Below are 57,671 nucleotides of genomic sequence, written 5' to 3' on the forward strand. Positions count from 1 at the left end.
CTCATTACATCATTAGAAAAAGCAAAATATGCTTTAAAAGGGGAGACAGGAACTATTATTAAGAAATAGTCTGTATAAACAAGGAGGATAAAATGACTGAGAAGAAAAAAAGGTCGCTTTCCGCTTATTCAATCTTATTACTTATCATCATTGCATTAGCTGCAATTACATGGTTTGTACCTGGAGTTGAAAAAGCAACATTAGCGACAATCGTAATGGCTCCGTATAATGGATTCGTTAACGCGCTTGATGTTTGTGTATTCGTATTAGTTTTAGGAGGATTCCTAGGGGTAGTTACTAAAACTGGGGCTCTTGATTCAGGAATTAAAACGTTAGTTAAAAAACTAAATGGTAAGGAACTATACCTTATTCCAATCCTTATGATTGTATTCGCTATTGGTGGATCAACATACGGTATGTGTGAAGAAACAGTTGCTTTCTATGCATTGATTTGTGCAACAATGGTTGCTGCTGGATTTGACACAATTGTTGCAGCTGCAACAATTATGTTAGGTGCTGGTATTGGTTGCTTAGGGTCTACTGTAAACCCATTTGCTACTGGTATTGCATCTGATGCTATTGTTAGTTTAGGTTATCCTGTTGACCAAGCTGTTGTCAACGGATTAGGTTTGTTATTATTAGTTGTAAACTTAGCGATTGCAATTTGGTTCGTTATGAGTTATGCAAAGAAAGTTAAAAATGAAAAAGGTTCAATCTTATCAACTTCTGAAAAAGCTGCAATGAATGAACATTATTCACAAGGCGATCATGAAAAAATTACTTTTACTGGAAAACAAAAATTCGTATTAGTATTATTCGCTTTTATCTTCATCGTTATGATTATTTCTGTAATGCCTTGGAGTGACTTAATTGGCGAGGCTGCTGCTGAATCTGTATTTGGATGGAGCGCATTCTTAAATGGAGTTCCTCTAGGTGGATGGTGGTTTGGAGAACTTGCAATGTGGTTCTTCTTAGCTACAATTATTGTTGGTATTGTTGGTGGATTACACGAAAAAGTGATTGTTGATTCATTTATAAGTGGTGCTGCTGATATCGTATCTGTAGTATTAATTATCGCAGTAGCTCGTGGAGCTTCTGTATTAATGACTCAAACAGGATTAGACTTATACTTATTGAATGCTGCTGCAAATGCATTGAATGGTTTAAGTGCTACAATCTTCGCTCCATTAGCTTATGTTATCTATATCGGATTATCATTCTTAATCCCATCAACTAGTGGATGTGCTACAGTTACAATGCCTATTATGGGTCCATTAACTGCAAATCTAGGTTATAATCCAGCTGTTATGGTTATGATTTTCTCTGCTGCAAGTGGAATCGTTAACTTATTTACTCCTACATCTGGTGTTGTTATGGGTGGACTAGCTATTGCTAAGGTTGAATATTCAACTTGGTTGAAATGGGCTGGAAAACTTATCATAGTATTAGCTCTTGTATCTTGCGTCATTCTTACTGTCGCAATGATGATTCTATAAGAACATTAGATTTATGCAAGACCTTGCTCAATTGATGCAAGGTCTTTTGTAACGTTTAAAAAAATATAAATGATAACACTTTTATCTCTAATAAAAGGTGCTATAATAAAACAGTAAGGAATTTAATGAAATGACTAACGACATAACAACAATACAAGATAAATTTGCATCAGCACTTGACCGACGACAAGTTTGCTCTTTTGATGTTGAATTCGTTGATAATCAAACCTCACCACTGATACATAGCGCGGCGAGGTTTTTATATTTTCTAGAGGGTGTTTGCACTTTTTCACTCAATGGGATTGATTATGAAATCATACCAAATACGTTAGTTTCAATCATGCCGTGGGACATCACAGTGATTAAAGATGTTAAGGAACCACTGACTTTTCAAAAAGTAGTTTATAATTCAGACTTTATTAATGGGTATTTAAGAACTATTTATAATCCAAAAAACATCGTTATTAATTTACATGAAACGATTAAAGAGAATCCAGTATTGTATTGCAATGATGATATGGCTGAAAGAATTCAAACTTTTATTACACACCTCCAAGTTGAACTTGGAGATGATAGTTTAAATCCTGATTATGCTAAACTCCCAGAGTTATCAGATGCTTATGTGACAAGTATGATTGTGGGAATACTCGTTTTGTTTAATCGTTTTTGTCAAAAATCAAAGCAAATAAAAGAAGTTGAAAATAATGAACTTGAAATTACGAATCAAATCCTGCGGTATATTAACACACATTTACAATCTAAAATTACTTTGGATAAACTTTCTAAAATATTCTATATTAGTGAATCAACGATTGCGAAGTATTTACAGGAAAATATCGGGTATTCGTTTACTGAAATGTTAAATGAAATACGTATTTCTAAATCATTTGATTTGTTACTTTATTCAGATTTAAGTTTAAATATCATTGCACAACTTGTTGGATTTACAGATGCATCACATTTCATAAAGGCATTTACTACTAAAGTTGGATGCACTCCAAATGAATATCGTAAGAATTATCAAAGTGATGAAGAAGTATTGAAGAAAAAAGAGAATGAAGTAATTTATAAAGTGTTAAACTTCATCAATGAACATTATCTGAATGATAAGATTAGTGGTTCTATGGTTTCAAGAAAATTTGGTATTACAATGATGGAATTAAATCATATCATGGTCTTCCAAGTAGAAAAAACATTTGATGAATATGTTGATTGGTTGCGTGTCTCTCGTGCAAGTGAGTTACTGATTACAACAGAATTAGCAATTACTGATATTGCAATTGAAGTAGGCTATAATACGACAAAAACATTTACAAGAACATTCACAAATATAAGAAAAATGACACCTGGAGCATTTAGAAAAACAGTGAATTTACAAAAGAATAATGGTGAAATTGTATCAACAAAGAAGGAAAAACCAATACATTTAGAGAATCTTTAGATATTGATTTTAATGTCTATGATATAATTTCTTTGAGGTGTAATCATGCTTAAAGGATTAACAAAAGATGAAGTTCAACAACGAATTCAAGAAGGTAAGATCAACGCTTTAGAAGTTAAAATTACTCGATCTTACAAAGATATTTTCAAATCCAATGTATTCACATTCTTTAATTTAATGAATGTTATTTTATTTGTGCTCATTGTAATGGTTAAGTCCTATCGCAATGGGTTGTTTTTTTTGACAATCATCGCGAATACATGTGTAGGTATATTTCAAGAAATTCGTTCTAAGCGAGTTTTAGATCGACTTGCGATTATCACTATGAATAAAATAGAAGTACTACGTGATGAGGAACGTATCATATTACCAATTGATCAACTCGTTTTAGATGATGTAGTAATTATCAAAGCAGGGATGCAGGTACCAAGTGATGCAATGATTTTAGATGGCAAACTGGAAGTGAATGAATCACTTTTAACAGGTGAAAGTGTTCCACAATTAAAAACGATTAATCAAGAATTATTTAGTGGGAGTGTTGTAACTTCAGGTGAAGCAACATGCCAAATTATTCATGTAGGTAAAGATAATTATTCTTCAAAAATCATTCAAGAAGCAAAAAAATTTAAAGGAATTACATCTGATTTGAAGAAAAGCATTGATTCGATACTTAAAATTATTAGTATAATTATTATTCCTTTAGGTTCATTATTGTTTGCGAATCAATATTTCATGTTGCATTTTACTCTAAAAGAAGCAGTAGTTAAAACAGTTGCAGCATTAATTGGTATGATACCTGAAGGACTTGTATTTCTTACAAGTGTTGCATTGGCAATTAGTGTAATACGTCTAGCTCAAAAGAAAACATTAGTACAGGATTTATATTGCGTTGAAACTCTAGCGCGTGTAGATACATTGTGTTTAGATAAAACAGGTACTTTAACCGAAGGTAAAATGAAAGTCATTGAATCATTTAAAATAGAAGACATTAATCTTGATGAAATTATGGGTAATTATTGTTCGATTTTTCCGGATGGGAATGCGACATCATTAGCTTTAAGTGCTTCCTATAAAACCTTTAATAATTATACATGTGTGGATAAGTTGGATTTTTCAAGTGATCGTAAGTATAGCGCAATTACATTTGAAAAAGAAGGTACATATTGTTTAGGCGCAGCACAATTCTTGTTTCCACAACAAAATGAAATTATTGAAATAGCTCAGAAATATGCAAGTCAGGGATTCCGTGTTATTTTCTTAGGTAAATCAGAAAAAGGAATTATAAATAACCAAATTAGTGATGCAATACCATTAGCTTATATGCTGATAAGAGATCAAATACGACCAACAGCTAAAGCTACAATTGAATATTTCTATAAACAAGATGTAACATGTAAAATCATATCAGGGGATGATCCGGCAACTGTTTCAAATATTGCCAAAAGTGTTGGTGTTAAGGATACAGATAATTATGTGGATGCATCACAATATACAGATGAAGAATTATCAAAACTTATATTAGAGAGAACTATTTTTGGAAGGGTTACACCCTATCAAAAGAAACTGTTTGTGGAATCACTACAAAAAGCAGGACATGTTGTTGCGATGACGGGTGATGGTGTTAATGATGTACCAGCTTTAAAAAAGGCAAATGCTTCCATTGCAATGGCATCAGGTAGTGATGCAGCAAAAAATGCTTCTAATATTGTGTTACTTGATTCTGATTTTAGTAGTTTACCTTCTGTGGTAAATGAGGGAAGACGAGTAATTAATAATATACGTAGTGCATCATCGATGTTTTTAATCAAAACTGCTTTCTCAGTTGTGTTATCTATATTAACAGTATTATTATCGCAAGCATATCCATTCCAACCCATTCAATTAACAGTCATTGGTATCTTCTCAATTGGGGTGCCAACATTCTTATTACAATTTGAACCTAATTTTCAACGAGTTGATGGAAAGTTTCTTAGAGTTGCGTTCAGAAATGCAATACCATCTGCAATGGCTATCGTCTTTGGGATATTATTAGGAATGATACTTCATTCATTTTTCAATATACCAGCAAATATGGTGTCTACATTTAATGCGATACAAACAGGCATCATCTATACTTTTACTCTCTATATGGTTTATTCACCATTGACTAAGTATCGCCTTGTTGTGATTGTATCAATGCAAATATTACTCGCATTTGCATTTGTATTTGGTGCAAATTTCTTAGGATTAACATCCTTAACACCTGAAATAATCATTACAATATTTATCTATTCTATTATCTCAATAGGGTTAGTAAAAGGATTTAAAGTAATATTTGAATCAATAATCAAGTCGCTCGGATACTAATTCGAGCGATTTTACATAGATTTAACAATATTTGCATACAAACTTAATAATTATTTTCTATTCTATACATGTACCGAGATGGTATGGGAGGAAATTTATGAAAAAATTATTAAGTTTATTACTAGCGGGGTTATTGATTGCAGGATGCTCATCAACTCCAACAAATAATGAAAATGGGGGAGAAGCAACTCCAGGTGCTTCAACTGCAACAGTAAATGTTTACACTCGTGATGGAAGTAGTGGAACAAGAGAAGCATTTGAAGGTGCTATCGGACTTGAAGAATTAACTCAAAATGCAATTGAAGTTAGTTCAAATGGCGATATGGCTACAAAAGTAGGAAATGATACAGCAGGTATCGGATATGTTTCATTATCAACTGACTTTGAAGCAAACAACATTAAGGCATTATCATTTGAAGGTGTAGTACCAACAGTAGAAACAGTATTAGATGGTACATATACAATGCAACGTCCATTCGCATTTGTTACACGTTCAGCTGGTGACTTTGGATCAGATGAAAAAGAACAATTAGTTGCCGCATTTATCGATTTCTTACAAAACTCAACAGAAGGTATGGCAATCGTTGAAAGTGCTCATGGTATTGTAGATATAACAAAAGGAACACCTTGGGCTGAATTAGCTAAAAATCACCCAATCGTTACTCAAGATAATTCAGCAATTACAGTCGTAACTGCAGGATCAACTTCAGTTAGTAAAACATTACAAGCAGCTTTAGAAGCATTCCAACCAATGGCTGGTAACTTCCAAATCTCAATGAATCAAACAGGTTCAGGTGATGGTTACAAACGTGTATTAGGCGAAGAAAAAGATGGAGCTAATGCTGCAGATATCGGATTTGCATCAAGAAACTTCAAAACTGAAGAAGACATTACAACAGCAATGGCTACAGGCGTTTATTGTATCGATGCAGTAGTTGCAGTAGTTAATAAAACAAATGAATTAACTAACGTAACAAAACAAAACTTATTCGATATTTTCTCAGGAACAGTAACATCATTCACTGACGTTAAGTAGGTTGTTATGCAAGTAAATAAGAAGTATATCAAAAAAAATAAAACGATTGATACGATTTATAAATACTTCTTTATGGCGATGGCTATTCTAGCAAGTAGCTTCATAGTATTACTAGTTCTCTTTGTTTTCACAAAGGGAATTTCGCCATTTTTAAGTGGATATGAATATGGTCAAGTTAATTTATTTGATTTTCTATTTGGATTAACTTATCGACAAGATAAAGGAATATACGGGGTTGGGTTTATTGTTATTAATACATTTATTAGTGCTTTTGCAGCTCTAATCATTTCGTTCCCAATTTCAGTATTGACTGCTTTATTTATTGTGAAAATTGCACCAAAGAAAATTAGTTCCATTATGCAAACAATTGTAGAATTACTGGCAAGTATTCCAAGTATTGTTTATGGGGTTTTTGCAGGGGGTGTGATTACAGGGATTGTAAAGGATTTAGCGTTATTGTTTGGTGTTTCTACAGCCGGAGGTTCAAGTTTATTAGCGGTTGTAATACTATTGGCAATCATGATTTTCCCAACAATTACATCACTATCCATTTCAGCAATTCAAGCAGTTGATAAAGATTTAGAACAAGCATCACTTGCATTAGGGGCAACAAAAACTCAAACCAATTTTAAGATTGTATTGATCGCTGCTAAATCTGGAATCTTTGCAGGTGCAATACTTGGTATTGGACGTGCTTTTGGTGAAGCAACAGCTGTTGCGATGGTGGCAGGTAATAAATTATTTGGACCTACATTTAATCCATTTGATATTACACGTACCCTTACTACAACAATGCTTGCAGGATTAAAGGAAACATCTGGTCTTGATTATGATATTCGTTTCTCAGTTGGATTAGTCTTGATGGTTGTTATCTTTATAAGTAACTACATTCTCAATCTTGTGAAAAGGAAAGTAGGTAATATGTAATGAGTACAAAATTAAAAGATAAAATATTAAATACAATTACTTATTTCGCAAGTGGTATTAGTGTATTCGTATTAGGCGCAGTATTATTATTTCTATTTTCAAAAGGTTTCTCAACTTTAAACTGGAATTTACTAGTTAATAATTATTGGAGTCAAAATTTATTGGGTACTGTTGATTCAATAGGTGGTGATTACAATATCACTGAAGAAGTAGAAGGAATATATTCTAATAGATGGGGAATCGCGTTAAAAGATGATGTAAATTCCCAAAAAGAAAAAGTAATTGAAGTAACATATATTCATCCAGACTCACCTTTAAAAACGATGATCAGCTCATCAGCTGGTGATAATAATAAAGAAATTGTATTGGAAAATGGATATACGATACAAAAAATTGACATCATTACAAGTGAAGGTATTCCAACGTTTACTGGGAAAATCATGTCACAGGATGCTCAAACAGTAATTCAAAATATAGATACTGCTGAAGAAATCACAAGTATTTATTATAAAACTACGGGTGGAGGTATACGTAGTAGTTTAATCACAACCTTATATTTAATTGTAATCTCATTGGTAATTGCATTACCAATTGGAGTATGTAGTGCTATCTATTTACATGAATATGCATCAAAATCAAAATTTAATAAAATGATTCGTCAAGGGATTGAAACACTTACTGGTGTGCCAAGTATTGTATATGGATTAATGGGTGTTACTGTATTATTCCCAGTTACTCAATTATTTGGTGCTACAACTACAAGTATTCTCCTTGGAGGATTAACCATGTCGATTATCTTACTTCCAACCATCATGAAATCGACAGAAGAAGCACTCATTGTTGTACCTCAAAGTTTAAGAGATGGAAGTTTATCGCTAGGTGCAACTAAATCACAAACCATTTTCAAGGTAGTTTTACCTTGTGCTGTTAATGGAATATTAACAGGTGTATTATTATCAATAGGTAGGGTCATCGGTGAGTCTGCAGCGTTAATATACACAATGGGAACATTCATTAATGATTCTCCATCATTACTATCTCAAGGAACTTCACTGTCACTTATGATTTGGTCATTTATGTCAGGTGAACAACCTAACTTTGAATTAGCTAGTGCTATTTCAATCATAATTTTAGTTATTGTATTAATATTAAACTTTGTGGTAAAAGCAATCGCAAAGAAATTCACGAAGAAATTTGCGTAGAAAGGTAAACTTATGGAAACAAGTTTTAAAGTAAAAGATTTAGATTTATTCTATGGTGATAAACAAGCACTAAAGAAAATCAATATGGACTTATATAGAAATAAAGTTACAGCATTCATTGGTCCTTCTGGTTGTGGTAAGTCAACTTTCTTACGCTGTTTAAATCGTATGAATGACTTAATTGAAGGTTGCAAAATTGTAGGAACAATTGAAAAAGATGGAGAAAATATATATTCATCGAAAACAGATATTGTCGACTTAAGAACGAAAGTGGGAATGGTATTTCAAAAACCAAACCCATTTCCAATGAGTATCTATGATAATGTGGCATATGGTCCACGTTGCCAAGGTCTTAAAGATAAAAAAGAATTAGAAGAAATTGTTACAAAAGCTCTTAAACAAGCAGCTCTTTATGAAGAAGTAAAAGATCGTTTGCACGAATCAGCTCTTGGTTTATCAGGTGGTCAACAACAACGTTTATGTATAGCACGTTGTATCGCAATGGAACCTGAAGTAATACTTATGGATGAACCAACTTCAGCATTAGATCCAATTGCGACTGCGAAGATAGAAGAGTTGATTGAAGAATTAAAAAAAGACTATACTATTATTATTGTTACTCATAGTATGCAACAAGCTTCACGTATTAGTGATTACACTGCTTTCTTCTTATTGGGAGAAGTAGTAGAATTTGATAATACGAAACTGGTATTTAGTACACCACAAGATAAAAGAACAGAAGATTATATTACAGGGAGATTCGGATAATGACAAAACTTGATGAAAAATGTACTTTAATTAAAGAATGTGTAATGAAAATGGCAAAACGTGTTGAAGACATGTATGCTTTATCACTTGAAATAATTGAAACAGGAAATACTGAAACTGCCCTTAAAGTAATTGAAATGGACAGTTTTGTAAACAGTGCAGAAGAAGAAATCAATGATTTAGCCATTGAAGCATTGTGTTTATTATCACCAGTTGCAAGTGATTTACGTAAAGTAATAAGCGCAATTAAGATTGCTTCGGATTTGGAACGTATTGGAGATTATGCAAAAAGCATTGCAGGATTTGTAGTGCGTAATGGAAAACTAGATCCTGAATTAGCACTTAAGGCAAAAGATTTAGGTGACGCATTCCTCACGATGATTGACCATGCAATGGACAGCTATAATAAATCTGATGCAGTTTGGGCAATGAGTATTCCTGAAGAAGATCTTCAAATTGATCGCATTTATGATGAGATTGTTAAGTACTTACAAGCTAAGATTAAGAAGCAAGAAGTATCGGATGATATTATCCCAGTATTAGGTATGTTACGCAATTTAAAGCGTGCAGGTGAGCACACTAAAAATATTTGTGAACATACTATATTTGAAGTAAAAGGACAACATATTGAATTTAACTAAGATACCTGTAAGGGTATCTTTTTAAAATCCAATTACTTGACTTAATTAAGTAAAAGAGTTATAAAGAAGATAGAATCAGTAGGTGAGGCTACCTTAGGGATACGGATTGCTGCCGCGAAATTGTGGAGACACAATGAGTTGGTCAACAGTCTATGTCGCGTCAAGGCATAGAATAATGTAATAACATTGCCCTAAGAAGTTAAAGCTTGAATGATATAGAACGTTTTTTTAAGTCCTTGTCTAACTGATGAGGACTTTTATATTGAAGGAGGTGAGTTGTATGAGTAGTGGTCATCCGTGTATTGAAGACATATGGCTGAATTATAATAAATTGAATAGCTTATACAGCTCATTTCGTATTTCTATGAATTAAGATTTATTGTAAGGATGCCTCTAAAAGAGGAGGATCTATTATGGTAAAGAGAATAGTAAGTTTTTTCATGCAACAATCAATTGTTGTTGAAGAAAAAATGAAAAAAATGATTCAATTATCTGTAAATGAAGTATTAAGAGAAGTTGGTAACAATCTTAATGGTTATACAGAAAATGAAGTTAAGAAACAACGTGAACATTTTGGAGAAAATGTTTTAATACAAAAGAAAAAAGAATCCATGATTAAATTAGTTTTTGATACAATCAAAAATCCTTTTTCACTTGTATTATTAACTCTTGCGGTTATTTCTTTAATAACACAAGATTATGCAGCAGTAACAATTATTGTCTTGATGGTTAGCTTAAGCAGTATTTTAGGAATTACTCAAGAGTTAAAAAGTTCAAAAGCAGTTGAACAACTCACTGAAATGGTAGAAACAACTGTTGATGTACAAAGAAAATTAGATAACGAAATTTCTAAGCGAATTGAAATTCCAATGGATGAATTAGTTGTAGGTGATATTCTCTATTTATCTGCAGGTGATATTATTCCTGCAGATGTAAGACTAATTCAAACAAAAGATTTCTTTGTTACCCAATCATCACTTACTGGTGAAAGTGAACCATTAGAAAAATTTAGTGAAGCTATCCTTGATGATACAACACCAATTCTTCAATCAAATAATCTTGTGTTTATGGGATGTAATGTCGTATCTGGTTCAGCTACAGGAGTTGTGCTTGCTGTAGGTAATGAAACAATGTTTGGTCATATCGCAAAATCTTTACAAGAAAAGGACACAGTAACAAACTTTGAAAAAGGAATTAACTCTGTATCCATGGTTTTTGTACGATTCATGTTGATCATGGCACCAATTGTTTTTTTGATGAATGGGTTTACAAAAGGAAATTGGTTAGAAGCTTTCTTATTCGCAATTTCAATTGCAGTAGGATTAACACCAGAGATGTTACCCATGATTGTGTCTGTTAACCTTGCAAAAGGTGCGATGGAAATGTCAAAGAAAAAAGTAATTGTTAAGAAATTAAATGCCATTCAAAATTTTGGTGCAATGGATGTATTGTGTACAGATAAAACAGGTACAATTACACAGGATAAAGTTACACTTAAATATTATTTAAATATCCATGGTGATGAAGATGATCGTATTTTAAGACATGGATTTCTTAATAGTTATTATCAAACAGGATTGAGAAACTTGATGGACAATGCAATCATTGCGCATGTGGATGCACTCGAGAAGAAAGATTTATTTGATAACTATCGTAAGATAGATGAAATTCCATTTGACTTTAATCGACGTCGTATGAGTGTTGTGGTTGAGAATATAAATACAGAAAATTATCAACTAATAACAAAAGGGGCTATTGAAGAAATGTTGTCTATTTGTAGCTATGCAGAATATCATGACACAATTGAACCTTTGGACAATACGCTTCGAACTGAAATACTTGATCGTTGTTATCAATATAATGAAAAAGGATTTAGAGTCTTGGGTATAGCTCATAAGAAATTAGATTTATCATCCACAACAATCTCGGTAGAGGATGAGAAAGAGATGGTTCTATTGGGATTTCTTGCCTTCTTTGACCCTCCAAAAGGTAGTACAAGAGAAGCGCTTTCTGTTTTAAAAGAATATGGTGTAAGTGTAAAAGTTTTAACGGGCGATAATGACGCAGTAACAAAATACATTTGCAGCGAAGTAGGATTGAATGTTAAAAACTTCATGCTAGGCGAAGTTGTTGAATCAATGAATGATGAGGAATTAAGTAGAGCCGTAGAAGTAGTCGATGTATTTGCTAAACTATCTCCATCACAAAAAACAAGAATTGTTAAAATGCTTCATCACAATGGTCATACAGTTGGTTTTATGGGTGATGGAATCAATGATGCATCAGCGATGAAAGCAGCAGATGTGGGTATCTCTGTTGATTCTGCTGTAGATATTGCAAAAGAGAGTGCATCAATTATTCTACTAGAGAAAGATTTAATGGTATTGGAACAAGGATTAGTAGAAGGTCGTAAGACATTCACAAATATATTGAAGTATATTAAGATTACTGCTAGTTCTAATTTTGGAAATATGTTTTCAGTGTTGGCAGCTAGTATTTTGTTACCATTTCTACCTATGATGCCTTTACAAATTTTAATCTTAAATTTGATATATGATATTTCGTGTACTGCAATACCTTGGGATAATGTAGATGAAGATTATCTAAAAGAACCTAGACAATGGGATGCAAATAGTATATCTAGATTTATGGTTTATTTTGGACCGACAAGTTCAATCTTTGATCTTTTAACTTATTTGATTTTATTCTTTGGAGTATGTCCGTTTGTTTTTGGAGGGAATTTCAATTCACTAACTCCGGAAATGAAAGTATTGTTTATTAGTTTGTTTCAAACGGGCTGGTTCATCGAAAGTTTATGGACACAAACTTTTATCATTCATATGCTAAGAACTCAAAAAATACCTTTTATTCAAAGCGTAGCTTCGTGGAAATTAATCTTGGGTACTACATTTGGAATAATTGTTGGAACACTTATTCCGTTTACAATGATAGGTACAACGTTGGATATGATGAGTTTACCTGGGTTCTATTTCATCATTCTTGTTGGTATTATCATTTTATATAATCTTCTCACATCATTTGTAAAAATAATATATATCAAAAAATTTAGCAGGTTATTATAAAACAAGCAGGTCATTGACCTACTTGTTTATTTTTATTACAAATTTTGTACCATGATTGAGATAATCGAAGACCTCAATTGTACCGTTGTGAAAATCAACACCATGTTTTACGATGGCTAATCCAAGACCAGTTCCTTCGATTTGTTTACTATGTGATTTATCGCTGCGGTAAAATCGCTCGAATACACGTTCTTTATCCTTGTCATGGATTCCTATGCCATCATCTTTTACAATGATTTCAATGTAAGAAGTACGATCCCTAAGACTAACCCAAACATGTCCATTTTCATAATTATACTTAATTGCATTTTGAATGAGGTTATACATGATTTCGTAGATAATTTGTCTTACTGCTAAACCTTTTACTGGAAGTGTTTCATCAATTAATGCAACATTTGCATTTCCAGCATAGTTTTCAAGATTACGTAATACATTTTGAATCACTTCTTGATAATCAATAGTTTCATAATCAAGCTGTACATTACCTTCATCTAGTTTAGATAATTTAATGATATCCTCAATTATACGTAATAATTGTTTAGATTCATCCACAATCTTTCTAGAGAATTCTTGAGTGTTATCACCTTGTAAGTTATTTGCCATGATTTCAGCGTATCCAGAAATACTAGTTAAGGGTGTTTTTAATTCATGAGATACATTGGCACTAAATTCTTTACGTATTTTATTGTGGTAGCTCATATTTTCTAAAAGTGGTTGAAGTTCAGGATATGTTTTGTTTGAAAGGGGTATATCCAAATTCAAATGATTAATAGGGTCAACTATTTTTTGTGTTAATATACGCGCAATAATTAAACTTATTACAATTACTGATGCGAAGATCAATAGTATGGGCATGAATGAGGAACCCAATGTACTAATAAGCGTATTCGATGTGGTACTCAAACGAAGTATATTTCCATTATCTAATTTCAATGCATAATAATAAGTTGATTCATTCAATGTATCGGAATAACGTGTTGATGCCGCTTGTCCTTTTTTAACGGCTTCAATAAACTCAGGGCGCGTTGAATGATTACTCAAACTATTTAAATTGTATCTAGAATCAAGTAAAACTTTACCATCTGCCTGAATGAGGGTGATTCTTGATTCGGAATAAAATTTAGTTTGCAAGAAGTCATCTGGATTTTTGTTATAGAGTTGCGCTAATGAATTTGTTTCATTAATTAGAGTTTGTTTTGTTGTTTTTTCTAAATCAGTATAGATTATGAAAGTACACAAAAAATAAGAAATCGCAACAAGTACGATTGAAGTTAATGCGATACTTTGAAAAATCTTTTTTTTCATTCTTTATCCACCATCTTATAACCAACACCACGAATTGTTTCGATGTAATCACTGGCATGTTCGAGTTTAGAACGTAATGTACGAATATGAACATCAACAGTTCGTGTTTCACCATAATAATCATAACCCCAAATTTGTTCAAGTAATTGATCACGTGTTAAAACAATACCTTGATTTTCCATCAAAAGTTTTAATAATTCAAATTCTTTTAAAGTTAAAATGATTCGTTTATCTTGTAACAAGACAAAATGACGTTGTGTATCGATTGTTAAATCCTTAAAGGAAATTGTTTTTGAAGGAGTTGGTTTATCAGTTCTACGAAGAACTGCTTTCACTCTTGCGACAAGTTCCATGATACCAAACGGTTTTGTGATATAATCATCGGCACCAAGATCAAGGCCTTGTACCTTATCATATTCACTATTTTTTGCCGTCAACAAAATAACGGGTATATTCTTCGTAGTAATTGAAGTTTTCAATTGTTTTAAAATTGATAATCCACTTTCCCCAGGAAGCATAATATCTAATAGTATTAATTCTGGTTTTTCATCAGCAATAGCTGGATAAAATGATTTCGCATCACTAAAACCTCTGGCTTGAAAACCAGTGTTATTGAGAGTATAGACAATCAGTTCTTGAATATTTTGTTCATCTTCTACGCAGTATATCATATCATCACCTACCCATAGTTTACGTGTTTTATGCGCTAACTTCAATCACTCATCCTTTATTTAACACAAAATTAACAATTTATCATCTTTGTATAAATATGTTATTTTCTAAGAAAGATGATATAATTGGAATCGGTGATAAAAAATGAATAAAATTAAATATGCTTTACTTCGATTTATGCAAGGACGATATGGAGTAGATAGTCTTAACAATTTCATTTTGTATACTTCTATTGGGATATACATAATTGATATCTTCTTTGTTAAGGATTTCTATTTGTCTATTGTTTCTCAATTGATGGTAATTGTGGTTATTTTTCGTATGTTTTCTAAGAATTGGATGGCAAGGCAAAAGGAAAATGCAACGTTCTTAAAACTTACAAAAGGAATTCGTCGATATTTTGTTTGTCTTCAAAAACAAATGAAAGATCGTGAACATGCTTATTTCTTGTGTCCAAACTGTAAACAAATTGTACGTGTACCTAGAGGCAAAGGTAAAATTGAATTGATATGCCCAACATGCAAAACTAAATTTGAAAGAAAGTCATAAAAAAATGTAGGTAAACTACATTTTTTTTAATGCTCGAACTTTTGAAATACCCTCTATTGAATTCAATTCTTGTATTAAAGTTTCGTTTATTTCGTTTTCTAAGTCAATTAATGTATATGCAAATTGACCTTTTGAATTGTTCATCAAGTTGGATATATTCAGACTGTATTTTGCAAGTGTTTGAGTGATTTGGCCAATCATGTTGGGAATGTTTTTATGCAAAATCGCAAGACGGCTTGTTACAGAACAAATTCCCATATCACAGCTTGGATAGTTTACTGAATTTTTAATATTTCCGTTTTCGATATAGTCCATCATTTCTAAAACAGCCATATGAGCACAATTATCTTCTGATTCTTCGGTTGAAGCACCAAGGTGAGGAATCACAATAGTATTTTTCATTTTCATGATTGTCGGATTTGGAAAGTCAGTAATGTATTTTCTAACGATACCACTTTCAATTGCAGCATGTAAATCCTCTTCATTGACTAAGGTATCTCTTGAGAAATTAAGCAATACTGTTCCTACTTTCATTTTACTTATAATTGAAGAGTTAATCATACCCTTCGAATCACTTGTTAGTGGTAAATGTAGCGTAATGAAATCTGATTTTTCTAATAGAGCATTAATATCAGTTGCATGTTCAACTTTGGATGATAAACTCCATGCCGCATGAATTGATATGAAGGGATCATAACCGATTACTTTCATGCCTAATGAGATAGCTACATTCGCAACTTTTGCACCAATTGCTCCAAGACCAATAACTCCTAACGTTTTTCCTTGAATTTCAGTACCAGCGAAATTCTTTTTTTCTTTCTCTGTAGTTTTTGTAATGTTTGCATCTTGTGCGTTATTTCGGCACCATTCAATACCACCGACTAAATCACGGCATGCTAATAACATACTGGCGATAACTAATTCCTTTACACCGTTGGCATTTGCACCAGGTGTATTGAAAACTACAATACCTTGTTCACTACAAACATCAAGAGGAATATTGTTGACTCCAGCACCTGCTCTTGCAATACAATTAAGTTCTTTTGAAAATGTTAAATCCAACATAGGAGCACTACGCACAAGTATACCTTGAGCTTCATCAACAGTATCAGTAATTACATAAGAATCTGTTAGCTCATCTAGTCCTTTTGGTGAAATTGGATTAAGGCAATGGATTTTAATCATACGGATGACCTTTTCTTTCTTCAAAGTCTTTCATCAAGTTTATAAGCGCTTGTATACCATCAATAGGCATAGCGTTATAAATGCTTGCACGCATACCACCTACAGAACGATGACCTTTAATATTCTCGATACCAACTGCTTTAGCTTCTTTGATAAACTGTGTATCAAGTTCATCATTTCCTGTTATAAATGGAACATTCATGATTGAACGATAGTTTACATCTACAGGACATTTAAATAGCGTACTTTCCTCAATAGCGTCGTAGAGTAACTTAGCTTTATCTCTATTTCTTTGCTGAAGTACTTCAAGACCACCTTGTTTTTTTATCCATTTGAATACTTTGCCACACATATAAATTGTAAAGGTAGGTGGGGTATTGTACATAGAATCATGATCAGCATAAGTTTTATACTTCAATAGAGTAGGAGTAGGATTAAATGTTGTTTCTTGAATCAAATCTTTTCTAATGATTACGACACATACACCTGAAGGTCCTATATTTTTTTGAGCACCCGCAAAGAGTAATCCATATTTTGATACATCAATTGGTTCTGATAAGAAACAAGATGATACATCTGCAACTAGTGGTATACCATTTGTATTAGGTAAGTCTTTGAATTTTGTACCATAAATTGTGTTATTTTCACAAAGGTATACATAATCAGCATCGGGACGAATCTCTAGATTTTCGACGTTAGGAATTGTCGTGAAGTTAGAATCTTTCGATGAAGCGATTATTTTTGCATCTAGAAATAACTGTGCTTCTTCATATGCTTTCTTTGAAAATTGTCCAGTAATCAAATAATCTGCTTTACCGTTTTTAATCAAATTCATAGGTACCATTGAAAATTGCAAAGATGCACCACCTTGAATAAATAGAATTTCATAATTATCAGGTATATTTGCAATGTCTCTCAAGTCTTGTTTTGCTTCATTTAGTATAGTTTCGAATACCTTTGAGCGATGTGACATTTCCATAACAGACATGCCTGAATCTGAGTAGTTCTGTAACTCGATTTGTGCTTCTTTTAACACTTCTTTTGGTAGAACAGCAGGACCTGCAGAAAAATTATAAATTGTTTTCATGATAACCCTCCATTTTCACCTATTATACAATTAATAGGAAGAAGGACAAGTACTTCTTCTTTTTAGTAGCTTATCGATGATGATTTAATTAAGGTAAGAATTACTTAATATTTCATTATTTTAATATTTTTATCATTTTTTGCACGAAATGTTTAATTGTAATCGTTTTAGTAGTGAGAGAAGGAGGAAATGATTATGAAAAAATTACTCTCAGTAGTAGCGATTATAGGTATGTTAGCACTTGGTACCTCAAATGTTTTTGCAGCACAAGATACAGTAGATTGTCCAAGAAATGGAGAAGACTGTCCAAGAAGTAGTGAAGAATGTTTGAACAACAGCGAAGATTGTCCAATGTTATACCAAGGTCGTCGTTATTCGAATCAATCTAAGAGTTCAAAAAACACAGGAAGTGTAAAAAATGTTAGAATGGGACAAGGAAGAAACTGTCATAACTAAAAGTAGGTAAATATGTTAAATGAAGAACAACTTGAAAAAGCGATCGATTTGTACGCAAACGATGTAAGAAGAATTTGCTTTATATATAGTAAGTCAGAGGCAGATGTCGATGATATTTTTCAAGATGTCTTCATAAAGTATTACAAACTTAATCAACCTTTCCTTGATCCGCAACATGAAAAGGCGTGGATACTTCGAGTTACAATTAATTCATGCAAAGATTTCATTAAAAGTTGGTTTCGGAAGAATGTTGAACTAACGGATGATTTCAGTCAGTTTTCAATCAATCCCGATAAAGATGACGGGGAACTTATCCTTGAGGTAAGGAAACTCAAGAAAGACTATGCCACTGTTATTTATTTGTATTATTATGAAGAATACAGTTTAAAAGAAATTGCATCCATATGTGAATGTAGTATTAATACAATATCATCAAGACTTCAGCGTGCAAGAGCGGAGTTGAAAAAAAGACTAGGAGGTGATGTGTTAAATGAAGAGAATGAAACAACTTGATCAAATTCAAGTCAGTGATATGAAGAAAGAAGAAATCTTTCGAAAAGTTATAAAACCTAAACACTCAAACAATGTACGATATGGATTTGCTTTTGCGATGATTCTTGTTTTGGTTGTGACATCATTATCTTTCTTTAGTCAATCACCATCTTCTATTGTAGTGAGTTCAATCGCAATGGAAGTTAATCCTAGTATTGTTTTGAACTTAGATAAGAATAATCGTGTTGTTGAAGTTGTGGATGTTAATGGCGATGCCACTAATTTGCTTAGTGAAATACATGTGATTGGTTTAGATATTCAAGAAGCAATGGATATGATTATTGATTCACCAGTGTATCAAGCTAACTATATCAATAACTATTTAGAAGTGAGTGTCTATTCAGAAAATTTAGCTATATCAAATTCATTAGATCAACTAGTAAATGGAGTACTTCAAAAGAATTTTAATGGTAAAAACTGTCATAGCCAACAAGTGGATAAAGAGACTTGGGAAAACGCAAGGAAAAGAAACATGGGTGTTGGAAAATACCAAGCGATAACTAATATTATTGAAACAACTGATGAATACACATTTGATGAGTTAGAACATTGTTCTATGAATGAGTTAAATGAGATACAAGGACATTGTCAAAAAGGAAACGGCAATGGATATAGAAAAGGGTGCAACGATTAAGTTGCATCCTTTATTTTTAGAGTATATGAATTTTATGTTTTTCGCATTCATCAATCATAGCTTGTGGCCAAGTACTTGCCTGAACCTCACCAACATGAGCTTTATTTAGAAGAAGCATGCATAGGCGAGATTGACCAATACCTCCACCAATTGTATAAGGTAATTCCTTATTCACAATCATTTTGTGATATGGAAGATTTAAACGATCTAAGCAGTTTGCTTTCTTACATTGTTCAACAATGGCAGTTTCATCCACACGTATACCCATACTGGATAATTCTAAACCCATTTGTAATGTTTCATGCCAAATGAAGATATCTCCATTTAATGACCAATCATCGTAGTCAGGAGCTCTACCATCATGAGGTGTACCACTATTCAATGGTTCACCGATTTTCATAATAAAGACACAACCTAATTCTTTTGAAATGGCATTTTCTCTTTCTTTAGGTGTGAAGTTAGGATATTTATCTTCAAGTTCTTGTGTCGTAATAAAATGAATTTTATTTGGTAAGTGGTTCACTGCGTTAGGATATTTATACCAAACTTCATGCTCCATGTGCTTAATTACTTTAAAAATATCTTGTACAGTCTGTTTTAGAACATCGATTGTTCTTTCTTCTTTTGAAATAATCTTTTCCCAATCCCATTGGTCCACATAGCATGAATGGGTATTATCTACCTCTTCATCACGACGGATAGCGTTCATGTTTGTGTATAAACCTTCGTGCATTTTGAAGTCATATTTTTTAAGTGCTAGACGTTTCCATTTCGCAAGGGATTGAACAACCTCTATCTCTTCGTTTGGTAATTCTTTCATATCAAAGCTTACAGGGCGTTCTATACCGTTTAAATTATCATTTAAACCAGAACTCTTCTCCACGAATAAAGGCGCTGAAATACGCGATAAACCGAGTACTTTACCTAATTCTTTTTGAAATGTATCACGAATATACTTGATAGCTTCTTGCGTTTCTCTCACTGATAAGACAGGATCATAGTTTTCTGGAATATATAATTTCATATTGAATACCTCACATAATCATTAATTATATATGATTTAATCAGTATCGTGAAGAAAAAGTTCTATCCTACTGCATAAGATAAGGGATTATGATACAATACTGTCGGAAAGTAGGTAGGTTATGAAAATAGGAATTATATCATTAGGATGCTGTAAAAACTTAGTCGATACGGAAAACTTAATTGGAATGCTTCAACAATCCAATCAAGAAATTACATATAACTTAAATGAAGCAGAAGCAATAATTGTCAATACTTGTGGATTTATTGATCCAGCTAAAGAAGAAGGAATTAATACAATTCTGGAAATGGCTGAATATAAAGGAAAGAAGTGTAAAAAATTAATCGTGATGGGATGTTTGTCTGAACGTTACTATGATCAATTAGTAGAGGAATTACCGGAAGTTGATTGTTTTATTACCCTTAAGCAATACAATCAATTAGGACCTATTCTTACCGAAGTATTGGGTGAAAAGATTGCCAATGATTATGGCAAATGTCCACAAGTACTTACAGGTAAACCGTGGATGGCATACTTGAAGATTGCGGATGGCTGTGATAATCGTTGTTCATACTGTGCGATTCCACTAATTCGCGGAGGGTATCGTTCATTTGATATTGAAGTTTTAGTTGAACAAGCTAAAGAACTTGCGAAACGTGGAGTTAAGGAATTAAATCTAATTGCACAAGATACAACACGTTATGGATTAGATAACTATGGGGAAAGACGCTTGTTGGAATTATTGAAACGATGTAATGAAATTGAAGGGCTTCACTGGATTCGAGTACTTTATATGTATCCTGATGAAATTGATTATGAGTTAATTGAAGGTATGGCAAAGCTTGAAAAGGTATTACCTTACTTCGATATACCAGTTCAACATGGTTCAAATCGTATGTTGAGTATCATGAATCGTCGAGGCACTAGTGAAAGTATCATAGATTTAGTCAATAAAATTAGAGAAACGTATCCATTACCCGCTTTGCGTACGACGATGATTGTAGGATTCCCAACAGAAACATTGGAAGATGTAGACATGAATCTAGAATTTATGAAAACGATCAAATGGGATCGTTTAGGTGGATTTACATATTCTAAAGAAGAAGATACTCCATCATATGAGATGGTAGATGATGTAACACAAGAAGAAAAAGAAAGACGATATGAATTGATGATGAAACTTCAAGAAGAGATTGTTGAAGCTAAGAATCAAGAATTGATTGGTAAAACACTAGAAGTACTTGTGGAAAAACAAGATGGGCTTACTGGTTTTTATCGCGGTAGAAGTGTTTTTAGTGCTCCGGATGGTATTGATGGGGAAGTTATATTTAAGAGTGAAACACCCATTGAATTTGGAACTTTTGTACCTGTAACGATTAATAGAATCAAAGCACACGATTTTTATGGGAATTGCATGAAGTAGAACTTTGAGAAATCAAAGTTTTTCTTTTGCATAAAACGTTTGTAAGCCTTTTCTTTTTGTTTTAAAAACTCTATAATAATGAATATATACTAAAGGAGATATGCATGAAAACAGTTATCGGAATCGATTTAGGCGGTACAAATGTACGTATTGCAAAAGTTAGTGACTCTGGAGAAGTACTACAAGAGTTAAAAAGTCCTTCTTATGGATTAGAAGGGCCTGAAAAGGTTGTACCTAACATTATTTCATTAATTAAGCAAATTGACGGTTATAAAGACTGTGTAGGTATTGGAATTGGTGTTCCAGGACCTGTAGATACAGTAAATAAAGTCATGAAATTATCTAGTAATTTAACTGGATTCACAGATTATCCAATGGCTAAAATGATTGAAGAAGCAACGGGATTACCTACATTTATGGATAATGACGCTAATTGTGCAGGTCTTGCTGAGGCGATTATTGGTGCAGGAAAATTATATCCAATTGTTTATTACACAACTGTTTCTACTGGAATTGGTGGAGCACTTATTGTGAATGGTAAATTGGTTTCAGGTAAATCTGGGTATGCGGGTGAAGTAGGGAATTTAATTGTTGATCCATATCGCGAACCATTTAATAATTTAAATCCAGGAGCTTCTGAGAGTGAAGCGAGTGGACGTGCACTTACACGTAAAGGACAAGAAATTTTTGGCGATAAGATTCAAAGTGCGAGAGACGTATTTGAATTATATGTTGAAGGTGATGCGGAAGCTAAGAAATTAGTTGATCAGATGACAACAGATCTTGCGATTATGTATAGTCATATTGCGCATATCGTAGACCCACATATTTTTGTAATCGGTGGTGGCGTTATGAAATCAAAGGATATTTGGTTACCAATCATGCAAGAAAAATTCAAAAACTATGTACATAAAGGTATGAGAGACGTAATTTTCACCGAAGCTGAATGTAGTGAACCTGGAATTTTAGGTGCAGCAATGTTACCGATTTCCAATGGTTTATAGGGAAGTGAAATGAATGGATAACCGTTATCAAAAGTATGCGGAACTTGCCATAAAACAAGGAGTAAATATTCAAAAGGGACAAATGTTAGTGATTAGCGCACCCGTTGAAGCATTTGAATTTGTTCGTCTATGTACCCTTGAAGCATATAAAGTTGGAGCATCAATTGTGGATGTTGTTTGGAATGATGATTTAATTACAAAATTGCACTATGAGCATGTAGAAACAGATTTACTTAAAAAAGTTTCACCTTGGGAAATTGAACGTCGTAAAGAAGCAGTTGATGCAAAATGCGCATTCTTGAATATACGTAGTAGTATTCCGGGTAATTTAAAACACATTGATCCAAATAAGCTACAAGAAGTGAATTTAGAAGTATCAAAAGCAATGGAACCTTTCCGTTACTACACAATGTCAAATGTAGGACAATGGTCTATTGTTGCGCTTCCAAATGTTACTTGGGCAGAAACAATTTTCAAGAATCTAAAAGGCGAAGAAGCAGCTACTGCATTAAGAGATGCCATATTTAAATCAGTTCGAATTACTGAAGATAATGATCCAGTAAAAGAGTGGGATGAACATAATCTAGAATTACGTAAACACAATGACACATTAAATAACTATAACTTTAAATCACTCCATTTCCAAAATGGAATCGGAACAGATTTAGTTGTAGGATTAGTTGAAAACCATATTTGGGCTGGTGGATGCGACCCAACTTTAGGGGGTATTGAATTTAATCCAAATATGCCAACTGAAGAAACATTCACGACACCACTTCGTACAGGAGTTAATGGTATTGTGTATGGAACAAAACCACTAAACTATCAAGGAAAGTTAATTGAAAACTTTTGGATTAAGTTTAAAGATGGAAAAGCAGTGGAATATCATGCAGAAAAACAAGAAGATGCGTTATCAAATTTAATCAATCTAGATGAAGGATCTTGTTATTTAGGTGAAGTTGCCCTAATTTCTCATGATTCTCCTATCTCGAATATGAATATTTTATTCTATGACACGTTGTTTGATGAGAATGCCTCTTGTCATTTAGCACTAGGCGCAGCATATTCAAACAATATTAAAAATGGAGAAAACATGACTAAAGAAGAATTACTTGCGCATGGATGTAATGTTTCTATGGCTCACTCCGATTTCATGTTTGGTAGTAGTGATATGAATATTGTGGGAACGACTCATGATAATCAAGAGATTCAAATCTTTAAAGATGGAAATTTCTGTATATAACCTCATTTTATGAGGTTTTTATTTGACTTCATGATTTACTTTAGCTATTCTATTTAGTGATGTATAATGAATTTAGGTGATTACGATGTATCATATATCAGATGTAAAAAAATATTTAAGATGTCCAAAATTATTTTGGTTGAGTCATTATGAAAAATCTCTCCCATTTAATTCATATGTTCGTCTTGATGAAGCTGTAACAACTTTAGCTTGTGAGAAACTAGGAGTTACAGATTGTTTTTTAGGTGCTCGTGGCGATGAAGCGAGTAAAGCCCTTTTAGCGATGAATGACAATGAATGGATTGTTAAAGGAAGATTTGAAGCGAAACAATTACGTGCAAAAATACCATTCCTCCATAAAACAAACAATGGGTGGGATGTCTATTTCTTATTTTGTGGTAATCGTCCAAAAGATGATGACATGAATTTTTATTGCAGTAGTATTTGGGTATTAGAAGAAAATGATATTAAAATCAATCAAATCTATATCTTACACTTTGATGAAAACTATGTTCGTTCAGATGAGTTAGATCCACATCAACTATTCCAAATTACGGCGGATTTTTTCAATGATAAAGGAAATCCGAGTAAAAATGTAAAGGATACAATCTTTAAGCGGTTACGTAATTTAGAAGATATCCTTAACGGCATGGATGAAGTACTTCAATTAGATAAAGTAGAATGTACACGTCAAAATAAATGTACGAAAAAGAATAAGTGTCGTTTCTACGACAAGTGTTTTCCTAATGAAATAGAAGTTGAGGCAGATTCAATTTTAACATTGGTTTCTTCTCAACATAAATATGACATGCATCACGAAGGAAGACTCAAACTAAAAGATGTTGACTTGGAACGAATTGAAGGTTCAAGGCAACAATTTGCACAAATTCGTGCAAGTCAAAATGATGGACTTTATGTAGATTATTATTCACTTAAGATTTGGATTGAGAAAATTAAATTTCCAATCACTTTCTTGGATTTTGAATGGGAGACTTATGCAATTCCACCATTTAAGGGAATGAAACCATATGATGTATTACCATTCGAATATTCTATTCATATTCTCTATGAAGATGGAACAATCGAACATAAAGAATACTTAGGTACTCGAGATTGTCGTAGACATCTTGCGGAGAACTTAATGAAAGATATTCCTGCAAATGGAACTATTGTTGCCTATAATGCTGAAGGTGCAGAGAAAATACGATTAAAAGAAATGGCTGCACAATTTCCTGAATATGCAAAAGAGTTAATGATTCTCTATAAGCGATTAGTTGACTTAGCTTTTCCATTTGTGATTGGTACAGTGTATGATGTAAGAATGCGTGGATATTATTCGTTGAAAGTATTAATGTCATTAATGGAAAATCAAAGTGGTTATCAAGATTTAGATATTCACCAAGGGATGGATGCGGTATTCCAATGGCGTTTATTGGATCAAGAAAATGATGATGTTGATCCTGAGGCAATTAGAAATCATTTAATTGAATATTGTAGTATGGATACATATGCAATGGTAGTGGTATATAAATGGTTGATGAGTTTAGTCGATAATTATGAAAAATAACTGAACAATGATGTATTGATATACCAAACTCGCAGCGAATCATTTATAATGTAATTAAGAAGAGGAGGTTTCGAGTATGAGATTTGAAATCGTTGGACAACATGTTAGTATCACAGATGGAATGAGAGCGAAAATTGAAAATAAATTATCATTCCTAGACAAGTATTTCTTAATTGATGAAGACACAATTGCACGTGTTGTTGTGAAAATCTATCCGACAACTCAAAAAATAGAGGTGACAATTCCAAGCAAAATTGGATTGTTACGTGCAGAAGTCGAGCATGAAGATTTATATGCTGCAATCGACTTGGCGATTGATAAACTAGAAGATCAAATTCGTCGTCAAAAAACAAGATTATCACGTAAACACAAAGATAAACTTGCGATGAGTTTTATTGAAATTGATGAAGAAAAATTAAGCACAGGAGACATTCCTGTAAAGACGAAAACAATTCAAGCAAAATCGATGGATTTAGAAGAAGCAATTCTTCAAATGGAAATGTTAGGACATAGTTTCTTTATCTACACAGATACTGAAACTGAAACAATTAGTGTTGTTTACCGTCGTAATAACGGTGGATATGGTTTAATTGAAACAGAATAAATAAATGAAAAGGATGTTCGTATTTGAACATCCTTTTTACATGCCTAAGTAATTTAATAAATTGAATAAGAACAATACAAATCCAAAACTAATCATTCCAGGTAAGAATGAGTGTGTTTGGTTGTACAAATAAGAAATAATAACTGTAATTATAAAATAAAACAAATAACCTTTTAGCCAAGCAATTACATCAAATGGTATATACGTAACCGTAAATAATAATGCGAATAGAAATCCTGACAATAGAATTACAACAGCTTCTGCATGTTTTAACTTCAAACGATCTGTAACACATTTGAATACAAGAACATAATTCATAGCGAAGACAAATGTATTAACCAAGAAGATTGGAATAATAAACCATGTGAATGAAGATAGGATTTCAGGATCAATAAATGGTAAGAATGCTTTTAAGTAAGTATGATTAGCCCAAACAATAAATGATAAAACTAAAATACCAAGAATAGTAAAGAAGGTTGCTTCTTTAGAATCATCTTTAAATCGCTTGCCATGAATTTCGAGTAAATCCCAGTTCTGAATCATTAATAGTAAACCAGAAAGACTTACGGTAAAAGTATATGCAATTAATTGATTTTGTATAACCATATTTATCAATGGTGAAAAAATGGGGACGATAAGAAAGAAACAAATTGATAATATGATTCGGCTATAGGGTAAAGTTGTAGACTGATTACTCATAATCTAACCCCCTTCGAGTGTACTTGAAAATTATATCAAGAAAGCAATAAAAATCAAGCCACAATATAGGTGAGAAAAAAATAGTATCTATAGTTACGAGAGAAATGGATGGTTTTAGTGAAATTTGTCATATAAATGGATTAGGAGGATACAGGATGCTTACTAAAACATGGAGTGATAAAGAAAAAATTACATTTATAACCTTTTTAGCGAAAGGATATATGAATTCGATGAGACGAGTTCACTTATATCGTATTTTTGGTGTGCAAGAAGGGCATATGCAATACGAGGGGGAATTAGGCTCACTGTATTTAGTGGATTCTGCATTACGATTATGTAGTTCAACAAGTGAGTTTATTTTAAGAAATGAGTTTTTTGGATATTCAAAACCAAACTGGTATCGTGATTATTATTCGAAAAGTAGTTTTTATCGACTTAAAAAGCAAGCAATTGATGAATTTATTGATTGTCTTAACCTCTAAAAAATGATAAAATCTCCGTGAGGTGTGAGACATGGAGACATTCAACACAATTAAAAGTTACCTTGAAAAATCAATAGATAAGAGATGTGAAATCAAGGAAGAAACAACTTTTGAAGAATTAGGGCTAGATTCTTTCGGGGTTGTTGATTTTGCGCTTGGCTTGGAAGAAGCATTGGGGATTACTTTTTTTGATGAAGAATTACATGATATTAACACTATCAAAGATATGGCTGATATAGTAGATCGTCATATAATTTAAGGAGGGATATCTATGTTGAAAGGTATTGCAGCATCATCGGGAGTAGCAATTGCAAAGGTTTATAAATTGCAACAACCTGAGCTTAAAATTGAAAAAGTACAAAGTTCTTCGGACGAAGAAATTGCAAAGCTAGAAAAAGCGTTTGAAAAAACAATCGCAGACATTGAAGTAATCAAAGCAAGAGCAGCAGGTAACTTATCTGAAGAAGAATTAGCTATCTTTGATGCCCATTTGATGATGGCAAATGACCCAGAATTAAAAGGTCAAATCGAAGAAATGATTAAATCAGAAGGTATTAATGCTGAATATGCTACTGAACAAGTAGCTAACATGATGGTTGGTATGTTTGAAAGTATGGATGACGCATATTTCAAAGAAAGAGCAGCTGATGTTAAGGATGTTACTTTCCGCCTACAATGTAATCTTGCTGGCGCAATCATCCCTGATTTAACAACTATAAATGAAGAAGTAATTATTGTTGCAGAAGATTTAACACCTTCTGATACAGCACAATTAAATAAAAAATATACACTAGGTTTCGCTACTGCAATTGGTGGTAGAACTTCACATTCAGCTATTATGGCTAGAAGTTTAGAAATTCCAGCGGTTGTAGGATGTGGCGTAATCATGGAAGAAGCTAAACAAGGAGATATACTTATCCTTGACGCTATTGATGGCGTAGTTATTCTAAATCCATCTCAAGATCAAATCGATGAATACAGTGCTAAACGCGCTAAATTTAGCGAAGAAAAAGAAGCTCTTAAAATTTTAATTAATGAAAAGAGTGTTACATTAGATGGTCATGAAGTTGAACTTGCAGGTAATATTGGTACACCAAAAGATGTTGTTGGTGTTCTTGCAAATGGTGGAGAAGGGGTTGGTTTATACCGTACAGAATTCTTGTACATGGATAGCGAATCTGATTTCCCAACAGAAGATGAACAATTTGAGGCTTATAAAACAGTTTTAGAAGCAATGGATGGTAAGAAAGTAGTTATTCGTACTTTGGATATTGGTGGAGATAAGAAATTAAGCTACTTCACATTCCCTGAAGAAATGAATCCTTTCTTAGGATACCGTGCTATTCGTCTATGTTTAGACAGAACAGATATCTTTAGAACTCAATTACGTGCATTAATTCGTGCGAGTGCTTATGGACGTCTATGTATTATGTTCCCAATGATCGCAACTTTAAAAGAATTTAGAGCTGCAAAAGAGTTATTCAATGAAGAAAAAGCTAAATTGATTGCTGAAGGCGTTAAAATTGGTGAAAAAATTGAAGTTGGTATCATGGTTGAAATTCCAGCTGCAGCAGTTCTTGCTGATCAATTTGCTAAAGAAGCTGATTTCTTCTCAATCGGGACAAACGATTTAGTACAATATTCAATGGCTGCAGATAGAATGAGTGAAAAAGTATCATATCTATACCAACCTATGAACCCATCATTATTACGTCTTATCAAGATGGCTATCGATGGAGCTCATAAAGAAGGTAAATGGTGTGGTATGTGTGGAGAAATGGCAGGGGATGAACTTGCTGCTCCAGTATTGCTAGGACTTGGTCTTGATGAATTCTCAATGAGTGCTTCAAGTATTCTTCGTGCTCGTAAGATGATTCGTTCATTAAAGAAATCTGATATGGAAGAACTTGCTGCTAAAGCACTTGCAAGTGAAACTATGGAAGATGTCGTTGAACTAGTGAAAAATAGTTTAAAATAAGTTAAAATAAGAGTGTGAGTGTTCACACTCTTTCTTTTTTTGAGGAGAATTCAAATGAAAAAAGTAATTTTTATATCAAGTACAGGAGGACATCTGACTGAATTGATGCAACTTGCACCAATGTTTGAACGTGTAGATGCAACCTTAATTACAGAAAATACCGCATCTAATAAATCATTAAAGGATAAATATGGAGATAAGTTTACAACTCTTGCTTATGGTACTAAACAACATTTATTCTCATATTTATTTATCTTTTCTTTCAATATTTTAAAATCACTTTTTCTTTTTATTAAAATTAGACCTGACTATATAATTACGACAGGAACACATACGGCTGTACCGATGTGCAAAATTGCTCATATGTTTAAAAAGAAAGTTATTTATATTGAAACATTTGCGAATGCGAAAACACCAACTCAAGCAGGAAGGATGATTTATCCAATTGCTGATTTATTCATTGTGCAATGGGAAAGTATGCTTGAGTTTTATCCAAATGCTGTATATGGGGGGTGGATTTTCTAATGATACTAGTTACTTTAGGAACACAGGATAAATCGTTTCATCGATTGCTTGAGTCAATTGAAAAACAAATAGAACAAGGGTTGATTCAAGATAAGGTCATTGTACAAGCAGGCTATACTAAATTTGAATCTAAACACATGGAGATATTTGATTATATTGATCGCGATGAATTTGCGAAATTGTTATTAGAGGCAGATTATATTATCACCCATGGTGGTGTTGGAACGATTATGACAGCATTAAAAAGTGGCAAAAGAGTTATCGGTGCTGCAAGACTTGCACAGTTTGGTGAACATCATAATGATCATCAGACACAAATATTAGAAAGCTTTGATGAACAAGGAAATTTGATTTATGCCAAGGATTTAGAACACTTGGATGAATATATTAAAAGAAGCAACACGTTTAAGCCGAAAACGCTTGTGAGTAATACAGATTCATTTATCAAACTAATTGAAGATTTTATGGAAAAAAACTAGAAAACATCTATTAAATCAAAATGAATATGATATAATGTCAATGGCTTTAATGAAATGCGTGACGTTTCGAAGAAATCAATTTTTTATAGTAACTACTGATAACCTTCGAACGCATGTTTTGAAGGTTTTTTTATGGAGGTTATATGGGAAGATTATTTCAAAATGGAACTGTATATATCAAAGGAAAATTTGAAGAGAAGGATTTTATTATCGATGATGATGGTTGTATTGTCACTGCAGATAAGATTGATGTTGATGATGTAGAAGAGATCATTGACTGTGCAGGATTGCATATTTTTCCAGGCTTCATTGATCCACATGTACATTTAAGAGAACCTGGTTATTCTTATAAAGAAACAATGAGTGCAGGCACAAAAGCGGCAGCACACGGTGGATATACCACAGTATTTGCGATGCCAAATATTAATCCTGTACCAGACAGTGTTGAAAATATAAAACAATTAGAACAACACATCGAACAAAATGCTTGTATCCATGTATTACCCATTGCATCAATAACAAAAGGACAAAAAGGTGTTGGAGAACTGGTAGATTTTGACCAATTAATCAAACATACTTATCTATTTTCTGATGATGGTAAAGGTGTACAAGAAGATGACATGATGAAAGTAGCTATGCAAAGTTGTGCTAAGAATAATGCAATTGTGATAGCGCATTGTGAGGATGAAAGATTATTAAAACCAGGTGGTTGTATTCATGATGGTAGTAAGGCTAAGGAATTTGGCTTAATAGGAATATCTAGTGCTTCTGAATATGAACAAGTAAAACGTGATATTGATTTGGTTCGAGAAACAAAATGCCAATATCACATTTGTCATATATCAACGAAAGAATCAGTTGAATTGTTAAGACAGGCAAAAAAAGAGGGATTGCCTGTAAGTGGTGAAGTGACTCCACATCATTTGTTCTTATGTGAAGATGATATTGTGGAGAATCATGGACGTTTTAAAATGAATCCTCCTCTTCGTTCAAAAGAAGATCAAGAAGCTTTGATACAAGGATTACTGGATGGAACGATTGATTGTATTGCGACAGATCAAGCACCTCATAGTGCTGATGAAAAGAACTGTACAATGGATAAAGCGATGATGGGTATTGTAACAAATGAAATCGCATTTCCATTAGTTTATACAAAATTAGTTAAAGAGAAAAAATGTAAACTTGAAGATGTGATGGAATGGATGAGTGGAAGAGCAGCAGATGTATTTGGTGTTGATGGTGGTGAAATTGTGAATTTTGAAAAAGCGAATATCACAATATTCAATCTGTTAGATCGCCAATTTGTTCGACCTCAAGAATTTGAATCAAAAGGAAAAAGTACTCCGTTTGAAGGACAATGGTTACAAAGTAAATGCTATATGACTATCTGTGATGGAGAAGTAGTTTATAGAAAGGGCCTGTAATATGAAATCTGTACAAACCTATCGAATAATACAAAATGTGATGTTAACTAAAAATGTTTACAAAATGATTCTTGAAGGGGATACAAGTTGGGTTGAAAAACCTGGACAGTTTATCAACATTACTGTAGATAATGGATATCTCAAGAGACCTATTAGCATAAGTGATTGGAATGATACAACACTTACAATTATCTATAAAATAGTTGGTGATGGAACAGAGTGGATGTCACATCAACAACCTCAACAAATCCTTGAGGTACTTGTGGGATTAGGAAATGGGTTTGATTTAGTTTCGTCTAAAAAAGCATTGATTGTTGGTGGTGGGGTAGGAGTACCGCCATTATATCGATTATGTAAAGAATTAATTAAACAAGGAACTCAAGTTGAAGTTATTCTTGGATTTAATACATTGAATGAGAGTTTCTATGAAGAAGAGTTTAAACTACTAGGTGCAAATGTAACTGTTTGTACGGTAGATGGAAGTTATGGAGTTAAAGGATATGTATCCAATGCAATACAGGGTGAGTTAAAGCATTATCCATATTATTCTTGTGGTCCATTACCGATGCTAAAAGCAGTATTTGATTCATCTAATACCCAAGGGCAACTCTCGTTTGAAGAAAGAATGGGATGTGGATTTGGTGCGTGTATGGGATGTAGTTGTAAAACATTGACAGGATATAAAAGAATTTGTGTTGAAGGACCAGTCATGAAAAGTGAGGAAATCTTATGGACAAAAGACTAAAGGTAAATTTATCAGGGTGGGAGTTAGATAACCCAGTAATTCCTGCGAGTGGTACTTTCGGATTTGGTTATGAGTTTGCTCAATTCTATGACATCAATGAACTTGGAAGCATTGCAACAAAAGGAACGACAAGAGAAGCGAGATTTGGAAATCCAACACCACGTATAGCAGAATGTGATCGCGGTATGATCAATGCAGTTGGATTACAAAATCCTGGAATCGATGAAGTCATACAAACAGAATTTAAAAAATTACAAGAGGTGTATCATAAAAAAGTAGTAGCAAACATTTCTGGATTCTCCGTTGATGAGTATGTTGAATGTGCCAAGAAAATGGATAAAGAAGAGATAGTAGGTATACTTGAAATTAATATTTCATGTCCAAATGTAAAACATGGTGGTATGAGTTTTGGTACCAATCCTGAAAATGCTGCAGAAGTTACAAGAGCAGTGAAAGCAGTAACAACCAAACCGGTATATATTAAATTATCACCTAATGTAACAGACATTGTAGAAATCGCTAAAGCGGTGGAAGATGCAGGTGCTGATGGAATAAGCATGATTAATACATTGCTTGGTTCACGTTTTGATTTAAAAACAGGAAAACCAATCATTGCAAATGTAATGGGAGGATTTAGTGGACCTGCAATTAAACCAGTTGCCTTACGCATGGTTTATCAAGTCTATAAAGAAGTAAAAATTCCAATCATTGGTATTGGCGGAATCGCAACAGCTGAAGATGTAATTGAAATGATGTATGCAGGTGCTACCGCAATAGAGGTAGGGGCAGAAAATTGCCGTAATCCATATGCATGTAAAGAAATTATCGATAACTTACCAAAATTAATGGATAAGTTAGGAATAAATAAATTAGAAGACATAATAGGGAGGGCTCATCAATGAGAGAAAGAGATGTCATTATCGCTTGTGATTTTTCAACAAAAGAAGAAACATTAAATTTCCTAGATTTATTCAAAGAAGAAAAACCTTATGTTAAGATTGGTCAAGAATTATTCTATTCTGAAGGACCAAGTATTGTGCATGAAATCAAACGTCGTGGACACAAAATTTTCTTAGATTTAAAACAACATGATATTCCAAATACTGTTTATAAAGCAATTAAAAATCTAGCAACACTTGGGGCAGATATGTTAAATGTGCATGCAGCAGGAACAATTGAAATGATGGCTGCAGCTCAAAAAGCAGTGAATGAAATAAATCCAAACATTAAATTAATAGCGGTAACACAACTTACTAGTACATCAGAAGAGAAAATGAAAGAAGAACTTTGGATTGATCATAGCATCAATGATACAGTTGTTCACTATGCAAAGAATGCAGAGAAAGCAGGACTTGCAGGTGTTGTTTGTAGCCCGCTTGAAGCTGGTTTGATTCGTGAAGCTTGTTCAGAAAATTTTATTACAGTAACTCCGGGTATTCGTTTCAATGATGCAACAAAAGGTGATCAAGTCCGTGTTACAACACCTGCATTAGCAAGAGAAATTGGTAGTGATTATATTGTTGTGGGTCGTCCAATTACAGGTGCAGAAAATCCTGTTGAAGCATATCGTCGTTGTGTAAAAGAATTTGTAAAAGGAGAATAGTTAATGGAAAAGTTAATAGCTAAAGATTTATTAGATATTCAAGCTGTATTTCTAAAACCAGATGATCCATTTACTTGGGCTAGTGGAATCAAGGCTCCTATATATTGTGATAATCGTCTGACTCTTTCGAGTCCAAAAGTAAGAAGAGATGTTGAAAATGCATTAGCTGAAATTATTAAAAAACATTATCCTGAATGTGAAGCGGTAATGGGAACTGCAACTGCAGGTATTGCACACGCTGCTTTAGTTTCGGAAATCCTTGATTTACCAATGGGTTATGTTCGTGCTAGTGCTAAAGACCATGGACGTACAAATCAAATTGAAGGTAAATGTGAACCTGGTACAAAGGTTGTTGTAGTTGAGGACTTAATTTCAACTGCAGGATCTAGTATTGAAGTTGTTAAAGTACTACAAGATGCTGGTGCTGAAGTATTAGGGATTGCATCAATCTTCACTTATGGTATGAAAAAAGGATTAGACCGTCTTGCTGAAGCGAATGTAAAAAATGTATCCGCAAGTAATTTAGATGTACTTGTTGAGGTAGCAGCTGAAACAGGATATATTCAACCTGAAGATAAAGAGAGATTAATTAAATTTAGAAATAATCCGAGTGATGAAAGTTGGATGATTAAGTAGAAAACCACATTTGTGGTTTCTTTTATCCTATAATTCTATCGAAGTGAGTAGAGGTGAAATTGATGGAGAAAGAAATAATTGGAAGTTGTCTACTAATTGCTTTAGTGGTGATTGGCTATTATTCTCAATCAATTCAAATGAGTAATACTATTTTAAAATCATCACAATCATGCATTATAAAATGCAATTATACTGCATCTAATACTGAATGTTATCGTGTCGATTTTGCAAATGAAAATGAGATACAAGAACTGGCAAATACTTTGAATAATCAAAGACTGTTTCCAAACCCTTTTCAAACTAACAGCCATGCATATCCATTAACTACATATCACTTAATCACAAATGAGAATGAAGAGTGGATTGAACTTTATTCCGACAATACTTTGTTGGTGGATGGAAAGGGATACTTTAGTTTTGACTTTGATGATTTATTCAAAAAAATTGAAAAAAGCTATATGTCTAAAGTGCCAGTGAAAGTATAAAATGAGTCCAATTTGGACTCATTTTTGTTTTGATGTTCGTGATAAATTTAAAACTGCAAGGATGAAGAAGATAATGGTAATCGCAATCATATATACAATATGATGAATGGGTTCGAATGTAAAATCACCTATCTTAAACACAACACCAACACTTTCTTTAAACCCATTTAAATATTCTATTGGTAAATTGTTGAAACTTACTTTAATAGGATCTACTAAGAAAACTTGTCTAAGTAATGCGGCAGAATGAGCGTTAGGAAAGAATTTGATAATTGTTTGTACGTAATTAGGAAGTGCACCAATGGGTAAGTATACACCGGTAAGAAATCCAATGAGTGTACCGAGAATTGTACTTGCAGTTGACATCGCACTTAGGCTATAGAAGAAACTAACGATAAAGAATATCATTGTACTCGACATAAAACTAGATATTAGAATAATTCCAATCGTTTGAATGATTCCAGTTAAGTTAAGAAGAGTTGCACCCTGACTTATGAGAAAGGCTTCACCTAGAATGAAGGCTACAAAACTCATTAAACTACCTACAATGAATGCACAAAGTATATAACTACCTACAAGCTTGTATTGAGCTATTGGAGAGGTGTTAAAGTCTTTACTAATGTGATTAGCTCTATCTTCTACAAAGAGTTCAAAAGCGCCCATTGTGGTTGTAATAGAGGTAACCGCAACGATGCCCGCAATAACCCAACTGTACATGAGTATATCAACTTCAGCTACATCGAATCCACTTTTGAATTGATCACCAAGGAATACCGCATATAGTATGATGATAATAAGTACACCAAGTAAAGAAAAGAATACAGTACTTTTTTGTCTAAAATAAATTTTGCAATTTCTCATCATTAAATTAATCATTGATTTGACCTCCGGATGTAATTTGGATAAAGGCATCATTCATGGAACCATGAATTACTTCAAAACTCTCTATGTAAGGTTCACATACATGAAGCAAAGGTATAATGATTTTAGACTCTTTGATTGGTATAATAATTAAATTGTTTGCGATAGTAAACGAATACGATTTTTGCGATAATATACTACAAATCTGGTTGACATCAAGTGCCTTTATACGTAATGTATCTTGACTATATTCTTCTTTCAAGTCATATGGAGTACCTCGTGCAACAATTTTTCCATGGTCAATAATAACGATGTAATCAGATGTTGCAGCTTCTTCCATATAGTGTGTTGTCAGGAAGATTGTCATTCCTAATTCTCTTTGTAAATTAGAGATGGTGTTCCACACAAGTTCTCTAGTTTTAGGATCTAATCCAGTTGTCGGTTCATCTAAAAATAAAATAGTAGGTTTGTGTATTAAAGCACGCGCTATATCGGCACGTCTTTTTTGACCGCCAGAGAGTTTACCGTAAGGACGATTAATAAACTCTTGAATATCTGTAGCTTTTACTACGAAATCTAATGCGTCTCTTAATTGCTTTCCTTTTAAGCCATATAATCTACCACGAGTTAGAATATTCTCTTTTACAGTTAATAGTGGATCTAAAACACTATCTTGAAAAACAACACCAATTTTATTGCGTATTTTTTTGTCATCTTTACCTAACACACAATCATCAATGATAACTGTGCCACTATCTTTTTCAAGTAGAGTGCACATCATATTTATCGTTGTAGATTTACCTGCACCATTCGTTCCTAAGAAAGAAAATAGTTTTCCTTTCTCAACATAGAAACTGATATCTTGTACTGCTTTTATATCTTTAAATGCTTTTTTTAGATTCTGTATTGAAATAATTTTTTCCATTTCTATCACCTCAACTAGAGTCTAACGAATGTCGTGTCATTAAACAATGGCTATTGAAGTAAGATGACATAGTAACTATTTAAGTTGACCAAAAAGAAAAATAAGATGGTTTACATCTTATTTCTTTTCTTAATTGCTTTGTTTATCGATTCTGCTAATTCACTATTCATGAAGACAGCATATGCATAGGTCAATGGAAAGCAAAATAACAATGTAGGTGTTATCTCCCATAACCCAAATAATGAAAATGAAACAAAGCCGAAATTTGCACAGGCTATAAATACAACGGTATAACATATTATGACACGAATAATTAAATCACCCCAAAATGAAGAGTAATCAAAATGTTCTTGAATTTTATCGGATATCTCCATTAAAACTGCGATACTTGTGGATATAATTAAAACTTGTATCACTACTTCATTATCAATTGCTGGTGCTAAATCAAATTGTCTAAAAAATGTGAAAAGTAGCATCATGATTGTAAAACTTCCAAAAATAATATTTAGTATTTTTTTTATCATTATTCTCACCTCAAAATACAAACTTTCTTTTAAAATCCTGAATATAATGCTTTGATACAATTAACTTTTCATTGTTTTCTAATGTTGTTTCAATTCTCCCGTTAAAATGGGCTTTAACTGAAGTGACGTAGTTTGTGTTTACAATGCAACTTTTACTTATGCGAATAAAGGGAGAATTAGTAAGGAATTCCTCTAGTTCATATAATTTTTTGTCAGATGTATAAACCTTATTTGAAGTATAGATAAACACATTGTTATCAACAGTATCAAAGTAGTAAATATCTTCTAAAGCAATAGGTGTAGTTACGCCGTCAAGATATCCAACTAATGAGAATGAAAATAGTTTGATTTGTTCAATAAGTCGTTTGAGTCGATCATCCATATAGCCACAAGTAATTTTAATTTCGACTTCTTGCACATCGTTGGATTGTTCGATTAGTAATTTCATGAAATATCCCCACCTTTAAAATCATTCTAACAAGAAGAATATAAGTTAACAAATATTATCTAGTAAGATGACTAAAAACAAATGTAAGATAACAAAAAAGACAGCGTTTGCTGTCTATAGATTGACATGTTCGATTCGCGTTAATGCATCCTTTACATGTGGTAAGTAATTTCTTCCAACTGGAATTAGGTGACCGTTGTATAAACTAATCTCGGTGGAATTAACATCTTTTATAAATAACATATTGACTAAAAAAGCTCGATGGCATTGAACAAAGATGTGGTTTGGTAAAGCACCAAGTATTTCTTCTGTTGAACGATATGTTTCGTAATTACCTTGTGTTGTATAAAATAACGCCTTTCTTAATGATTTTTCAATGTAAACGATATTTTTAAAAGGAATAATTGATGTTTTTCCTTTAAATGATAGTGATAGGCAATTTGTGTTGTTGTCGATTGAATCGAAGTATTTTTGCATTGCATTGGATAATTGAGAAATATTACTTCTAAAAACAGAATATAGGTGGTCAACTGTATAAACATCTGTAGTAAATTGATTTTCTTCCATAACAAAAATGATCCTTGTTTTAGGATAAAGTATGTTTATCTTACGAGCTAAATCGATGCCACTAACTTTTTCTAAATGTGTATTTGTGATTAAGATTTGGAATTCGGTTTTAATGAAATCTTTAAGCAGTTGTGTATGCTCTCTATATGTACTTACAGTAGGCTTTACATCAATTGATTTACAAAATTTCATCACTTCAGATAAGGTTTCGTTTAGATGATACGGATTTATGTCGCATATGGCTATATTTAAACTCATTTTAATCACGTCCCTATAATAATAATATCAAATCTACGATAATAAAAATATTATACACATTGTTTTTGTTACATTATAGATGACGCTCATTACAATAACTCTTAATTGAGACAATGAACAATTAGTTTTTATAAACATGTGAAGTTATATTCATGTTTAGTAAAATTATCTGGACTAGATTTGTAAACAAGTACTAGTTTTTTAATTCGATATATAGCTTATTACAAAAGTTGATAAGTTCTTTTTGATTTGATTTATCTTTGAGCCAAGCTATACATTTTGATGCAACATCATTCGCAAAATTATATTGATCCAATGTGATTTCTGTATGATTTAAAGCTTCTTTTAATTCATCTTCATCAAGTAGTTCAATTGTTCCATCTGGAAAGAAGACTATATCTAAATACAAATCTTCAAAATAAGAATTACCATCAGGCAATATGTTATTTTGAAGAGTAACATCAAAATAACACTCAACTAGTGTTTCTGTATCATCAAACATGGCAGTACACCATAAATTATGATTTCTAAAACCTATTTGTAACCATGAGTATCCATTATCCGCAATACATTTGGATTGGTTTGTAAGTGGGTAAGAAATATACAAAGCTTCTTTCAAATTAATCATTTGTATTAATCCAGCTTCAGTTTGTGAGTCGATGGTTCTTGATGAAAATTTATACTCGTTTAACCGCCACCATTCTTGTCGTTTCATTGTTTTTGTTTTCATACTTAGTCCCTCATCGTGATATAATAATATCATTATACAGGAGGAGTATTTATGATTAAAGATTTTCATATGCATTCTCTATACAGTGATGATGGTGAGTATTCACCAAAAGAATTGTGTCAAATGGCTAAGGATAATGGTATTAGTCAAATCGCTCTAACAGACCATGATAGTGTTCATGGCGTTTCAGAGATGATTGAAGAGGGTACAAAATTGGGATTAAAAGTCATTCCAGGAATAGAGGTTGATTGTAGTTTTGAAGGGACTAATTTCCATTTGTTAGTTTATCATATGGACTATCGTGACCCGCGTTATGAGGATATCAAACAGTTTTATTTAAAACAAAATCAAGAAATTGCAATGAAGCAAGTTGAATTATTGGAGTCATATCTTCACATTCATATCGATCGTGATGCATTGAAATCAATTGAAAAAAATGGTGTTCTTGTACCTGAAGATATTGGGGAACTTTTACTTGAATTACCAGAATTCAAAGATAGTGAGTTTTTACTCCCGTATCGTGAAAATGGTAATCGTTGTGATAATCCGTTCTTAAATATTTACTTGGATTTCTTCTCGCAAGGTAAACCAGCATATGTTTCTGGGGAAATGCTAACGGTGCAATCGGTGCTTGATATAGCCAAAGAAACACATGGGGTAACAGTTGTTGCACATCCGGGATTGAATTTCAAAGGCAAAGATGATATTTTCTTGCGCCTACTTGATTTAGGTATACAAGGGATAGAGGTTGAAAGTAATTATCATGCCCTTGAACAAACTAAGTTCTATTATGATATTGCGAAGGCACGAAATCTTATTATGACAAGTGGTAGTGATTTTCATGGTAAAAATAAACCTGCAATAAAAATGGGTACATTTGGTTGTGAGATTGAAGATTTTGTAAATAACTTAACAGAATAAGTAATTGAACTTTAATTTTATAGAGCTTTTTGATATAATAAACCAGTAAAAAACGAAGGGTGGAATAAATTATGGGTCGTGCACATGAAGTGCGAGCTGCGTCAATGGCAAAAACTGCAGCATTAAAAACTAAACTTTATTCAAGATTTGGTAAAGAATTGTATATGGCTGCGAAGGCAGGTGTTCCTGATCCGGATATGAATCAAGGGCTTAAACGTAAAATTGCAGAAGCAAAGGCAAATCAAATACCTGCGGACGTTGTTAAACGTGCAATTGAAAAAGCGAAGGGAGCATCAAATGAAAACTATGATCCAGTTCGTTATGAAGGATTTGGTCCTGGTGCTTCAACAATCGTAATTGATTGCTTAACTGATAACGTAAATCGTAGTGTAAGTGCTGTAAAGACATGTTTCAATAAAGCTCATGCAAAAATGGGAGTTGCTGGATGTGTTTCACATAGCTATGATACGGTTGGATTGTTCTCATTTCCATATGAAGATGAAGAAACAATGTTAGATGCTTTAATCAATGCTGAAGTAGAAGTTACGGATGTTGAAATTGAAGATGGTATTATGTCAGTTTATACTGCTCCAACGGATTTTGGTAAAGCGCAAAAAGCGATTGAAGATTTAATTCCTGAGGTTAAATTTGATGTATGTGAAATTACATTATTTCCACAAGAATATGTTCAATTGGAAACTGATGAAGATAAAGAATTATGGGAACGTTTAATCACATTATTAAATGATTGTGAAGATGTTCAATCGATTTATCATAACGTAAAAAATTAAAAGGTGATTAGTCACCTTTTTAATTTGTATTTATACTGTAGATTTATATTTATGGATTAAAGTCTCGTTGAGATTCGATTACAATAGGTTTATTTGGGTCTTAATTGCTTTTGTTAATGCGGCAAATAAATTATCTCCATCTTCAATAAACCAACCATCATCAGTTTTTATACATACAACATCAAAAGTTTTAACTAAACTTGGATTCGCACGCATATATGCTTTGTGATAAGCATCTGCTATTTTTTGATCGTAAACATCAGGATTCGCATGATCATCAAAAGCTTGGATAAAATATTCAAGGTAGTTTTCTTTTAGCTCGATGCAACTGTAATAAGTAATGGTTAATTTATAAGTTACTTGATTAGCTTGGCTATCCACAAGATCAAAACTAGTTTCCATTTCTTTTAATATACGCATGACTTCTTTTGTTGTTTGTGTGCTGTTGGTATATTCTTGAAAACCTTCGAATTCTTCTTGTATATTTTGGTCTATAGGTTGGCTTAGATAGGTGTTCATTTTGTCAAAGTCAAATGTTTTGAATCCACTTAAAAATGCATGCATCGTCCCATCAGAAGTTGAAGGTCTAGGTGCACATCCGACTAATAATAAACACAATGTTATTGCCAATAATTTCTTTATCTTCATATTTTTTCCATTATCCATTTAATTTGATATAATAATTATACATGAATAAGGAGCTAACCATGAAAAGAATTTTAACTTATGGAACTTATGATTTACTACATTGGGGTCATATTCGTTTATTAAAACGTGCTAAAGAAATGGGAGACTACTTAATTGTAGCTTTATCAACTGATGAATTTAATGCGATTAAAGGTAAAAAGGCCTATCACCCATATGAAGAAAGAAAAATGATGTTAGAAGCTATTCGCTATGTTGATTTGGTTATTCCTGAAAACACATGGGAACAAAAAAAAGACGACATACAAAATTATTTTGCTGACGCCTTGGTTATGGGGGATGATTGGGAAGGTAAGTTTGATGATTTAGAGAAATATTGTGAAGTTGTTTATTTGCCGAGAACAGAGGGCATATCAACAACTAAAATTAAACATGATTTAGAAAGTGCTACTGAGGAGTAGTACTTTTTATGTATTGAGGTCCACCTATTTCTTTTTTGATAAGTTCATCGCGTTTAGTTTCATCCATTTGAGATGTATAAAGGAGTGTTGTTCTAAATTCAAGTTTACGATAGGCTTCTGGGATTTGAGCAAACTTGCTTGCGACTTTTATTTCTTTTTCGGAAAGGAATTTTAAATAATTACGACCTGTTTCGTTAAATGCTAGTATTCTTAAAGTGTCTAATGGGGGGAGATTCTTAACTTCATCCTTGGTAACACGATTTAATAGTTGTATACAAGAACGTTGAATCCTAGATGTTGTATACCTTCTTGTAGTTGATTTATTCAAGAATTCTTCGAAAGTTGCACAATGCATTGCTTGGTTGATGAGGTGGTTTTCGATTCCTTCATTAAACAAAAAGATATTGGATAATTCTTTAGGATTACTTGTCAGTAATATTGTACGTAAGTAAGGATAAAAATCTTTAAGTTGCACGCAAACAGAGTTTTCTAACTCTTGTGTCATTGGTGTTGTGTCTTGGATATTAGTATGATTAAAGATTGCTTTGCGTATCGCGGAAGCACTCGCAATTTGTTGGTGAATCATTTGATCGTGGTAATGAACTGTTCGTTGTATTGTATAAGGTTTAATTGCGGTGTTATTAAGTTCTTTCAAGTAGGCAACACCTAAAATATCATTTGGTTCCATTTCTTTGGCTAAAAGCCCGTAAGATTTAGGAAAACTATGACCAGCATGTAAAGATTCTTTTAGATGATCTACATGGATACATGAATCTGCCATTTCTTGGAGTTCTTCTAAGTTATTTGATTCACTACCGAATACTAAACTATCGATTTGCGCAAGCTTTAGACAATCTATAGCTCCTTTAGCAAAGTGGGATGCACTTTGTGTAGCGTAAATATAAGGTAACTCTATAACGCAATCGACACCATATTCAACGGCTTTTTTAGCGCGTTGCCATTTATCAATAATTGCAGGTTCACCACGTTGAACAAAGTTGCCAGACATAACCGCAACTAAAACATCACATTGGCTGATTTCTCTTGCTCTTTGAATGTGATGGTAATGTCCATTATGAAATGGATTGTATTCAACGATAATTCCACATATTTTCATATTATCACCTGCTTTATTCTATCATAATTCTTCTTGTTATTAATAAAAATATGTTATGATAGTTAAGCGAGGTGAAGCATATGAAAGTTGAATTATCTTACAACATATACCGTCCTCAAGAGTATGCTTTGGGTATTATTCAAATTATTCATGGGATGAGTGAATATGGACAACGATATGAGAAGTTTGCTCAATACTTGTGTAAAAAAGGTTTTGTGGTAATTACTTATGACCATCGAGGCCATGGATCTACATGTTTAAATACAGAAGATCTTGGTTTTTTTGACTCGGAAGAGGGTTGGTTAAAGCTAATTGAAGATGCACATTTTATAACAGATATTGTAAAACGCGAATATCCACCTGAAGTTCCGTTTATCTTGTTTGGGCATAGTATGGGATCGTTGGTGGCACGTAGCTATTTGAAACGCTTTGATTATGAATTGAATGGCTTAATACTTAGTGGAGCTCCAAATTATCAACTTGCGGCTCGTGCTGGGGTTTTGCTTGCAAAGCATTACGTAAAGAAGAATGGCGAGAAGGGAAGAACACCTTTCCTAGAAGAATTATCTACAGGACAGTTTGCCAAGAAATTTAAAAATGGTAAAACTGAATTTGATTGGTTAAGTAAAAACCCAGATAATGTACAATCGTATATTAACGACCCACTTTGTGGATTTCCATTTACAAACAAAGGTTATGAAGATTTATTTAGATTAATGTGTGATATGCATTCAACTAAGGGATGGAAATGCACAAAAAAAGATTTACCGATATTTTTTATAGCTGGTGAAGAAGATCCTTGTACCGGTGGAAATAAAGGATTATTGAGTTCAATTAATAGTCTAAAAAAGGCTGGATATAGTAATTTATCACAACTTGTTTACCCTGAACTTAGACATGAAATATTAAATGAAAAGGAACAAGATACCATTTATGAAGATATTTATCGATGGATTTGTAAACATTGCTTGAAGAAGAATGGCTAAAACGATTGACTTTAGAGGTGTCTTTCTCTATAATTAATGCGTTAACGAATAGGAGTATAGCGTGTGAAATGGACAAGGGCTGAGCTGTTAAATTTGCAAGAGAATCAAATCCATTTTGATGAATTTGTAGAGTTTGATAAGAACACATTCAAAATGAATGAGCGTTTAAGAGATTTGCACGATATACATGTAAGCGGGGTTGGATACTTTAGTTCTACATCAAATGAATTTGAAGTAGAATTAGAGATTACGGGAATCATGGAATGCCCATGTGCCATAACCAACGAATCAGTGGATGTACCATTTGATACCTGTTGCCATGAAGTCTTCTCATTTGCAGAAACAGATGATGTTGACGTCCATGTAGTTAAGAATGAAATCATTGAATTGATTCCTGTTATCTTCCAACTTATAAATCTTGAGGTACCTCTTAAGGTAGTAAAAGATGGTCCAATTGATTATCCTAAAGGTAATGGTTGGCAAATTATGAGCGAAGAAGATTATGAAAAGTCGAAGGGCAGTCAGATTGACCCTCGATTAGCAAAACTAAAAGATTTCAAAATTGAAAATGATTAGGAGGTGCCAAAATGGCTGTACAACAAAGAAGAAATTCTAAAACTAGAAAAAACAAACGTAGAACTCATTTCAAACTAGATGCTCCAACACTAGTTAAATGTCCTGCATGTGGGGAACTTAAAAAACCTCACTTCATGTGCGCATGTGGAAATAAATAGTAAGATTCTTACTATTTTTTTTATGTTTAAAATGACCGAAAAATTCGGTCTTTTATTTTGTCAAAAAGTCCTTATTTAAAAGGCTAATTGAATGATTTTCAAGTAAGTGAAATAATTAACATTTTATGAAAAAAAGTGTTAACAAATACCTGGATATGTATTATAATGTGGGAGTAAGTGGTAAGAAGTGGTAGATAGTGGGAGGTTCTTGTGTTTATAGGTGAATTCAGACACAATCTTGACTCAAAGAAAAGAGTAATTATTCCAGCTAAATTTCGTGAGGAATTAGGGGAGCTTTTCATTGTGACACGTGGATTGGATGGATGCTTAACTGTATACACTATGGAACAATGGACACTATTACTTGAACAATTAAAAAAATTACCATCAACCAAAAAAGAAACTCGACTTTATGTACGTAGTATCACTTCTAAGGCAACTGAATGTGAATGCGATGCACAAGGTAGAATTCAATTACCAAGTTATTTGATTAGTGAAGCTGCAATTGAAAAAGAATGTGTCATTGTAGGTGTTGCTGATCATGTAGAAATATGGTCTGAAACACGTTGGGAAGGCTATCAAGAGGGAAGCGAATCATTTGAAGATGTTGCTGAACAATTGACTGATTTCTTGTTGTAATGGAACACATAAGCGTATTACTCCATGAGACAGTAGATGGATTAGCTGTTAAAGAAAATGGCTTATACATTGATGGAACTCTTGGAAGAGGTGGACACAGCTTACTTGTAGTAGAACAATTGAAAGATGGACATTTATTTGCGTTTGATAAAGATCAAAAGGCAATTGAGGAGTCAAAGGTACGTCTTGAAGATTACTTAAATCACATAACATTCATTCATGATGATTTCAAAAACATGAAAAAAGATTTAGAAGAAAAAGGTATCACAGAAGTTGATGGTATAATGATGGATCTTGGAGTTTCATCACCACAATTTGACGATGCATCAAGAGGGTTTAGTTATCGATTTGATGCAAAACTAGATATGAGAATGGATCAAAGCCAAGAATTAACGGCATATGATGTAGTAAATAAATATGATTTTCACGATTTAATGAGAATTTTATATCAATATGGCGAAGAAAAATTTGCAAAACAAATAGCTCGCAGTATTGAAAGAAATAGATTGATTAAGCCAATTGAAACAACATTTGAATTGGTGGATGTTATTAAACAAGCATTACCAATGAAAGTGTTAAGTAAAAAGGGACATCCTGCAAAACAAACATTTCAAGCTATTCGCTTAGAAGTAAATGGTGAACTTGAATCGTTGAAACAAGGATTAAGAGATGCGACAAGCATGTTAAAAGTTGGAGGAAGATGTTCCATCATCACATTCCACTCACTTGAAGACCGCATCGTAAAAGAATTATTTAATGAATTATCAACAGTTGAACAAATTGATAAAAGGATTCCATTACTACCAGAACAAATGGAAACGCCTGAATTTAAATTGATTAATAAAAAACCAATACTAGCTAGTGATGATGAATTGGCGATAAACAATCGATCACATAGCGCAAAACTTAGAGTATTAGAGAGGGTAAAGAATAATGGCAAAGATTGTTAAGAAGAAAAAAGTTAAAAAATTACGTTTACAAAATTTTACCGTTGTATTATTTTTGTTTGCAGGATTAGCATCTTTGGGTTCTAGTTTATTCTTGCGTTCATACAACAATTCTTTAAGCGTAGCAAAACAAAAAATAGATGTTGAGATTGCTTCATATCAAACTGAAAATGAAGCTGTTAAGGTTGAAATCCAAACTTTAAGTTCTCGTGATCGTATTGAATCAATTGCGAGCGATGCTGGACTTGAATCTAACTCTAACAACATAGTAACTATCGCTAGCGGAGAATAGAAATGAAGAGAAGCAACCGTATGCTTCTATTTATCTTCACCATCACATTAGTAGTGTCGATTTTGATCGCTTCTAATGTTTTTTTAGTATCTGTAGTTAAAGTTCATGCGGTGAGTAATACGGATTTAAATGAGTATGCAAACAGTGCGAACATGCGTACAGAAATTAAAAAAGCAACTCGAGGTTATATTTATGATCGTAATGGGACGATTATTGCGCAAGATAATAAAACATATAATATTGTCTGCATTCTTGATAAGAATCGATTAGCAAAGAAGAATGAAGTAGCTTATGTTGATGATCCAGGAAAGACTGCAGATGTTTTATCAGTTCTTTTAGGTGGAGATCGGGAAACGATTTATAATTTACTTTCAAAAGATGTGTATCAAACTGAATTGGGGACTATAGGACGTAACTTATCAAAAGAGAAAAAAGAAGAAATTGAAAGTTATGATTTAAATGGAATTGAATTTACATCATCTATTAAACGTTCTTATCCATTAGGACAATTTGCATCTAGTTTGATTGGGTTTGCACAATCTGATGAATCAGGTAGTACAGTTGGAAAAATGGGAATTGAATTGATATTGGATGAAGCACTATCAGGGACAGATGGATATAGAACCTATCAAGCTGACAAGAATGGGTTTGTCTTACCGGGAATGAAAGTGACTGAGGTTAGTTCAATTAATGGTAATGATGTTGTTTTAACATTGGATAAGGATATTCAAGAATCTCTTGAACAAGCATTCTTACAAACAAATGAGATGTTTAATGCTTCCCGTGTTTGGGGAGCGGTAATGGAAGTTGACACAGGTAAAGTGCTTGCATGGGGACAATCACCGTCATTTGATCCTAATGTATTAAATATTACTGATTACAATAACTTTGGAGCACAATTACCTTATGAACCAGGTTCAACGATGAAATCATTTGTATGGGCTGCAGCAATCAATGAAGGCATGTATGATGGGAATGCCCAAGTATATTCAGGACCATATTGTTATAAGTCAGATGGATTAAATCCATATCGTGTACAATCGGGTGGTCTTGGTTGTATTACCAATGCGAGTTATAAAAACTGGGGTATGGTGGGTTATGATTATGGTTTAATTTTATCTTCCAACTCAGTTACAGCGGATTTATTAACACAGGTGATTAATCCAGATATTTACGAAGATTATCTTGATCGTTTCCATTTCTTTCAACCAGTAGAAACTGATGGTATTCGAGAAGAAATAGGAATCAAACATTATAAATGGCCTTCTGAGAAGATTACAGCTGCATATGGACAAGGTTCAACAGTAACGATGCTGCAACTACTTCAAGCTTACTCAGCTATCTTTGGCGATGGCAAAATGATGAAACCCTATTTTATTGAAACAGTTCGGGATTCATATGATAGTCAAAAAATAATTTATCAAGCAGAACCTGAAGTTGTTGGAGAGCCAATTACTGCAGAAACTGCTTCGCAATTGAGAGATATCTTGTATCGCGTTGTTTATGATGATCAAGGTACAGGAAAACATTATAAAATACCAGAAATTGAAATTAGTGGTAAAACTGGAACAACACAAGTTTTAGTATCAGGGTCATATGCTTCAGGTAGAACAATTGCATCAGTTATGATGGGAATGCCTGCGAATGATCCACAATATATCGTTTATTATGCGTTTGAAGCAGCATATGATCGAAATGCGCACTATAAAACAGAGCCGATTAAGACATTATTAAGAAAGGTTGCAATGCTAACTAACCTAACCGCAACTACTCCAAATGCAGAGTCAGTCGATTATCCAGAAGAAGAGGGTTACATTAAGCAAGAAATTAAGAGTTATGAAATGCCTAATTTAGTGAATCACTCTTATGATTATGCTACATCTAAACTAGATGGTATGGGTGTAAATACTTATATTTTAGGTTCAAGTGACACTGTTATTGATCAATTTCCTAAAGCAGGAGAGAGTGTTTCAACAGGTCAAAAAGTATTTGTATTAACTGATACAGGTGGATTCTATATGCCAGATTTAACGGGATGGACTAAAAAGGATGTTACTGCGTTGTGGGAAATTACGGATTTTGGATTCAAAATATCAGGAAGTGGTCAAGTCATTTATCAAAATGTCCCAGTAGAAGCTTTCGTTACAAAGGACACTGAAATTGAAGTTGAACTTCAATAGGGTTCTTGGTATAATAAATAGGCTTTAAATAAGGGGGCTAAGAAAGATGATAATCATGATGTTAGGCGCTTTTCTTGTCAGTGCAGGAATCGTTTTAATCTTAATGCCTTACTATATTAATTACTTAAAAAAAATTAGTTTTAATCAAGCTGTAAGTGAATACAGTTTAGAAGAATATCAAAAGAAAGCTAAAACACCAACTATGGGTGGTGTTTTATTCGTTATAGTACCAGTTCTTGTAACATTCTTATTTATACCAAAAGCAGTATTTGATATGGATGTTGCAATTGTATTGTTGGCATTTATAGGGTATGGAGCAATAGGGTTTATTGATGATTACATTATTGTTATTAAGCAAGATAATCAAGGCTTATTAGCAAGTCATAAATTTCTATTACAAGTTTTATTGGCAGTTATATTCTTTATTGTTTATCAAAGTCATACTTCACTTGATATTGTGATTCCTATATTTCATACTGTATTACCACTAGGTGGCTTATATGGAGTCTTGATCTTCTTTATGTTTGTAGGTGGAAGTAACGCCGTAAACTTAACTGACGGTATGGATGGATTGGCAGCCGGTTGTAGTGTGATTGCTCTTGTACCATTTTTATTGTTTGCGTTACAAGCAAGAAATATTGCGATTGTTGTATTCATTAGCTCACTTTTAGGAGCTCTAATAGGATATTTACGATTCAACATTCATCCAGCGAAAATCTTTATGGGTGATACTGGTTCACTGGCGCTTGGTGGATCACTTGCAGCGCTAGCTATGGTTCTAAAACAGGAAGTAGCATTTTTGTTTATTGGTGGAGTTTTTGTTTGGGAAACATTATGTGTCATCATTCAAATTAGTTCTGTTAAATTAAGGGGTAAACGAGTGTTCCGCTATACCCCAATTCATTATAGTTTTGTATTACAAGGTATGAAAGAAACCAAAGTAGTACGTTCATTTTGGATACTATCAGTAATTTGTGCTGTTGTTGGCTTTATTATTGCAGTATTGTAAAGAAATAGATAAAAATTGATTAAACTAAGGAGGGGTAATGTGCAAGAATTTGATGTTCATAATTCGCAAATTGAATTGGCTATTGTATTAAAATTACAACAAATTCAACGTGAAGAATTACCTAACTTAACTTATCAAAATATAGAGGATGTGTTGTTTCAATTTGTGTGGGTTCATCAACCCCCGAGGTCTTTACACGATGCTGTAAATGATATATTATCTTTAACGGCAGATAAAATTGTAAGATACTTGTCTAAAATGGCAATTATTGAAGGTTATAACAAGCATTTATCAGATTATAGTGATCTAATAGGAGGAAAGAGACATGAATAAAAATACAAAGACAAAACGTTTAGTTGTATTTTTCGTAACAATTGCAGTTATTGCAGCTGTTATCTTGGGCTTCTCAAAAGGAATTTCAAAGAATTTAACTTTGGGGCTAGACCTACAAGGTGGATTTGAGATTTTATATGAAGTAAGTCCATTAGAAGAAGGTGGAACATTACCGGATATGTCGGCTGTTGCGAAGAGTGTCAGCAAACGTGTCAATGTTTTAGGTGTAAGTGAACCACAAATTATTATTGAAGGTGATAACCGTATTCGTGTGCAACTTGCAGGTGTTGAAAATCAAGACCAAGCACGTCGTATGATTTCGGCTACCGCAAATCTTACATTTAGAGATATAAATGATGAACTTCTAGGCGATGCTTCTATTATTCAAGAAGGCGGAGCTACACTGGGATTCCAAGAAGGAAATCCTGTTGTTTCTCTTAAAATTGCAGATACAACTGCATTTGGTGATTTAACTGAAAAAGTTTCAAATATGGGTTCTGGTAATAATTTAATCGTTACTTGGTTAGATTATTCTGAAGGTGATTCCTACAAAGAAGAAGCTCTTAAGTTACAAAATGGTGGAGAAGCTAAGTACATCAGTGCTGCTCAAGTAACACAAAGATTAGATAGTGATGCCATTATTTCGGGAAACTTTACAGAAGCTGAAGCAAGAGAACTTGCTGATTTAATCAGTTCAGGATCATTGCCAGTTAAAATGACTGAAATTTCTAGTAACGTAGTTAGTGCTGATTATGGATTAGGTGCTTTAGCATCTACAAGCTTTGCCGGTATTGTTGGTATATCCTTAGTATTTGCATTTATGATTTTCATTTATCGTTTACCAGGTGTCATCGCAAGTATTATGTTAACTGTTTATATCTTTGCAGTATTTGCTATCTATAGCGCAATGGGGGCGGTATTTACACTTCCTGGTATTGCTGCGTTAGTGCTTGGAGTTGGTATGACTGTTGATGCGAATATCATCACATTCGAACGTATTCGTGATGAATTATATAAAGGACGTAGTTTGCAAAATGCAGTTAAAGAAGGACAAAATTTGTCATTCTCTACTATATTTGATGCTCAATTTACTACGTTGTTAGCAGGATTAATTATGTATGTGTTTGGTAATGGGGCAGTAAAAGGTTTCGCTACAATGTTGATGATTACTGTAATTTGTACATTGGTTATTAACGTAGCAGTATCTCGTTTCCTTATGAACCAACTTGTAAATTCTGGTGTGTTAGATAATAAAAAAGGTTGGTTTGGAGTAAAAGTTACAAAGATTCCTAATGTATCGAAAAATGAAAAACAAACATATTTTGGTCCATTTGATAAAATTGATTTCTTAAAACATGCAAAGAAAATGATTATTGTAAGCTTATCTATCTTTGCGGTAGCAATTGCTTTAGCTGGATTTAATATGGCATCTGGTAAGGGTGCGCTTAATTTGGGAATTGATTTTTCAAGTGGAACGAAGATTACTGTTACTTCTCCAGATAAGATGAATATTGCTGATGTAGAAGCAACATTTAAAGATTTAGGCTATGACAAAGTTAAGTATCAAGCTTCAGGAGATAATGCAGTTTACGCAACAATTAAAGATGCATTGAATACTGAACAACTTGATGAAATTAAATCGACATTCATGGGTATCTATGGTGAAGAACCAGGGGATAACGTGGTAACTCCAGTTGTTGGTAGAGATTTAGTAAAAAATGCAATTCTATTAAGTCTATTGGCTTGGGTTGCAATGTTAGTTTATATTACATTACGATTTAAATGGGATTATGCTGTAAGTTGTATTGTTGCGCTATTACATGACGTGGGAATTGTTATTGCAGTCTTCGTAATTTTCCGTTTAGAATTCAATACCGAACTTATTTCAGTTATCTTGGCTATCATTGGATATTCAATTAATAACTCAATTGTAGTATTCGATCGTGTTCGTGAAGATTTAAATAATGCGAAGAGTGCTAAACTTACACCTGATTTCTATCGAGGTGTAGTTAATGAAGCATTAGATAATACGATTGTTCGTTCAGTATATAGTTCAATTACAACTATTTTACCTATCATATGCTTATTGTTGTTAGGATCAAATGCAATCTTTACATTCACATTTGCAATGTTTGTCGGATTAATTGCAGGTACTTTATCAAGTGTCTTCATTGCTCCACAAATTTGGTTCTATATCCGTACACATGTGAAAGACAAACCAAAGAAAAAATCAAAAGCAAAACGTGAAGAACTTGATGAATATACTATCAAAGGAATTAATGCGTAATTGATTAAATATTAAAAAACAGCTATATATAAAATATAGTTGTTTTTTTTGTGCAAATTTAAATTGTAGATTTTCTTTTAATGTCTTGTAATATGGGTTCTGGGCATGAACTAATAAAACTATAGCTAAACCAAAAAATGAGATACAAAGAAGAAGTCAGTTCTTGTAACGGACAAATTGTCATGATTTGTTCATAGAACAATGAATCACTTTTAATTTGTCTAGCTACATCATTTACGAGGATATTTAATTTTTTATTACATGACTCATATCGTGGACTATATGCAGACATTAATTCTGAGATATTTTTGTAGAACCCTTGTAATGGTAAAAGGATAGGCTGATATAATATAGTCCAACGCAATAACAGGGACTGATTATTAATGAGTTCATGGCATCGTTGCATTAAATATTGTTGGAATTCTTCAAATGAGGAAGAGATGCTTAAATCCATGAAAAGTTTATATGATTGGCTTGAAGTAGTATTAATTTCAATTGCAGATTGACTATATATAATTCGTTGTAAATAGATTAAATTATCTTTAAATTGTAGTTGTAATTCTGAAGAGATACGATCCCATAAAAACTTACGATATTCATCTACATGGATATCAAGAAATGGTGCAAGTATTAAGATAGCAATCATCCTTGCATCATTACATGGAAATAAGGTTTCAATGTAGTTGTTTGTCGGTTCATCGAGTAATTTAGATATTGAATAATTATCACAAATATATTCTGGAGTTGCATTTGGAGGGATAGACTCTATAATTGAACAAAGATTTTCCAGTTGCTTTTGATTTTCTATAATTTTATGCTTAAGTAGATTTACTTGTCGATGAAAAAAATAATTTGTCATTGTTGGAAAAGTGAATATTTCTTGTATAGTTTCTATTGAAAAACCAATCTGTCTAAATAAACAGATTAATTTAAGTTTCCGTAAGTCTTCATCATCCAAATCGTAATAACCATTATTACTATTTTTAGTAGGATTGATCAAATTTTTCTCAATATAGAAGTGAATAGCTTTTTTAGTTAATCCTGTTATTTGTATTACTTCTTGTATCCGCATCATTTATCACCTATTAAAGTATAACCTAAGGTAACGGTTTGAACAATGAAATCTTGTGATTTTCTTAACAAATTTATAATTATTTCACAAAGTAGCTTAAAAAGGCGTATTTTTTTCATACTTGACTGTCCTTTAAGAGCTTCTTTTATAATTGAGTTACAAATGGAGGAAAGAAAATGAAAAAACTGATTATTAGCTGTCTCGTCTTCTTGATGGCTGTATCAACGGTTGGATGTTCTAGCAAAGAAGTTGTTTTTGAAGGATCATCTAAGGGTTATGGTGGAGAAGTAGTAGCAAAAGTTACTTTCTCTGGTGACAAAATTAAAAGTATCGAGGTAACAGGTGATGGAGAAACTGAAGGTATTGGTTCTCTTGCAATTGAAGAGTTACCTGCAAAGATTGTGGAAGCAGGAAATACAGATATCGATGTAAAGACAGGAGCAACTGTCACATCAAAAGCAATATTCGCAGCAGTCAATAAAGCTATAGATTTAAAGAATGGTGTTACATCTAAACCTATTTCTTATACTGCAGGAACATATACAGGTGTTGGTGCAGGATATCATGGGGAAGTGAAAGTTGAAGTTGAATTTGATGAAAAATCGATTTTATCGGTTAAGGTAGTTGAACAAGCAGAAACTCTTGGTATTGGGCAAGGGATGGATACATCTCCAGTTGAGTCTTTACCAATTAAAATAGTGGAAACTCAGGGTTTAGGAGTGGATGTAGTTACAGGAGCAACAGTTACATCAAATGCAATTCTTACTGCTGTTAGTGATGCAGCAACACAAGCAGGTGCAGATTCAGAAGCATTAAAAGAGATAACAATGGAGAGCAAGGCAATCGATGAAACTTATGAAGTTGATGTTGTAATTGTGGGAGCAGGTGGTGCTGGTCTTGCAGCTGCGATACGTGCTTCTCAAGATGGTGCTGATGTATTGGTTGTTGAAAAACAAGGAATCATTGGTGGAGCAACAACACGTTCTGGTGGAAAAGTTATGGCGGCAGGAACTGACATTCAAAAAGAAGCAGGGATATCTGACAATGATGAAATGATGTATAACTATCTAAAAGAAATAGGTGGTGAATACATTGATGATGTTAAGTTAAAAGCATTTACTGACAATGCGTTAGATGTTTACAATTGGATGATTGATTTAGGAGTTAATGTAATAAATGTAGAACCTATTCATAAATCAATTGAGCCAAATCGTGTACATAACACTCTTGGTGGAGGCGGTATGACTGATGGTTTTGGTGGTAATATCACGGTGCCTTTATATGAGGAATATAAGGATTTAGATGGAGATATTGTTTACAATACAACTGTAAATGAAATAATTATGAATGATAAACAAGAAGCCGTTGGGGTAATAGGAGTAAAACCCGATGGTTCAAAAGTAACAGTTCATGCGAATGCAGTTATTATCGCAACAGGTGGATATGCACAAAATAAAGAAATGGTTCGATCATATGAAACTGAATTTCCTTTCTATGTAACTTCAGTTCCAACGGGTAATGTTGGTGATGGAATCAAAATGGTTGAAAAAATTGGTGGACAAATTGAAGAATATCCAGCAACACAAACAGTTTTCTTAGATTTTAATTCTGGTACTGGAATTAATGAAGAAGCTGGATTAATTGTTACTATGGATGGAAAAAGATTCGTCAACGAATATAGCTATCAATATCATGTTGGAGATGCTTTGGCAAAAACTGGTAGTACAAATGGTTGGTATATCGCAACTGCAAATGATCCTACCCCAACTGTACAATATGCTATGACACAAGATAAGACATTAAAAGCTGCATCAATTGAAGAATTAGCACAGTTAATGGAAGTAGATGCAAAGGTTCTTCAAGAAACAATTGATCGCTATAATGGATTCGCAAAAAACCAAAAAGATGAAGATTTTGGTAAACCAGCGGAATTCTTATATCCAATTGAAGGAGAACAATATTACGCATTGAAATTGATGCCAGCAGTAACTGTTACATTTGGTGGTATAGTGATTGATGAAAATGCTCAAGTTCTTGATCAAAATAATCAACCTATATCTAACCTATTTGCAGCAGGGGAAACTGCTTTTCCAGGCTTATTTGGAACAGAATACCCAGGTTGTGGAGTTGCGATTTCTGGAAGTGTTTATTTTGGGTTAGTTGCAGGTGAAAACGCTGCGAAGTTAAAATAAATTTTATAAGGTGAAGATTCTTTATACAAACTATCTTCACTTTTTCTTTTGAATATCGAATGCTTTATTATCAAAAAAACATGATTTTGAGGTATACTATAGTACGAGAGGTATACTGATGAATTATAGTGAACTAAGACAAATATATCCAAACTTTGTATATCGTGATTTTCATATTGAAGAGAATGATAACGAGTTTAAAATAACTTATGATTTTGAGATTGAAGGTCTTGAAGCTTTCAACCCGACTTATAGCATTCCAAAAAGAGGGACGCAATCTTTTCATGATAAGAGAATTGTTCGTGAATTGGTTTTTTCGCTTGGATTAGTAGAATGTATTAGTTATTGGAAAATAACATGTTCTCCTAATTTGATAATTCAATGTGGGGCATTAAATCATGAACAAATTCAATGGTGGAAGAAGTTATACTTCCATGGATTAGGAGAGTTCTTTTATATCAATCAAATTAATCCAAAGTTTGACGATTTTGTATCAATACAGAGCGTAGGGGATAAGATTAGTGGAAATCATCTTATTCAAAACTATGATGGTCAACTTGTACCAGTTGGTGGTGGTAAGGATTCTTTTGTTTCTCTTGAAATCTTAAAATCACTTTATGATCAAAATGATGCTTTTGTTATTAATAAAGTAATGTCTGCAATTCATGCAAGTGAAGCGGCAGGATACAAAGATAAATTAATTTATGTAAGTAGAACATTGGATCCTAGAATGTTAGAACTGAACAAAAAAGGATACTTAAATGGTCACACTCCTTTTTCAGCAATGGTAGCCTTTGCATCGACTCTTGCAGCAGTATTGAATCAAAAAAGATATATTTGTTTATCAAATGAAGCTAGTGCAAATGAATCAACGGTATTAAATGATACGGTAAATCATCAATATTCTAAGAGTTATGAGTTTGAAAAAGACTTCAATGAGTATAGTCAAAAATATTTACTACCCGAGATAGAATATTTTAGTTTATTAAGACCATTATCTGAACTTCAAATTGCAAAGATATTTTCTTTAACACCACAATATCATTCGGTATTTAAGAGTTGTAATGTGGGTAGTAAACAAGAAATTTGGTGTTGTCATTGTGCGAAGTGTTTATTTGTATACTTATTAATGGCTGCCTATTTAAGCGATGAAGAGTGTATTTCAATATTTAAAGAAGATATGTTAAATAATGCAGAGTTATTTCCGATATTCATGGAGCTATGTGGGTTAAGTGAAAACAAGCCATTTGAGTGTGTAGGAACACGTGAGGAAGTTGTAAGTGCAATTAGTTTAGGTATTGAACAACGTCTACAAACAAATCAAAAGCTTGGAATCCTTTATCAAATGTATTTAGAAAAAGTAGGTGCAATTGATTTAGTATCATTAAATGATATTAAAGAAGAATGGAATGGGGAACATCAAATCCCTGAACATTTATTACAATTAGTTA

Annotated in this window: 59 protein-coding genes and 1 riboswitch (1 of these 60 running past the window's edge); of the genes, 44 read left to right on the top strand and 15 right to left on the bottom strand. The window is 33.0% G+C overall.

From position 1 onward, the window contains the following. The first annotated feature begins 92 nt into the window (after nucleotides 1-92). The 9 genes from RR643_RS00750 to mgtA all read left to right on the top strand — a co-directional run bounded on the left by RR643_RS00750 (nucleotide 93) and on the right by mgtA (nucleotide 12,940). Entirely contained in the window at nucleotides 93-1,496 is a 1,404-nt protein-coding gene (locus tag RR643_RS00750) for a YfcC family protein (RefSeq protein ID WP_332482027.1), read from the top strand. A gap of 130 nt (nucleotides 1,497-1,626) precedes the next feature. Continuing rightward, the gene (locus RR643_RS00755; RefSeq protein WP_332472322.1) at nucleotides 1,627-2,937 is read left to right on the top strand and encodes a helix-turn-helix domain-containing protein; all 1,311 of its coding nucleotides are present in this window, start codon (nucleotides 1,627-1,629) and stop codon (nucleotides 2,935-2,937) included. Between the two features lie 45 nt (nucleotides 2,938-2,982). After that, nucleotides 2,983-5,283, top strand: a complete 2,301-nt coding sequence (locus RR643_RS00760; RefSeq protein ID WP_332482028.1) for an HAD-IC family P-type ATPase — start codon at nucleotides 2,983-2,985, stop codon at nucleotides 5,281-5,283. 97 nt (nucleotides 5,284-5,380) lie between these two features. After that, the gene (locus RR643_RS00765) at nucleotides 5,381-6,319 is read left to right on the top strand and encodes a substrate-binding domain-containing protein (protein WP_332482029.1); all 939 of its coding nucleotides are present in this window, start codon (nucleotides 5,381-5,383) and stop codon (nucleotides 6,317-6,319) included. Between the two features lie 6 nt (nucleotides 6,320-6,325). Then, nucleotides 6,326-7,246, top strand: a complete 921-nt coding sequence (gene pstC / locus RR643_RS00770; protein ID WP_332482030.1) for a phosphate ABC transporter permease subunit PstC — start codon at nucleotides 6,326-6,328, stop codon at nucleotides 7,244-7,246. Continuing rightward, the gene (gene pstA / locus RR643_RS00775) at nucleotides 7,246-8,448 is read left to right on the top strand and encodes a phosphate ABC transporter permease PstA (RefSeq protein ID WP_332472318.1); all 1,203 of its coding nucleotides are present in this window, start codon (nucleotides 7,246-7,248) and stop codon (nucleotides 8,446-8,448) included. The genes pstC and pstA overlap by 1 nt, the downstream gene beginning before the upstream one ends. 12 nt (nucleotides 8,449-8,460) lie before the next feature. Then, a complete protein-coding gene (pstB, locus tag RR643_RS00780) occupies nucleotides 8,461-9,216 on the top strand; it encodes a phosphate ABC transporter ATP-binding protein PstB (RefSeq protein WP_332472317.1) in 756 nt (251 codons plus the stop codon). After that, a complete protein-coding gene (gene phoU, locus RR643_RS00785) occupies nucleotides 9,216-9,857 on the top strand; it encodes a phosphate signaling complex protein PhoU (protein ID WP_332472316.1) in 642 nt (213 codons plus the stop codon). The genes pstB and phoU overlap by 1 nt, the downstream gene beginning before the upstream one ends. A 67-nt stretch (nucleotides 9,858-9,924) precedes the next feature. Beyond that, nucleotides 9,925-10,083: riboswitch (M-box (ykoK) riboswitch) on the top strand. Between the two features lie 187 nt (nucleotides 10,084-10,270). Beyond that, the gene (gene mgtA, locus RR643_RS00790; RefSeq protein WP_332482031.1) at nucleotides 10,271-12,940 is read left to right on the top strand and encodes a magnesium-translocating P-type ATPase; all 2,670 of its coding nucleotides are present in this window, start codon (nucleotides 10,271-10,273) and stop codon (nucleotides 12,938-12,940) included. An 18-nt stretch (nucleotides 12,941-12,958) separates the two neighbouring features. Here mgtA and RR643_RS00795 read toward each other — a convergent pair whose 3' ends face one another. Beyond that, nucleotides 12,959-14,245 carry a sensor histidine kinase gene (locus tag RR643_RS00795; protein ID WP_332472314.1) on the bottom strand — a complete coding sequence of 429 codons (1,287 nt, stop codon included), beginning with the start codon at nucleotides 14,243-14,245 and terminating at the stop codon, nucleotides 12,959-12,961. Further along, nucleotides 14,242-14,916 (bottom strand): response regulator transcription factor, encoded by a 675-nt coding sequence (locus RR643_RS00800; protein WP_332482032.1) that lies wholly within the window; start codon nucleotides 14,914-14,916, stop codon nucleotides 14,242-14,244. The genes RR643_RS00795 and RR643_RS00800 overlap by 4 nt, the downstream gene beginning before the upstream one ends. Nucleotides 14,917-15,061: 145 nt before the next feature. Between RR643_RS00800 and RR643_RS00805 the strand changes: the two genes are divergently transcribed. Then, nucleotides 15,062-15,466: a hypothetical protein gene (locus RR643_RS00805; RefSeq protein WP_332472312.1), complete on the top strand. Its 405-nt coding sequence runs from the start codon at nucleotides 15,062-15,064 to the stop codon at nucleotides 15,464-15,466. A gap of 15 nt (nucleotides 15,467-15,481) precedes the next feature. Here RR643_RS00805 and RR643_RS00810 read toward each other — a convergent pair whose 3' ends face one another. Then, nucleotides 15,482-16,651, bottom strand: coding sequence for a phosphoglycerate dehydrogenase (locus RR643_RS00810; RefSeq protein WP_332482033.1), 1,170 nt, complete (start codon nucleotides 16,649-16,651; stop codon nucleotides 15,482-15,484). Next, nucleotides 16,644-17,738 carry a 3-phosphoserine/phosphohydroxythreonine transaminase gene (serC, locus tag RR643_RS00815; protein WP_332482034.1) on the bottom strand — a complete coding sequence of 365 codons (1,095 nt, stop codon included), beginning with the start codon at nucleotides 17,736-17,738 and terminating at the stop codon, nucleotides 16,644-16,646. The genes RR643_RS00810 and serC overlap by 8 nt, the downstream gene beginning before the upstream one ends. A gap of 195 nt (nucleotides 17,739-17,933) precedes the next feature. Here serC and RR643_RS00820 point away from each other — a divergent pair, with 195 nt between their 5' ends. From RR643_RS00820 to RR643_RS00830, 3 genes are read left to right on the top strand one after another with little or no spacing between them, the layout of a single operon-like run. Then, a complete protein-coding gene (locus tag RR643_RS00820) occupies nucleotides 17,934-18,194 on the top strand; it encodes a hypothetical protein (RefSeq protein ID WP_332472309.1) in 261 nt (86 codons plus the stop codon). 12 nt (nucleotides 18,195-18,206) lie between these two features. Continuing rightward, nucleotides 18,207-18,707 (top strand): RNA polymerase sigma factor, encoded by a 501-nt coding sequence (locus tag RR643_RS00825; RefSeq protein ID WP_332472308.1) that lies wholly within the window; start codon nucleotides 18,207-18,209, stop codon nucleotides 18,705-18,707. After that, a complete protein-coding gene (locus RR643_RS00830) occupies nucleotides 18,685-19,380 on the top strand; it encodes an anti-sigma-I factor RsgI family protein (RefSeq protein ID WP_332482035.1) in 696 nt (231 codons plus the stop codon). The genes RR643_RS00825 and RR643_RS00830 overlap by 23 nt, the downstream gene beginning before the upstream one ends. 16 nt (nucleotides 19,381-19,396) lie before the next feature. Here RR643_RS00830 and asnA read toward each other — a convergent pair whose 3' ends face one another. Continuing rightward, nucleotides 19,397-20,404, bottom strand: coding sequence for an aspartate--ammonia ligase (asnA, locus tag RR643_RS00835; protein ID WP_332482036.1), 1,008 nt, complete (start codon nucleotides 20,402-20,404; stop codon nucleotides 19,397-19,399). 121 nt (nucleotides 20,405-20,525) lie between these two features. On the opposite strand from asnA, the gene rimO reads away from it, so the two are divergent. The 5 genes from rimO to hpf all read left to right on the top strand — a co-directional run bounded on the left by rimO (nucleotide 20,526) and on the right by hpf (nucleotide 26,245). Then, nucleotides 20,526-21,827, top strand: a complete 1,302-nt coding sequence (rimO, locus tag RR643_RS00840; protein WP_332482037.1) for a 30S ribosomal protein S12 methylthiotransferase RimO — start codon at nucleotides 20,526-20,528, stop codon at nucleotides 21,825-21,827. A gap of 104 nt (nucleotides 21,828-21,931) precedes the next feature. Next, complete coding sequence (locus tag RR643_RS00845) at nucleotides 21,932-22,831, top strand: ROK family protein (protein ID WP_332472304.1); 900 nt, start codon at nucleotides 21,932-21,934, stop codon at nucleotides 22,829-22,831. 13 nt (nucleotides 22,832-22,844) lie between these two features. Further along, the gene (locus RR643_RS00850) at nucleotides 22,845-24,074 is read left to right on the top strand and encodes an aminopeptidase (protein ID WP_332472303.1); all 1,230 of its coding nucleotides are present in this window, start codon (nucleotides 22,845-22,847) and stop codon (nucleotides 24,072-24,074) included. Between the two features lie 85 nt (nucleotides 24,075-24,159). After that, complete coding sequence (locus RR643_RS00855) at nucleotides 24,160-25,641, top strand: DUF2779 domain-containing protein (RefSeq protein ID WP_332472302.1); 1,482 nt, start codon at nucleotides 24,160-24,162, stop codon at nucleotides 25,639-25,641. A 76-nt stretch (nucleotides 25,642-25,717) separates the two neighbouring features. Continuing rightward, entirely contained in the window at nucleotides 25,718-26,245 is a 528-nt protein-coding gene (gene hpf / locus RR643_RS00860; RefSeq protein ID WP_332472301.1) for a ribosome hibernation-promoting factor, HPF/YfiA family, read from the top strand. Between the two features lie 36 nt (nucleotides 26,246-26,281). Here hpf and RR643_RS00865 read toward each other — a convergent pair whose 3' ends face one another. Beyond that, the gene (locus tag RR643_RS00865) at nucleotides 26,282-26,944 is read right to left on the bottom strand and encodes a hypothetical protein (RefSeq protein ID WP_332472300.1); all 663 of its coding nucleotides are present in this window, start codon (nucleotides 26,942-26,944) and stop codon (nucleotides 26,282-26,284) included. 155 nt (nucleotides 26,945-27,099) lie between these two features. Here RR643_RS00865 and RR643_RS00870 point away from each other — a divergent pair, with 155 nt between their 5' ends. The 11 genes from RR643_RS00870 (at nucleotide 27,100) to RR643_RS00920 (ending at nucleotide 35,301) form a co-directional block, all read left to right on the top strand. Continuing rightward, entirely contained in the window at nucleotides 27,100-27,426 is a 327-nt protein-coding gene (locus RR643_RS00870) for an MG284/MPN403 family protein (protein WP_332472299.1), read from the top strand. A 31-nt stretch (nucleotides 27,427-27,457) separates the two neighbouring features. Further along, the gene (locus tag RR643_RS00875) at nucleotides 27,458-27,685 is read left to right on the top strand and encodes an acyl carrier protein (protein WP_332472298.1); all 228 of its coding nucleotides are present in this window, start codon (nucleotides 27,458-27,460) and stop codon (nucleotides 27,683-27,685) included. A gap of 12 nt (nucleotides 27,686-27,697) precedes the next feature. Next, nucleotides 27,698-29,404 carry a phosphoenolpyruvate--protein phosphotransferase gene (ptsP, locus tag RR643_RS00880; RefSeq protein ID WP_332472297.1) on the top strand — a complete coding sequence of 569 codons (1,707 nt, stop codon included), beginning with the start codon at nucleotides 27,698-27,700 and terminating at the stop codon, nucleotides 29,402-29,404. 54 nt (nucleotides 29,405-29,458) lie between these two features. Continuing rightward, a complete protein-coding gene (pssD, locus tag RR643_RS00885) occupies nucleotides 29,459-29,929 on the top strand; it encodes a PssD/Cps14F family polysaccharide biosynthesis glycosyltransferase (RefSeq protein WP_332472296.1) in 471 nt (156 codons plus the stop codon). After that, the gene (gene pssE / locus RR643_RS00890; RefSeq protein WP_332482038.1) at nucleotides 29,929-30,408 is read left to right on the top strand and encodes a PssE/Cps14G family polysaccharide biosynthesis glycosyltransferase; all 480 of its coding nucleotides are present in this window, start codon (nucleotides 29,929-29,931) and stop codon (nucleotides 30,406-30,408) included. The genes pssD and pssE overlap by 1 nt, the downstream gene beginning before the upstream one ends. Nucleotides 30,409-30,551: 143 nt before the next feature. Beyond that, the gene (locus tag RR643_RS00895; protein WP_332482039.1) at nucleotides 30,552-31,832 is read left to right on the top strand and encodes a dihydroorotase; all 1,281 of its coding nucleotides are present in this window, start codon (nucleotides 30,552-30,554) and stop codon (nucleotides 31,830-31,832) included. A gap of 1 nt (nucleotide 31,833) precedes the next feature. After that, nucleotides 31,834-32,577, top strand: coding sequence for a dihydroorotate dehydrogenase electron transfer subunit (locus RR643_RS00900; protein ID WP_332482040.1), 744 nt, complete (start codon nucleotides 31,834-31,836; stop codon nucleotides 32,575-32,577). Beyond that, the gene (locus RR643_RS00905) at nucleotides 32,562-33,479 is read left to right on the top strand and encodes a dihydroorotate dehydrogenase (protein WP_332482041.1); all 918 of its coding nucleotides are present in this window, start codon (nucleotides 32,562-32,564) and stop codon (nucleotides 33,477-33,479) included. Before RR643_RS00900 ends, RR643_RS00905 begins: the two co-directional genes overlap by 16 nt. After that, nucleotides 33,476-34,180, top strand: a complete 705-nt coding sequence (gene pyrF / locus RR643_RS00910; RefSeq protein WP_332472291.1) for an orotidine-5'-phosphate decarboxylase — start codon at nucleotides 33,476-33,478, stop codon at nucleotides 34,178-34,180. Before RR643_RS00905 ends, pyrF begins: the two co-directional genes overlap by 4 nt. A 3-nt stretch (nucleotides 34,181-34,183) precedes the next feature. After that, nucleotides 34,184-34,816: an orotate phosphoribosyltransferase gene (gene pyrE, locus RR643_RS00915; RefSeq protein ID WP_332482042.1), complete on the top strand. Its 633-nt coding sequence runs from the start codon at nucleotides 34,184-34,186 to the stop codon at nucleotides 34,814-34,816. Nucleotides 34,817-34,878: 62 nt separating this feature from the next. Continuing rightward, a complete protein-coding gene (locus tag RR643_RS00920) occupies nucleotides 34,879-35,301 on the top strand; it encodes a hypothetical protein (RefSeq protein WP_332472289.1) in 423 nt (140 codons plus the stop codon). Nucleotides 35,302-35,319: 18 nt separating this feature from the next. Here RR643_RS00920 and RR643_RS00925 read toward each other — a convergent pair whose 3' ends face one another. From RR643_RS00925 to RR643_RS00950, 6 genes are all read right to left on the bottom strand, one after another. After that, entirely contained in the window at nucleotides 35,320-36,177 is an 858-nt protein-coding gene (locus tag RR643_RS00925) for an ABC transporter permease (protein ID WP_332472288.1), read from the bottom strand. Further along, complete coding sequence (locus tag RR643_RS00930) at nucleotides 36,170-37,087, bottom strand: ABC transporter ATP-binding protein (protein ID WP_332472287.1); 918 nt, start codon at nucleotides 37,085-37,087, stop codon at nucleotides 36,170-36,172. Before RR643_RS00930 ends, RR643_RS00925 begins: the two co-directional genes overlap by 8 nt. Nucleotides 37,088-37,197: 110 nt before the next feature. After that, nucleotides 37,198-37,611: a hypothetical protein gene (locus RR643_RS00935; RefSeq protein WP_332482043.1), complete on the bottom strand. Its 414-nt coding sequence runs from the start codon at nucleotides 37,609-37,611 to the stop codon at nucleotides 37,198-37,200. A 10-nt stretch (nucleotides 37,612-37,621) separates the two neighbouring features. After that, nucleotides 37,622-38,059, bottom strand: coding sequence for a LytTR family DNA-binding domain-containing protein (locus RR643_RS00940; RefSeq protein WP_332469047.1), 438 nt, complete (start codon nucleotides 38,057-38,059; stop codon nucleotides 37,622-37,624). A 114-nt stretch (nucleotides 38,060-38,173) separates the two neighbouring features. Beyond that, nucleotides 38,174-38,884, bottom strand: coding sequence for a LytR/AlgR family response regulator transcription factor (locus RR643_RS00945; RefSeq protein ID WP_332482044.1), 711 nt, complete (start codon nucleotides 38,882-38,884; stop codon nucleotides 38,174-38,176). Between the two features lie 193 nt (nucleotides 38,885-39,077). Beyond that, a complete protein-coding gene (locus RR643_RS00950) occupies nucleotides 39,078-39,614 on the bottom strand; it encodes a DUF402 domain-containing protein (protein WP_332469045.1) in 537 nt (178 codons plus the stop codon). Nucleotides 39,615-39,665: 51 nt separating this feature from the next. On the opposite strand from RR643_RS00950, the gene RR643_RS00955 reads away from it, so the two are divergent. Further along, nucleotides 39,666-40,535: a PHP domain-containing protein gene (locus RR643_RS00955; RefSeq protein WP_332482045.1), complete on the top strand. Its 870-nt coding sequence runs from the start codon at nucleotides 39,666-39,668 to the stop codon at nucleotides 40,533-40,535. A gap of 71 nt (nucleotides 40,536-40,606) precedes the next feature. Continuing rightward, complete coding sequence (locus RR643_RS00960; protein WP_332482046.1) at nucleotides 40,607-41,326, top strand: YebC/PmpR family DNA-binding transcriptional regulator; 720 nt, start codon at nucleotides 40,607-40,609, stop codon at nucleotides 41,324-41,326. A 78-nt stretch (nucleotides 41,327-41,404) separates the two neighbouring features. Here the strand turns inward: RR643_RS00960 and RR643_RS00965 are convergent, their stop codons facing one another. Then, on the bottom strand, nucleotides 41,405-41,974 hold the full coding sequence (locus RR643_RS00965) for a hypothetical protein (protein ID WP_332469042.1): 570 nt from the start codon (nucleotides 41,972-41,974) through the stop codon (nucleotides 41,405-41,407). 59 nt (nucleotides 41,975-42,033) lie between these two features. Between RR643_RS00965 and tagD the strand changes: the two genes are divergently transcribed. Continuing rightward, nucleotides 42,034-42,432: a glycerol-3-phosphate cytidylyltransferase gene (tagD, locus tag RR643_RS00970; RefSeq protein WP_332469041.1), complete on the top strand. Its 399-nt coding sequence runs from the start codon at nucleotides 42,034-42,036 to the stop codon at nucleotides 42,430-42,432. Here tagD and RR643_RS00975 read toward each other — a convergent pair. Then, nucleotides 42,419-43,549 carry a nucleotidyltransferase gene (locus RR643_RS00975; protein WP_332482047.1) on the bottom strand — a complete coding sequence of 377 codons (1,131 nt, stop codon included), beginning with the start codon at nucleotides 43,547-43,549 and terminating at the stop codon, nucleotides 42,419-42,421. The genes tagD and RR643_RS00975 overlap by 14 nt on opposite strands. An 80-nt stretch (nucleotides 43,550-43,629) precedes the next feature. Between RR643_RS00975 and RR643_RS00980 the strand changes: the two genes are divergently transcribed. The 10 genes from RR643_RS00980 (at nucleotide 43,630) to secD (ending at nucleotide 52,956) form a co-directional block, all read left to right on the top strand. Further along, nucleotides 43,630-44,535 (top strand): alpha/beta hydrolase, encoded by a 906-nt coding sequence (locus RR643_RS00980; RefSeq protein ID WP_332469039.1) that lies wholly within the window; start codon nucleotides 43,630-43,632, stop codon nucleotides 44,533-44,535. 63 nt (nucleotides 44,536-44,598) lie between these two features. After that, entirely contained in the window at nucleotides 44,599-45,111 is a 513-nt protein-coding gene (locus RR643_RS00985; RefSeq protein ID WP_332469038.1) for a YceD family protein, read from the top strand. 11 nt (nucleotides 45,112-45,122) lie between these two features. Further along, the gene (gene rpmF, locus RR643_RS00990) at nucleotides 45,123-45,269 is read left to right on the top strand and encodes a 50S ribosomal protein L32 (protein ID WP_332469037.1); all 147 of its coding nucleotides are present in this window, start codon (nucleotides 45,123-45,125) and stop codon (nucleotides 45,267-45,269) included. A 210-nt stretch (nucleotides 45,270-45,479) separates the two neighbouring features. Then, a complete protein-coding gene (gene mraZ, locus RR643_RS00995) occupies nucleotides 45,480-45,908 on the top strand; it encodes a division/cell wall cluster transcriptional repressor MraZ (RefSeq protein ID WP_332469036.1) in 429 nt (142 codons plus the stop codon). Continuing rightward, the gene (gene rsmH / locus RR643_RS01000; protein WP_332482048.1) at nucleotides 45,908-46,858 is read left to right on the top strand and encodes a 16S rRNA (cytosine(1402)-N(4))-methyltransferase RsmH; all 951 of its coding nucleotides are present in this window, start codon (nucleotides 45,908-45,910) and stop codon (nucleotides 46,856-46,858) included. The genes mraZ and rsmH overlap by 1 nt, the downstream gene beginning before the upstream one ends. Next, nucleotides 46,842-47,147 carry a hypothetical protein gene (locus tag RR643_RS01005; protein ID WP_332469034.1) on the top strand — a complete coding sequence of 102 codons (306 nt, stop codon included), beginning with the start codon at nucleotides 46,842-46,844 and terminating at the stop codon, nucleotides 47,145-47,147. The genes rsmH and RR643_RS01005 overlap by 17 nt, the downstream gene beginning before the upstream one ends. 2 nt (nucleotides 47,148-47,149) lie before the next feature. After that, nucleotides 47,150-49,327, top strand: coding sequence for a penicillin-binding protein (locus tag RR643_RS01010; RefSeq protein ID WP_332469033.1), 2,178 nt, complete (start codon nucleotides 47,150-47,152; stop codon nucleotides 49,325-49,327). 46 nt (nucleotides 49,328-49,373) lie between these two features. Next, nucleotides 49,374-50,336 (top strand): phospho-N-acetylmuramoyl-pentapeptide-transferase, encoded by a 963-nt coding sequence (gene mraY, locus RR643_RS01015; protein ID WP_332482049.1) that lies wholly within the window; start codon nucleotides 49,374-49,376, stop codon nucleotides 50,334-50,336. Between the two features lie 39 nt (nucleotides 50,337-50,375). Next, complete coding sequence (locus RR643_RS01020) at nucleotides 50,376-50,669, top strand: post-transcriptional regulator (protein WP_332469031.1); 294 nt, start codon at nucleotides 50,376-50,378, stop codon at nucleotides 50,667-50,669. Continuing rightward, nucleotides 50,662-52,956, top strand: a complete 2,295-nt coding sequence (gene secD / locus RR643_RS01025; protein ID WP_332469030.1) for a protein translocase subunit SecD — start codon at nucleotides 50,662-50,664, stop codon at nucleotides 52,954-52,956. The genes RR643_RS01020 and secD overlap by 8 nt, the downstream gene beginning before the upstream one ends. Nucleotides 52,957-53,014: 58 nt before the next feature. Here the strand turns inward: secD and RR643_RS01030 are convergent, their stop codons facing one another. Then, on the bottom strand, nucleotides 53,015-54,028 hold the full coding sequence (locus tag RR643_RS01030; protein ID WP_332482050.1) for a MerR family transcriptional regulator: 1,014 nt from the start codon (nucleotides 54,026-54,028) through the stop codon (nucleotides 53,015-53,017). 176 nt (nucleotides 54,029-54,204) lie between these two features. On the opposite strand from RR643_RS01030, the gene RR643_RS01035 reads away from it, so the two are divergent. Then, nucleotides 54,205-56,220 (top strand): FAD-dependent oxidoreductase, encoded by a 2,016-nt coding sequence (locus RR643_RS01035; RefSeq protein ID WP_332482051.1) that lies wholly within the window; start codon nucleotides 54,205-54,207, stop codon nucleotides 56,218-56,220. Nucleotides 56,221-56,338: 118 nt separating this feature from the next. After that, nucleotides 56,339-57,671, top strand: partial view of a hypothetical protein gene (locus tag RR643_RS01040; RefSeq protein ID WP_332469027.1) — the 5' portion only. It continues 29 nt past the right edge of the window; only the first 1,333 of its 1,362 coding nucleotides appear in the window; the start codon lies at nucleotides 56,339-56,341; its stop codon lies off the right edge, out of view.

Origin of the sequence: Anaerorhabdus sp., assembly GCF_036637135.1 — a bacterium.
Lineage (GTDB): Bacteria > Bacillota_I > Bacilli_A > Erysipelotrichales > Erysipelotrichaceae > Anaerorhabdus.

Excerpts from the sequence above, each read along its gene's own strand:
- RR643_RS00750 (WP_332482027.1), top strand. The coding sequence starts at position 93 with ATGACTGAGAAGAAAAAAAGGTCGCTTTCCGCTTATTCAATCTTATTA.
- RR643_RS00755 (WP_332472322.1), top strand. The coding sequence starts at position 1,627 with ATGACTAACGACATAACAACAATACAAGATAAATTTGCATCAGCACTT.
- RR643_RS00760 (WP_332482028.1), top strand. The coding sequence starts at position 2,983 with ATGCTTAAAGGATTAACAAAAGATGAAGTTCAACAACGAATTCAAGAA.
- RR643_RS00765 (WP_332482029.1), top strand. The coding sequence starts at position 5,381 with ATGAAAAAATTATTAAGTTTATTACTAGCGGGGTTATTGATTGCAGGA.
- pstC (WP_332482030.1), top strand. The coding sequence starts at position 6,326 with ATGCAAGTAAATAAGAAGTATATCAAAAAAAATAAAACGATTGATACG.
- pstA (WP_332472318.1), top strand. The coding sequence starts at position 7,246 with ATGAGTACAAAATTAAAAGATAAAATATTAAATACAATTACTTATTTC.
- pstB (WP_332472317.1), top strand. The coding sequence starts at position 8,461 with ATGGAAACAAGTTTTAAAGTAAAAGATTTAGATTTATTCTATGGTGAT.
- phoU (WP_332472316.1), top strand. The coding sequence starts at position 9,216 with ATGACAAAACTTGATGAAAAATGTACTTTAATTAAAGAATGTGTAATG.
- mgtA (WP_332482031.1), top strand. The coding sequence starts at position 10,271 with ATGGTAAAGAGAATAGTAAGTTTTTTCATGCAACAATCAATTGTTGTT.
- RR643_RS00795 (WP_332472314.1), bottom strand. The coding sequence starts at position 14,245 with ATGAAAAAAAAGATTTTTCAAAGTATCGCATTAACTTCAATCGTACTT.
- RR643_RS00800 (WP_332482032.1), bottom strand. The coding sequence starts at position 14,916 with ATGATATACTGCGTAGAAGATGAACAAAATATTCAAGAACTGATTGTC.
- RR643_RS00805 (WP_332472312.1), top strand. The coding sequence starts at position 15,062 with ATGAATAAAATTAAATATGCTTTACTTCGATTTATGCAAGGACGATAT.
- RR643_RS00810 (WP_332482033.1), bottom strand. The coding sequence starts at position 16,651 with ATGATTAAAATCCATTGCCTTAATCCAATTTCACCAAAAGGACTAGAT.
- serC (WP_332482034.1), bottom strand. The coding sequence starts at position 17,738 with ATGAAAACAATTTATAATTTTTCTGCAGGTCCTGCTGTTCTACCAAAA.
- RR643_RS00820 (WP_332472309.1), top strand. The coding sequence starts at position 17,934 with ATGAAAAAATTACTCTCAGTAGTAGCGATTATAGGTATGTTAGCACTT.
- RR643_RS00825 (WP_332472308.1), top strand. The coding sequence starts at position 18,207 with ATGTTAAATGAAGAACAACTTGAAAAAGCGATCGATTTGTACGCAAAC.
- RR643_RS00830 (WP_332482035.1), top strand. The coding sequence starts at position 18,685 with ATGAAGAGAATGAAACAACTTGATCAAATTCAAGTCAGTGATATGAAG.
- asnA (WP_332482036.1), bottom strand. The coding sequence starts at position 20,404 with ATGAAATTATATATTCCAGAAAACTATGATCCTGTCTTATCAGTGAGA.
- rimO (WP_332482037.1), top strand. The coding sequence starts at position 20,526 with ATGAAAATAGGAATTATATCATTAGGATGCTGTAAAAACTTAGTCGAT.
- RR643_RS00845 (WP_332472304.1), top strand. The coding sequence starts at position 21,932 with ATGAAAACAGTTATCGGAATCGATTTAGGCGGTACAAATGTACGTATT.
- RR643_RS00850 (WP_332472303.1), top strand. The coding sequence starts at position 22,845 with ATGGATAACCGTTATCAAAAGTATGCGGAACTTGCCATAAAACAAGGA.
- RR643_RS00855 (WP_332472302.1), top strand. The coding sequence starts at position 24,160 with ATGTATCATATATCAGATGTAAAAAAATATTTAAGATGTCCAAAATTA.
- hpf (WP_332472301.1), top strand. The coding sequence starts at position 25,718 with ATGAGATTTGAAATCGTTGGACAACATGTTAGTATCACAGATGGAATG.
- RR643_RS00865 (WP_332472300.1), bottom strand. The coding sequence starts at position 26,944 with ATGAGTAATCAGTCTACAACTTTACCCTATAGCCGAATCATATTATCA.
- RR643_RS00870 (WP_332472299.1), top strand. The coding sequence starts at position 27,100 with ATGCTTACTAAAACATGGAGTGATAAAGAAAAAATTACATTTATAACC.
- RR643_RS00875 (WP_332472298.1), top strand. The coding sequence starts at position 27,458 with ATGGAGACATTCAACACAATTAAAAGTTACCTTGAAAAATCAATAGAT.
- ptsP (WP_332472297.1), top strand. The coding sequence starts at position 27,698 with ATGTTGAAAGGTATTGCAGCATCATCGGGAGTAGCAATTGCAAAGGTT.
- pssD (WP_332472296.1), top strand. The coding sequence starts at position 29,459 with ATGAAAAAAGTAATTTTTATATCAAGTACAGGAGGACATCTGACTGAA.
- pssE (WP_332482038.1), top strand. The coding sequence starts at position 29,929 with ATGATACTAGTTACTTTAGGAACACAGGATAAATCGTTTCATCGATTG.
- RR643_RS00895 (WP_332482039.1), top strand. The coding sequence starts at position 30,552 with ATGGGAAGATTATTTCAAAATGGAACTGTATATATCAAAGGAAAATTT.
- RR643_RS00900 (WP_332482040.1), top strand. The coding sequence starts at position 31,834 with ATGAAATCTGTACAAACCTATCGAATAATACAAAATGTGATGTTAACT.
- RR643_RS00905 (WP_332482041.1), top strand. The coding sequence starts at position 32,562 with ATGGACAAAAGACTAAAGGTAAATTTATCAGGGTGGGAGTTAGATAAC.
- pyrF (WP_332472291.1), top strand. The coding sequence starts at position 33,476 with ATGAGAGAAAGAGATGTCATTATCGCTTGTGATTTTTCAACAAAAGAA.
- pyrE (WP_332482042.1), top strand. The coding sequence starts at position 34,184 with ATGGAAAAGTTAATAGCTAAAGATTTATTAGATATTCAAGCTGTATTT.
- RR643_RS00920 (WP_332472289.1), top strand. The coding sequence starts at position 34,879 with ATGGAGAAAGAAATAATTGGAAGTTGTCTACTAATTGCTTTAGTGGTG.
- RR643_RS00925 (WP_332472288.1), bottom strand. The coding sequence starts at position 36,177 with ATGATTAATTTAATGATGAGAAATTGCAAAATTTATTTTAGACAAAAA.
- RR643_RS00930 (WP_332472287.1), bottom strand. The coding sequence starts at position 37,087 with ATGGAAAAAATTATTTCAATACAGAATCTAAAAAAAGCATTTAAAGAT.
- RR643_RS00935 (WP_332482043.1), bottom strand. The coding sequence starts at position 37,611 with ATGATAAAAAAAATACTAAATATTATTTTTGGAAGTTTTACAATCATG.
- RR643_RS00940 (WP_332469047.1), bottom strand. The coding sequence starts at position 38,059 with ATGAAATTACTAATCGAACAATCCAACGATGTGCAAGAAGTCGAAATT.
- RR643_RS00945 (WP_332482044.1), bottom strand. The coding sequence starts at position 38,884 with ATGAGTTTAAATATAGCCATATGCGACATAAATCCGTATCATCTAAAC.
- RR643_RS00950 (WP_332469045.1), bottom strand. The coding sequence starts at position 39,614 with ATGAAAACAAAAACAATGAAACGACAAGAATGGTGGCGGTTAAACGAG.
- RR643_RS00955 (WP_332482045.1), top strand. The coding sequence starts at position 39,666 with ATGATTAAAGATTTTCATATGCATTCTCTATACAGTGATGATGGTGAG.
- RR643_RS00960 (WP_332482046.1), top strand. The coding sequence starts at position 40,607 with ATGGGTCGTGCACATGAAGTGCGAGCTGCGTCAATGGCAAAAACTGCA.
- RR643_RS00965 (WP_332469042.1), bottom strand. The coding sequence starts at position 41,974 with ATGAAGATAAAGAAATTATTGGCAATAACATTGTGTTTATTATTAGTC.
- tagD (WP_332469041.1), top strand. The coding sequence starts at position 42,034 with ATGAAAAGAATTTTAACTTATGGAACTTATGATTTACTACATTGGGGT.
- RR643_RS00975 (WP_332482047.1), bottom strand. The coding sequence starts at position 43,549 with ATGAAAATATGTGGAATTATCGTTGAATACAATCCATTTCATAATGGA.
- RR643_RS00980 (WP_332469039.1), top strand. The coding sequence starts at position 43,630 with ATGAAAGTTGAATTATCTTACAACATATACCGTCCTCAAGAGTATGCT.
- rpmF (WP_332469037.1), top strand. The coding sequence starts at position 45,123 with ATGGCTGTACAACAAAGAAGAAATTCTAAAACTAGAAAAAACAAACGT.
- rsmH (WP_332482048.1), top strand. The coding sequence starts at position 45,908 with ATGGAACACATAAGCGTATTACTCCATGAGACAGTAGATGGATTAGCT.
- RR643_RS01005 (WP_332469034.1), top strand. The coding sequence starts at position 46,842 with ATGGCAAAGATTGTTAAGAAGAAAAAAGTTAAAAAATTACGTTTACAA.
- RR643_RS01010 (WP_332469033.1), top strand. The coding sequence starts at position 47,150 with ATGAAGAGAAGCAACCGTATGCTTCTATTTATCTTCACCATCACATTA.
- mraY (WP_332482049.1), top strand. The coding sequence starts at position 49,374 with ATGATAATCATGATGTTAGGCGCTTTTCTTGTCAGTGCAGGAATCGTT.
- secD (WP_332469030.1), top strand. The coding sequence starts at position 50,662 with ATGAATAAAAATACAAAGACAAAACGTTTAGTTGTATTTTTCGTAACA.
- RR643_RS01030 (WP_332482050.1), bottom strand. The coding sequence starts at position 54,028 with ATGCGGATACAAGAAGTAATACAAATAACAGGATTAACTAAAAAAGCT.
- RR643_RS01035 (WP_332482051.1), top strand. The coding sequence starts at position 54,205 with ATGAAAAAACTGATTATTAGCTGTCTCGTCTTCTTGATGGCTGTATCA.